At 53.2% G+C, this 57,671-nt stretch carries 44 protein-coding genes; 30 read left to right on the forward strand and 14 right to left on the reverse strand.

Annotation, left to right across the window (positions count from 1 at the left end; genetic code table 11):
* The first annotated feature begins 173 nt into the window (after positions 1–173).
* Positions 174–1,241: an AI-2E family transporter gene (locus LOS79_RS00005; protein ID WP_315415367.1), complete on the forward strand. Its 1,068-nt coding sequence runs from the start codon at positions 174–176 to the stop codon at positions 1,239–1,241.
* 690 nt (positions 1,242–1,931) lie between these two features.
* Positions 1,932–4,364: a leucine--tRNA ligase gene (leuS, locus tag LOS79_RS00010; RefSeq protein ID WP_315415369.1), complete on the forward strand. Its 2,433-nt coding sequence runs from the start codon at positions 1,932–1,934 to the stop codon at positions 4,362–4,364.
* A gap of 128 nt (positions 4,365–4,492) precedes the next feature.
* Here the strand turns inward: leuS and comER are convergent, their stop codons facing one another.
* Complete coding sequence (comER, locus tag LOS79_RS00015) at positions 4,493–5,344, reverse strand: late competence protein ComER (RefSeq protein ID WP_315415370.1); 852 nt, start codon at positions 5,342–5,344, stop codon at positions 4,493–4,495.
* A gap of 141 nt (positions 5,345–5,485) precedes the next feature.
* On the opposite strand from comER, the gene LOS79_RS00020 reads away from it, so the two are divergent.
* The 4 genes from LOS79_RS00020 (at position 5,486) to LOS79_RS00035 (ending at position 10,335) form a co-directional block, all read left to right on the forward strand.
* Positions 5,486–6,256, forward strand: a complete 771-nt coding sequence (locus tag LOS79_RS00020; RefSeq protein ID WP_315415372.1) for a ComEA family DNA-binding protein — start codon at positions 5,486–5,488, stop codon at positions 6,254–6,256.
* 495 nt (positions 6,257–6,751) lie between these two features.
* Positions 6,752–7,270 carry a deoxycytidylate deaminase gene (locus tag LOS79_RS00025; RefSeq protein ID WP_315415373.1) on the forward strand — a complete coding sequence of 173 codons (519 nt, stop codon included), beginning with the start codon at positions 6,752–6,754 and terminating at the stop codon, positions 7,268–7,270.
* Positions 7,271–7,441: 171 nt separating this feature from the next.
* Positions 7,442–10,210 (forward strand): ComEC/Rec2 family competence protein, encoded by a 2,769-nt coding sequence (locus LOS79_RS00030; protein ID WP_315415375.1) that lies wholly within the window; start codon positions 7,442–7,444, stop codon positions 10,208–10,210.
* Complete coding sequence (locus LOS79_RS00035; RefSeq protein WP_315415377.1) at positions 10,210–10,335, forward strand: hypothetical protein; 126 nt, start codon at positions 10,210–10,212, stop codon at positions 10,333–10,335. Before LOS79_RS00030 ends, LOS79_RS00035 begins: the two co-directional genes overlap by 1 nt.
* 98 nt (positions 10,336–10,433) lie before the next feature.
* Here the strand turns inward: LOS79_RS00035 and LOS79_RS00040 are convergent, their stop codons facing one another.
* The 3 genes from LOS79_RS00040 to LOS79_RS00050 form a co-directional block, all read right to left on the reverse strand.
* Complete coding sequence (locus tag LOS79_RS00040; RefSeq protein WP_315415378.1) at positions 10,434–11,063, reverse strand: TetR/AcrR family transcriptional regulator; 630 nt, start codon at positions 11,061–11,063, stop codon at positions 10,434–10,436.
* Entirely contained in the window at positions 11,056–12,258 is a 1,203-nt protein-coding gene (locus LOS79_RS00045; RefSeq protein WP_397386717.1) for an MFS transporter, read from the reverse strand. The genes LOS79_RS00040 and LOS79_RS00045 overlap by 8 nt, the downstream gene beginning before the upstream one ends.
* 185 nt (positions 12,259–12,443) lie before the next feature.
* Positions 12,444–13,115 (reverse strand): O-methyltransferase, encoded by a 672-nt coding sequence (locus LOS79_RS00050; protein ID WP_315415382.1) that lies wholly within the window; start codon positions 13,113–13,115, stop codon positions 12,444–12,446.
* Between the two features lie 124 nt (positions 13,116–13,239).
* Here LOS79_RS00050 and LOS79_RS00055 point away from each other — a divergent pair, with 124 nt between their 5' ends.
* From LOS79_RS00055 to LOS79_RS00085, 7 genes are all read left to right on the forward strand, one after another.
* Entirely contained in the window at positions 13,240–14,136 is an 897-nt protein-coding gene (locus tag LOS79_RS00055; protein WP_315415384.1) for a LysR family transcriptional regulator, read from the forward strand.
* 167 nt (positions 14,137–14,303) lie between these two features.
* On the forward strand, positions 14,304–16,394 hold the full coding sequence (locus LOS79_RS00060) for a hypothetical protein (protein ID WP_315415385.1): 2,091 nt from the start codon (positions 14,304–14,306) through the stop codon (positions 16,392–16,394).
* A gap of 19 nt (positions 16,395–16,413) precedes the next feature.
* Positions 16,414–16,746, forward strand: coding sequence for a hypothetical protein (locus LOS79_RS00065; RefSeq protein ID WP_315415387.1), 333 nt, complete (start codon positions 16,414–16,416; stop codon positions 16,744–16,746).
* Between the two features lie 227 nt (positions 16,747–16,973).
* Positions 16,974–17,840 (forward strand): sensor histidine kinase, encoded by an 867-nt coding sequence (locus LOS79_RS00070; protein WP_315415389.1) that lies wholly within the window; start codon positions 16,974–16,976, stop codon positions 17,838–17,840.
* On the forward strand, positions 17,830–18,525 hold the full coding sequence (locus LOS79_RS00075) for a response regulator transcription factor (protein WP_315415390.1): 696 nt from the start codon (positions 17,830–17,832) through the stop codon (positions 18,523–18,525). Before LOS79_RS00070 ends, LOS79_RS00075 begins: the two co-directional genes overlap by 11 nt.
* 81 nt (positions 18,526–18,606) lie before the next feature.
* Positions 18,607–19,533 (forward strand): ABC transporter ATP-binding protein, encoded by a 927-nt coding sequence (locus LOS79_RS00080; protein WP_315415391.1) that lies wholly within the window; start codon positions 18,607–18,609, stop codon positions 19,531–19,533.
* Positions 19,526–20,290: an ABC transporter permease gene (locus LOS79_RS00085; RefSeq protein ID WP_315415393.1), complete on the forward strand. Its 765-nt coding sequence runs from the start codon at positions 19,526–19,528 to the stop codon at positions 20,288–20,290. Before LOS79_RS00080 ends, LOS79_RS00085 begins: the two co-directional genes overlap by 8 nt.
* A gap of 286 nt (positions 20,291–20,576) precedes the next feature.
* Here the strand turns inward: LOS79_RS00085 and nrdF are convergent, their stop codons facing one another.
* The 3 genes from nrdF to nrdI are packed head-to-tail and all read right to left on the reverse strand — an operon-like array spanning position 20,577 to position 24,003.
* Positions 20,577–21,536, reverse strand: coding sequence for a class 1b ribonucleoside-diphosphate reductase subunit beta (nrdF, locus tag LOS79_RS00090; RefSeq protein ID WP_315415394.1), 960 nt, complete (start codon positions 21,534–21,536; stop codon positions 20,577–20,579).
* 36 nt (positions 21,537–21,572) lie between these two features.
* The gene (nrdE, locus tag LOS79_RS00095; RefSeq protein ID WP_315415395.1) at positions 21,573–23,657 is read right to left on the reverse strand and encodes a class 1b ribonucleoside-diphosphate reductase subunit alpha; all 2,085 of its coding nucleotides are present in this window, start codon (positions 23,655–23,657) and stop codon (positions 21,573–21,575) included.
* A complete protein-coding gene (nrdI, locus tag LOS79_RS00100; protein ID WP_315422579.1) occupies positions 23,644–24,003 on the reverse strand; it encodes a class Ib ribonucleoside-diphosphate reductase assembly flavoprotein NrdI in 360 nt (119 codons plus the stop codon). Before nrdI ends, nrdE begins: the two co-directional genes overlap by 14 nt.
* 404 nt (positions 24,004–24,407) lie before the next feature.
* On the opposite strand from nrdI, the gene LOS79_RS00105 reads away from it, so the two are divergent.
* The 6 genes from LOS79_RS00105 (at position 24,408) to LOS79_RS00130 (ending at position 36,840) form a co-directional block, all read left to right on the forward strand.
* The gene (locus LOS79_RS00105) at positions 24,408–25,367 is read left to right on the forward strand and encodes a carbohydrate ABC transporter permease (protein WP_315415396.1); all 960 of its coding nucleotides are present in this window, start codon (positions 24,408–24,410) and stop codon (positions 25,365–25,367) included.
* Positions 25,367–26,215 carry a carbohydrate ABC transporter permease gene (locus LOS79_RS00110; RefSeq protein ID WP_315415397.1) on the forward strand — a complete coding sequence of 283 codons (849 nt, stop codon included), beginning with the start codon at positions 25,367–25,369 and terminating at the stop codon, positions 26,213–26,215. Before LOS79_RS00105 ends, LOS79_RS00110 begins: the two co-directional genes overlap by 1 nt.
* Before the next feature lie 124 nt (positions 26,216–26,339).
* Positions 26,340–28,097, forward strand: coding sequence for a sensor histidine kinase (locus LOS79_RS00115; RefSeq protein WP_315415398.1), 1,758 nt, complete (start codon positions 26,340–26,342; stop codon positions 28,095–28,097).
* Positions 28,075–29,682 carry a response regulator transcription factor gene (locus LOS79_RS00120; RefSeq protein ID WP_315415400.1) on the forward strand — a complete coding sequence of 536 codons (1,608 nt, stop codon included), beginning with the start codon at positions 28,075–28,077 and terminating at the stop codon, positions 29,680–29,682. The genes LOS79_RS00115 and LOS79_RS00120 overlap by 23 nt, the downstream gene beginning before the upstream one ends.
* A gap of 114 nt (positions 29,683–29,796) precedes the next feature.
* Complete coding sequence (locus LOS79_RS00125; RefSeq protein ID WP_315415401.1) at positions 29,797–31,137, forward strand: ABC transporter substrate-binding protein; 1,341 nt, start codon at positions 29,797–29,799, stop codon at positions 31,135–31,137.
* A 507-nt stretch (positions 31,138–31,644) separates the two neighbouring features.
* Positions 31,645–36,840 (forward strand): S-layer homology domain-containing protein, encoded by a 5,196-nt coding sequence (locus tag LOS79_RS00130; RefSeq protein ID WP_315415403.1) that lies wholly within the window; start codon positions 31,645–31,647, stop codon positions 36,838–36,840.
* A gap of 801 nt (positions 36,841–37,641) precedes the next feature.
* Here LOS79_RS00130 and fliD read toward each other — a convergent pair.
* The 4 genes from fliD to LOS79_RS00150 all read right to left on the reverse strand — a co-directional run bounded on the left by fliD (position 37,642) and on the right by LOS79_RS00150 (position 42,831).
* Complete coding sequence (gene fliD / locus LOS79_RS00135) at positions 37,642–38,154, reverse strand: flagellar filament capping protein FliD (protein ID WP_315415404.1); 513 nt, start codon at positions 38,152–38,154, stop codon at positions 37,642–37,644.
* 137 nt (positions 38,155–38,291) lie between these two features.
* Complete coding sequence (locus tag LOS79_RS00140) at positions 38,292–40,097, reverse strand: ABC transporter ATP-binding protein (RefSeq protein WP_315415405.1); 1,806 nt, start codon at positions 40,095–40,097, stop codon at positions 38,292–38,294.
* Positions 40,039–41,790 carry an ABC transporter ATP-binding protein gene (locus tag LOS79_RS00145; protein ID WP_315415406.1) on the reverse strand — a complete coding sequence of 584 codons (1,752 nt, stop codon included), beginning with the start codon at positions 41,788–41,790 and terminating at the stop codon, positions 40,039–40,041. The genes LOS79_RS00140 and LOS79_RS00145 overlap by 59 nt, the downstream gene beginning before the upstream one ends.
* Positions 41,791–41,841: 51 nt before the next feature.
* Complete coding sequence (locus tag LOS79_RS00150; RefSeq protein WP_315415407.1) at positions 41,842–42,831, reverse strand: LacI family DNA-binding transcriptional regulator; 990 nt, start codon at positions 42,829–42,831, stop codon at positions 41,842–41,844.
* 248 nt (positions 42,832–43,079) lie between these two features.
* On the opposite strand from LOS79_RS00150, the gene LOS79_RS00155 reads away from it, so the two are divergent.
* Together LOS79_RS00155 and LOS79_RS00160 are read left to right on the forward strand one after the other, a co-directional pair.
* A complete protein-coding gene (locus tag LOS79_RS00155; protein WP_315415409.1) occupies positions 43,080–43,619 on the forward strand; it encodes an RNA polymerase sigma factor in 540 nt (179 codons plus the stop codon).
* Positions 43,616–44,770 (forward strand): hypothetical protein, encoded by a 1,155-nt coding sequence (locus tag LOS79_RS00160; RefSeq protein ID WP_315415411.1) that lies wholly within the window; start codon positions 43,616–43,618, stop codon positions 44,768–44,770. The genes LOS79_RS00155 and LOS79_RS00160 overlap by 4 nt, the downstream gene beginning before the upstream one ends.
* 88 nt (positions 44,771–44,858) lie before the next feature.
* Here LOS79_RS00160 and yidC read toward each other — a convergent pair whose 3' ends face one another.
* On the reverse strand, positions 44,859–45,839 hold the full coding sequence (gene yidC, locus LOS79_RS00165; protein WP_315415412.1) for a membrane protein insertase YidC: 981 nt from the start codon (positions 45,837–45,839) through the stop codon (positions 44,859–44,861).
* Between the two features lie 336 nt (positions 45,840–46,175).
* Here yidC and LOS79_RS00170 point away from each other — a divergent pair, with 336 nt between their 5' ends.
* A complete protein-coding gene (locus LOS79_RS00170; RefSeq protein WP_315415413.1) occupies positions 46,176–47,201 on the forward strand; it encodes a LacI family DNA-binding transcriptional regulator in 1,026 nt (341 codons plus the stop codon).
* 404 nt (positions 47,202–47,605) lie between these two features.
* Here the strand turns inward: LOS79_RS00170 and LOS79_RS00175 are convergent, their stop codons facing one another.
* A complete protein-coding gene (locus LOS79_RS00175) occupies positions 47,606–48,559 on the reverse strand; it encodes a sugar kinase (protein WP_315415414.1) in 954 nt (317 codons plus the stop codon).
* A gap of 342 nt (positions 48,560–48,901) precedes the next feature.
* On the opposite strand from LOS79_RS00175, the gene LOS79_RS00180 reads away from it, so the two are divergent.
* From LOS79_RS00180 to holA, 5 genes are all read left to right on the forward strand, one after another.
* Positions 48,902–49,543, forward strand: coding sequence for a bifunctional 2-keto-4-hydroxyglutarate aldolase/2-keto-3-deoxy-6-phosphogluconate aldolase (locus LOS79_RS00180; protein WP_315415415.1), 642 nt, complete (start codon positions 48,902–48,904; stop codon positions 49,541–49,543).
* Positions 49,544–50,207: 664 nt separating this feature from the next.
* Positions 50,208–50,468: a hypothetical protein gene (locus LOS79_RS00185; RefSeq protein WP_315415417.1), complete on the forward strand. Its 261-nt coding sequence runs from the start codon at positions 50,208–50,210 to the stop codon at positions 50,466–50,468.
* Between the two features lie 260 nt (positions 50,469–50,728).
* Positions 50,729–51,280 carry an RNA polymerase sigma factor gene (locus LOS79_RS00190; RefSeq protein ID WP_315415418.1) on the forward strand — a complete coding sequence of 184 codons (552 nt, stop codon included), beginning with the start codon at positions 50,729–50,731 and terminating at the stop codon, positions 51,278–51,280.
* Positions 51,277–52,488, forward strand: coding sequence for an anti-sigma factor family protein (locus tag LOS79_RS00195; protein WP_315415419.1), 1,212 nt, complete (start codon positions 51,277–51,279; stop codon positions 52,486–52,488). The genes LOS79_RS00190 and LOS79_RS00195 overlap by 4 nt, the downstream gene beginning before the upstream one ends.
* Positions 52,489–52,815: 327 nt before the next feature.
* Positions 52,816–53,835: a DNA polymerase III subunit delta gene (gene holA, locus LOS79_RS00200; RefSeq protein ID WP_315415420.1), complete on the forward strand. Its 1,020-nt coding sequence runs from the start codon at positions 52,816–52,818 to the stop codon at positions 53,833–53,835.
* Positions 53,836–53,998: 163 nt separating this feature from the next.
* On the opposite strand, the gene rpsT is transcribed toward holA, so the two are convergent.
* The gene (gene rpsT, locus LOS79_RS00205) at positions 53,999–54,271 is read right to left on the reverse strand and encodes a 30S ribosomal protein S20 (RefSeq protein ID WP_315415421.1); all 273 of its coding nucleotides are present in this window, start codon (positions 54,269–54,271) and stop codon (positions 53,999–54,001) included.
* A gap of 180 nt (positions 54,272–54,451) precedes the next feature.
* Here rpsT and gpr point away from each other — a divergent pair, with 180 nt between their 5' ends.
* From gpr to LOS79_RS00220, 3 genes are all read left to right on the forward strand, one after another.
* The gene (gene gpr, locus LOS79_RS00210; RefSeq protein WP_315415422.1) at positions 54,452–55,462 is read left to right on the forward strand and encodes a GPR endopeptidase; all 1,011 of its coding nucleotides are present in this window, start codon (positions 54,452–54,454) and stop codon (positions 55,460–55,462) included.
* Positions 55,463–55,697: 235 nt separating this feature from the next.
* Positions 55,698–57,038 carry a stage II sporulation protein P gene (locus LOS79_RS00215; RefSeq protein ID WP_315415424.1) on the forward strand — a complete coding sequence of 447 codons (1,341 nt, stop codon included), beginning with the start codon at positions 55,698–55,700 and terminating at the stop codon, positions 57,036–57,038.
* 21 nt (positions 57,039–57,059) lie between these two features.
* The gene (locus tag LOS79_RS00220) at positions 57,060–57,578 is read left to right on the forward strand and encodes a hypothetical protein (protein ID WP_315415425.1); all 519 of its coding nucleotides are present in this window, start codon (positions 57,060–57,062) and stop codon (positions 57,576–57,578) included.
* Positions 57,579–57,671 lie beyond the last annotated feature (93 nt).

The raw sequence follows: 57,671 nt of genomic DNA on the forward strand, positions 1-57,671 counted from the left end.
GAATAGCGTCAATTTCCTTTCAGCGGCTGCTTGGCTGAGGGTTATTGGCGCTTTTTGTATTTTGGGGTTATTTTGTGCATGCTTCTCCGTTCGCGGTTATTTTGCGGCAGGCATACATATACTTACTTAGTACTGAAGCCAGTCCAGAATGACCGCAAGGAGTGTGTACTCTAATGGAGCAATGGTCGCAAAGTAAATGGTTCCGCTGGATGATCGGCGTACTGCTCTCCCTGATCATTCTGTATTTCGTCTGGCTGCTCCGCCCGATGCTGCAAGGGATATTCCTGTTTCTAAAAGCGATCCTTGCCCCGTTCCTGGCGGCGATGATCATCTCATATGTGCTGAATCCGGTCGTAAGCCTGCTGTCCCGGAGAAAAATGCCGCGCAGTGTGGCCGTCCTGCTGATCTATGCGGTGTTCCTGACCTCCCTCGCGGTGATCCTCATTAACCTGATTCCGATGTTCATTGAGCAGCTGGAGGAGCTGAACGAGCATCTGCCGGAGATGACCCTGCATGCCCAGGGGCTGATGCGCGGGATGAATTCCCGGCTGATTCCGCCCGGTGTGGAGCTGGGGATGAATAACTGGTTCTATCAGCTGGAGAACCGCCTGGCCGAAGGCATCTCCCACTTCCTGGACAATATCGCCTCGACCATCGGTGTCCTGTTCAATGCGTTCATTGTGCCGTTCCTGGTGTTCTACATCCTGAAGGACTTCGATGTGTTCGAGCGGACGGTGGTTTCCTGCCTGCCCCGGTCCCGCCGCAAGTCGATTGTCACCCTGCTGAAGGATATCGATGAGGCGCTGGGCAACTACATCCGCGGACAATTTCTGGTCTGCATCATCATCGGGGTACTGGCCTATATCGGTTACATTATTATTGGTATGCCTTATGCGCTGCTGTTCGCCTGTGTTGTGGCGGTTTTTAATATTGTTCCTTATATGGGGCCTTTTCTGGGAGCTGCCCCAGCCGTTGTAATGGCCTCGACCCTCTCGTGGCGGCTCGTCCTGCTGGTGGCTGTGGTGAATACGCTGTGCCAGATGCTGGAGAGCAACGTCATTTCGCCGCAGGTGGTCGGACGGAAGCTGCATCTTCATCCGCTGCTGATTATCTTCGCCCTGCTGGTCGGCGGGGAGATTGCCGGCATGATCGGACTGATTCTTGCCGTGCCGTTCTTTGCCGCGGGCAAGGTAGTCATTCAGCATATCATTGCGTATTACATCCGCAGGCGGCCGGCCTAAAGGGCAGGTATATTGTTAAATCATTGACGGTACATGTATCTTTTGGTTATAATGTGGTGAATATTACGAGTAACAGGCAGTACACATAGCAGTGCGATGAAGAGGAGTATTAATTCGTGAGACCGTTATTGCAGAGAGCCGGCACCTCAGGTGCGAGCCGGTTAACGGGCCGCAGTGAACTCACCTCCGAGTAACGGCGCAAGCCGCAGGGTCCTTAAGCTTCACAGCCGGGGTCCGCGTGTCAAAGGCCGTCGATTCACCCCCGCTAAAGGGTGTCAAAGTGAGTGCCGGACAAAGTATGTCCGCCGCTAACTAGGGTGGTACCACGGGAATTCAAACCTCTCGTCCCTAGCGATTATACGCTAGGGATGGGAGGTTTTTTTGCGGTTCGCTGTCCTCCCGGCCCGGCGAATCATGGGGGACGCTTGGACTTTGCTGTTCCGCCAGGAGAACAGATGGGGTTAACAAAAGTTACAGAGAAACGGAACGGAGAGAAATTTTGGAGCTGTAGAAACGAAGTGTTCGCCTTTATTCTCGGATTTCTACCGCTAGCGGCGGTTCAAATCAAGAAATCGGAGAATAACAGCGATCGGAAGCCCAAAACTTTTTTGGAGTGAAGCTAATCTCGTAACTCTTTTTTTAAACAAATAGTACGACCTAAGACAGCAACACTCCAAGGAGGAGCAGAAGATGAGCGACATTAAAATTGGCTACAACGCCCAATCCATCGAGCCCAAGTGGCAGAAATTCTGGGATGAGAACAAGACCTTCAAGACTAGTGAGGAAGCAGGCAAGCCGAAGTTCTACGCTCTGGATATGTTCCCGTATCCTTCCGGCGCAGGACTGCATGTAGGGCACCCTGAGGGCTATACCGCCACAGATATCGTCTCCCGCTTCAAACGGATGCGCGGCTACAACGTGCTGCACCCGATGGGCTGGGATGCATTCGGACTTCCGGCAGAGCAGTATGCGATGGATACCGGTCAGCATCCGCGCGATATTACGTTTAAGAACATTGACAATTTCCGCCGCCAGATCAAGTCGCTGGGCTTCTCCTACGACTGGGACCGCGAGATCAGCACAACCGATCCGGGTTACTACAAATGGACACAGTGGATCTTCATCCAGCTGTATAACCGGGGCCTGGCTTATGTGGCCGAAGTGTCCGTGAACTGGTGTGAAGCGCTGGGAACGGTTCTGGCGAATGAAGAGGTTATTGACGGCAAAAGCGAGCGCGGCGGCCACCCCGTGGTGCGCAGACCGATGCGCCAGTGGATTCTGAAAATTACCGAATATGCTGACCGTCTGCTCGAGGATCTGGATGAGCTGGACTGGGAAGAGAGCATCAAGGATATGCAGCGCAACTGGATCGGCAAATCGACAGGCGCTGAGGTGACTTTTGCCATTGAAGGGCATGAGGCTGCACTTGAAGTGTTCACTACCCGTCCGGACACCTTGTTCGGAGCAAGCTATTGCGTATTGGCCCCGGAACATAAGCTGGTGGATGTCATTACGACAGAGGACCAGAAAGCAGCCGTTGCCGACTACCGCGACAAAGCATCCCGCAAGAGTGACCTGGAACGTACGGATCTGGCCAAGGAGAAGAGCGGTGTGTTCACCGGCGCTTATGCCGTCAATCCGGTAAACGGTGCACAGGTGCCGATCTGGATTGCCGATTACGTGCTGGCTGGCTACGGTACCGGAGCCATTATGGCCGTTCCGGGCCATGACAGCCGTGACTGGGAATTCGCCAAGCAGTTCGGCCTGAACATTGTAGAAGTTGTGCAGGGCGGCAACATTGAAGAGGAAGCCTATGCCGGCGACGGACCGCATGTGAATTCCGGATTCCTCGACGGCCTGTCTAATGCTGAAGCAATCGCGAAGATGACCGCCTGGCTGGAAGAGAAGGGCAGCGGCAAAGGCAAAGTAACCTACCGCCTGCGCGACTGGCTGTTCAGCCGCCAGCGTTACTGGGGTGAGCCGATTCCGATTCTGCATCTGGAAGACGGCACGATGAAGACAGTTCCTGTAGACCAGCTGCCGCTGGTACTGCCGGATGTGGATGCCATCAAGCCTTCCGGTACCGGTGAATCCCCGCTGGCGAATGTGACCGAGTGGGTGGAAACGGTGGATCCGGAGACCGGCATGAAAGCCCGCCGCGAGACGAATACCATGCCGCAATGGGCCGGCAGCTGCTGGTACTACCTGCGTTATATCGATCCGCACAATGATCAGGAGCTGTGTTCACCTGCGAAGCAGAAGGAATGGCTGCCGGTTGACCTGTACATCGGCGGTGCAGAGCATGCGGTGCTTCACCTGCTGTATGCCCGCTTCTGGCACAAGGTGCTGTACGATATCGGCGTAGTCGATACGAAGGAGCCGTTCCACAAGCTGGTGAACCAGGGGATGATCCTGGGGAACAACAATGAGAAGATGAGTAAATCGCGCGGCAATGTCATCAACCCCGATGAGATCGTAGAAGCTTACGGTGCAGACACACTGCGTGTGTATGAAATGTTCATGGGGCCGCTGGAAGCCACTAAGCCTTGGAATGAAAAAGGCGTGGAAGGCATCCACCGCTTCCTCTCCCGTGTATGGCGCCTGTTCGTGAACGAGGACGGCAGCCTGAGCGCGAAGATTACGGCGGGTGGCGGCAGTGATGAATTCAAACGTACCTGGCACAAGACGCTGAAGAAGGTAACCGAGGACTTCGAATCTTTGCGCTTCAACACAGCGATCAGCCAGCTGATGATCTTCATCAACGATGCTTACAAGCAGGAGAGCCTGTCCAAGGAAGCGGCAGAGCAGTTCGTGCAGATGCTGTCGCCGCTGGCACCGCATATTGCCGAAGAGCTGTGGCAGCTGCTGGGACACGAAGGAAGCATCAGCTACGTCGCCTGGCCGGCATATGATGAAGCCTGGACGGTGGACGCAGAGGTTGAAATCGTCGTGCAGGTTAACGGTAAAATCGTGCAGCGCGCCCTGATTCCGCTTGCAATGGGCCAGCAGGAGATGCAGGACCATGCACTGGCGCTGCCTAATGTGCAGGCTGCTACCCAAGGCAAAACCGTACGTAAAATTATTGCCGTACCCGGCAAGCTGGTAAATATCGTAGTGGGTTAAGCGAAGAACGCAATTCTGCCCGCAGCAACGGAGGTTTCCGTGCTGCGGGCTTTATTGGTTTCGGCAGGGGGCAGGAAGCGGTCAGCCGTGCCTGCGGCATCCGGGAGTGCCGGGCGGGGGAGTCCATTCTAGCGGTCAAGCGGACTCTGGGCAATGCCGCTGTGATGGCCGAACAGCTCGTCGAGCTTCTCCACATCCTCGTCATATTTGCCGTGAGTGGTTGTGATCAGGCGTTCGAAGACGCCTTCCAGACTGCTGCGCAGATGATTCAGTGCTTCTGCTGTAATGCCTCCGCGGACAGCCACCCGCTCCTGCAGCTCCTGCGGGGTAAACGACCCTTCTGTCAGCAGCTTGCCTGTACCGAGCAGCATTTCACCGGCCAGACGGCTGATCAAAGCCTCGTCGATACCTGTCGATTCTACCGCCGCTTCAATCCACCGCTCCAAAAAATAGCTGAGGAATGCCGGGCCGCAGCTGGAGAAATCTGAAGCAATCCGGGTATGGCTCTCCGGGATTTCCTCCGGGACGCCTATGAAAGACAAGAGCTGCAGCAGCAGCAGCCTGTCTTTGTTATGAAGCCTGCTGCCGAATATGCAAAGTGAAGTCCCGCTATTGACGCAGTGGGTGATGCTGGGAATGACCTTGGCAATTTTAGACGGCAAAGCGGATTCCAGATGGTAGAGCTGGACCGGGCTTGTAATAGATACGACGATCTGATCGCTGCGCAGATAGGTTGCGATTTCGTCGGTCAGTTGTTTGAACTGCAGCGGCTTCACACAGATAAATAAAATATCACTTTTGGCCGCAGTCTCCCCGTTACTGCAAATGGAGATGCCCGGATGGCGCTTCTGGAGCTGCAGCAGCCGGTCCTGACTGCGGTTTGCAGCCAGCACTTCGCCCGGTGCAAGCGCCCCTGAAGAGAGAAAGGCATCGATGAGCAGACCGCCCATGCTGCCTGTTCCAATAAATCCAACCTTCATCCTGTGGTTACCTCCTTTCTGATGCTGCTTGTGCTTACAGGAATACTCTTCGTTAAATGTATGCAGTACAGCCTTGGACAAATGACAGGTTTTGCAGGTGTTTATGAATAAAATTCCAATTTAATGGAGGAGGACAAATGGATGAGCAAAAGAGTGATCGGCAGCGTCATTGCTGCTGCCCTGCTCGGCGGAGGGCTGGTCTGGGCTGCAGATCATAGAGCGGCGGACGGTATCGCCGGCTGGGAGACGCTGAATGTTAGTATGGCGCAGGCGCTTGGAGCGGCGGAGGATGGGAAGGTAATAGCTGCAGCAGCGGGTGGAGCGGCCGGGGCGGGAAACGGCGGAGGAAGCGGTGAGGTGAGCGGGAACGGCGGAGGGAACGGGACTGCGGGCGGAGCGGCGGGAGGTGGGAGTGGCAATAGCGGAGTGCCAGCAGGAACTGGTGCAGTAGGTGCTGCTGGCGGGGGGATGGCGGGAGCAGGGAATGGTGCAGCAGAAGCGGTGAAGAGTGCTGGAGATTCTGCCGTTAGCGCAGGTGCGGTTGGAGCGGAGAACGGCGGAACGGCAGCAGGGACAACTGCTGGAGATTCTAACGCAAGCGGGGGGACAGCGGGAGTAGTGGAGGGCGGCGGGGCAGCTGCAGCTGACGGCGGCGGAATAACAGGAAATACAGGAAACGGGCCGGCTGCTAATAGTGCTGCACAGCCCGTAGCTGCTGACGGCAGGATCAATGTAAATCTGGCCGATGCCAGAGTTCTGATGGATTTGCCGGGCATCGGGGAGAAGAAGGCACAGGCTATTATCGACTACCGCAGCAGCAAAGGAGCGTTCCGCAGCTTAAGCGACCTGGGCAAGGTGAAGGGAATCGGGCCGAAGCTGCTGGAGCAGCTGAAGCCGCTGGTGGGATTTTGAACCCGGCATCCCGCAGAGCATCAGCACCGGCATCCGTAAAGGCACCGGCATCCGTAAGGGCACAGGCACCGGCAAAGGCACCGGTAAAAACCTAAATTACTTTGCTGGTCTTTTCGGTTAACCGGTAATTTTTGGCCAGTTGGTAATTGAACGGGAAAGTACCACTTTTCATGGATGCCGGAATTTTGCGAAGAAGCTGCTACAGACGGAAACAGTTGGATTTTTTACACTTAATTTCTGTGTTCATCCTTAAATTTCTGAAATAGATGGATTTTTGTCACTTAATAATGTCCATATGCCATTGGAGATCCAAGTTCATAAGAATTAAGTGTTGTTTATCCAACTATTTCAGGATACCGGGGGATTTCTGCTGAATTAGTTGGAGTTGTTCCATCTAATGCCTCTGGCTGCGCAATTGCGGGCATTGTCCTAGTGAATCACCCGGCTACTATGTTACAATAATGAACAACTATTTAGAGAAAGTGGAGATTGCTGATGACTGTGGCTTACCGCAAGGACTGGGATACCTATTTCATGGATATCGCCTGTATGGTCTCCACCCGTTCGCGCTGTCCCCGCCGCCATGTCGGTGCGGTGCTGGTACAGGGCAAGAAGCTGCTGGGTACCGCCTATAACGGTGCGCCGATGGGGGTTCCGGATTGCTCGGAGGCAGGCTGCATGCTTTCTGAACAATTTGAGCGGGAGATCATTGATGGAGTAGAGACTATGGTGAAGAAGCAGCGCTGCATCCGGACGATTCATGCCGAGCAGAACCTGCTGCTGTTCACAGACCGGAGCGACCGCGAAGGCAGTACCGTTTATGTTACGGACGAGCCTTGCTGGACCTGCGCCAATATGCTGGCTAACAGCGGAATTGTAGAGATTGTGTATTTGCGGCCTTACCGCAAGGATATGAAGAAGGTGGAAGCGATGATGGCTTCCAAGGGTATCGTGTTCCGCCAGCTCGGGAAATACGAGCCGCCGAAGGAAACGATGATCTCAATATCTGAATAGCCGGCGGTAACGGTGCTGCCGGTAATCAAGCAGAATGGAATAAGCAATAATCCCGGAGGAAGAACCTCTGCACACGCTGGATTGGCGTAGGCAGAGGTTCTTTGCCGTTTCACGCCGGGGGGCGGGAATGGTGAGGGAGTGTCAAGGAAATGTATGGAGGGAGAGATGCACATGAACAGGAGGCCGCTCTTAGGCTTCACCGTCTGCTGGATTGCCGGAAGTGCGGCAGGCTGCTTGTTCTCCGGGCGCAGCTTGCTGCTCTATCTTGCAGGCTGTCTGCTGCTGCCTGCAATCTGGGCCGCCAGCGGCAGTATACGCTGGAGGGCGGCAGCTGTGTTCGGGCTGGCGCTGGCGGCGGCGGCTGTATATTGGGAATGGAACGAAGCGGGCAATGTGAGCCGGCTCCCGGAGCTGCTGGGGCAGCCGGCAAGCGAACTGAACGAGGCGTATGTGACAGCCGCAGGCGTTATTGTGTCCCCGGTAGAGCGGGACGGGGACCGGGTGGATTTTACCGTGAAGCTGTCACGGGCGGACCTGCACCGGCAAGGGGAAGAAGAGGGACAAGAGGCAGCATCCGCAGCAGCGGCAGTGACAGGAGCCGGGACCACAGCGGGAGCACAGGCAGGAGCAGAAACACATGCACAAGCGGCAGCTGAACTGGTTGCTGTACAGATTAAGCTCCAGGAGGAGAATGAAATCCTCGCCGCTGCGGAGTGGCAGCGCGGAGACCGGGTTGTGATCGAAGGGGAGCTGGAGCAGCCGCAGGGAGCGCGGAATTTCGGCAGCTTCGATTACCGGGCTTACCTGCTGACGCAGCAGATCCACTGGCTGCTGAAGGGCAGCGGAGCGGCCAGTGTTAAGGCCGAACCGCCGGCAGCCTTGCAGCCAGCGGTTATCCTGCGCTGGAACGACCGGGCCCGCGCAGTGCTCGGGGCAGAGATGGACCGGCTGTTCCGGGAGCCGCATGCCGGATATATGAAGGGTCTCGTGATCGGCATCCAGGAGCTCGATCCGGAGACCTTCAGGCAGTTCTCGCAGCTTGGCCTGACCCATATCCTGGCGATATCAGGGATGCATGTCGCCGTGTATGTCGGCGTAATTCTGTTCCTGCTGCGCCGCTGCCGGGTTACCAGAGAAACGGCATTAACTATAACTCTGCTGCTGGTACCGGTCTATGTGCTGCTCTCCGGTGCCGGACCGTCTGTCGTACGCGCCGGATTGATGAGCATGATTGCCCTGCTGGCGGCAAGGCTCAGGCTGCTGAAGGACGGCATGAATATTTTGGCTGCAGCCGCGCTCTTCATGCTGGTCTGGAACCCGTATCTGCTGCTCAGTGTCAGCTTTCAGCTGTCGTTTCTGGTTACAGCCGGACTTATGGTGTATACGCCGCTCGCTGCGCCGCTGTTCAAGCGCCTGCCCGGCTGGCTGGGCAGCACATTCTCGGTAACTCTTATCGCGCAGCTGGTGTCTTTTCCGCTGACAATTTATTATTTTAATCAATTCTCGCTGCTGTCGTTTGCGGCTAATCTGCTGCTGGTTCCCTTCATTACATTCCTGGTGCTGCCGCTGGGTACGCTGGCGCTGCTGCTTGGTCGCTTCTGGGCTGCCGGGGCGAAAGTGACCGTTCAGCTTGCCGAGCTGCTGAACAACGCCACATTTGCTGCGGTGAAGTGGGTGAACGGCTATAGCGGGGGCGTGACCATCTGGGCCGCGCCGTCCCTGCTTTGGATCTGTCTCTACTATGGCCTGCTCTATGGTCTGTTGCTTGCACTACAGCGGAGGGCGGAAGAGGAGCTTGCCCCCCGGTATATGGAGGATGAGACCCGGCCGCTGCTTGAGCTGGAACAACCCGGCAATGACCGCCGCAAGACCGGCATTCCGGCCGGTCTTGGCAGCCTCGTCCATTCCGCCAGCAGCCCGGCCATCCCTGCAGTGGTCAAGCGCAGCGGGGCACCGCTGGCCTACATGGCATTTCCCGGGCGGGGCGCTAACCGCTGGAGCAACCGTGCAGCCCTGTTATGCTTAGCCGGTATAGCCTTTCTGCTGTACAACGGCTATAACGCAGAAGACCTGAAGGGGGCTGGCGTAATCAGCTACCTGGATATCGGCCAGGGCGACAGCATCCTGATTACAACACCTGCGGGAGCGCATCTACTCGTTGACGGCGGCGGGACATTGAGCTTCGGCAATAAGGAAGAGTGGCGCATCCGCCGCAGCCCTTATGAGGTCGGGGCCAAGACGCTGCTGCCGCTGCTGAAGCGGCGGGGTATTCACCGGCTGGATGCGGTAATCCTCACGCATGGTGACCAGGATCATGCCGGAGGCTTGCAGGCCGTGCTGGAAGGCATGCCGGTATCCGCACTGCTCTTCAACGGCACGCTTGCAGATTCGGAGCCGTACGCTAAGCTGATGCAGACGGCGCTTGCCGCAGGCATCCGGCTGTATCCGGTGCAGCAGGGCATGGTGCTGGCACCGGATAAGGCCACACGGCTGCACTTCCTCTGGCCGGAGCAGGCGGCAGACGGGCAAGCCCTCCCGGCTGAGGTGGAGGATCAGAACCACCAGTCCGTAGTCTTCCGGCTGGAGATGAACAGCCGGAATTTCCTGTTCACCGGTGACATGGATATAGCGGCGGAGGAAGCCATCATGGACTCTGCACACCGGTCCGGAATCCGGGCGGGCCAGCCGATTGACGTCCTGAAGGCTGCGCACCATGGCAGCAAGACCGCTACCGGCGCAGATTGGCTCTCCTTCTGGCATCCCGCCGCAGCTGTAATCTCCGCCGGTGTAAATAACCTCTACGGCCATCCGCACGGTGATGTGCTGGAACGCCTGAAAGACAGCGGTACTGTGGTCTACCGGACTGACGGGCAAGGGGAGATTCAACTGAAGGTGCGTGAGGACGGAATCACTGTGCGGTATAAGCTCGGCACAGAATAATGGAGCAGATGCTGAATAACTTCCCGGATCTGACCGAGGATTTCTTCAAGCAGGGGTACGAATGGGTGGATCATTATAAGGTGAACCGGCTGCAAGGTGCTGAGAACGCTCGTATCGGTTTGTGAAACGTATGGCTCCTGTAATGGCGTCACCAGAATATGCTCAGCGAAGTTGGCTTAAGTGAGAAAGAGTGAAGGGGAAAGACCAATCAATAAGGGAACTTTTAGCGGACGTTGCCGGAATTGCTTAAATACTGGATCAGCATGTCTACAAACCGCGTGGGCATGGAGCCCCACTCCTCAATGGGGAAGAGGCTTAATTTCTGCAGCAGGCCGATCATAGAGCTGTATATGAATTGGGCCGTCTCTACAGCCTCAATATCAGGCCGGATGGAGCCATCTAATTTGCCGGCTTCCAGAATCTGAATAAGAAACAGCTGCTCCTTCTTCGTATTGATGAAATTAGTATACCGCTGCTTAAGCAGCTGGTTGGATTCATAAGTGTAATGCAAATCAAACAGTACGGTGAACTTGAGATGACCGGGATGCAACCTCGCATAATCAATCCAGGCTTCCGTTAATATCATGAGCTTCTCCCTGCCGCTTTGCGGGCCGGCCGTCTGGCTTTCGAGGAAGTCAGTCATTGTCTCCAGCAGCTCCATCTGCACTTCACAGATAAGTTCGTCGATAGAATGGAAATGCTTGTAGAAAGTGACCCGGCTGACCCCGGCGGCCTCGCACAGGTCCTTAATGTTGACACTCAGGAAGTTCTGGTTCATGAACAGCTCTTTACCGGCTGTGATCAGCTCTTCCCGGTTCTTGTTCTTCAGGTTCTGGTGCCAGTTCTCAATCATGGGCAGCGGTCCTTTCGTTACCGGCAGTTGTACGGTTATTCAGCGTAATGGATACGGTAGCCAGCAGGATAACAGCCCCTAAAATGTAAGGCAAATCAATATGTTTGTCAAACAGGCTGCCGGCGAGCACCGGTCCAAGAATCGTTCCTGCGCTTGAATAGGTGTTGGCCAGGCCGGAAGCATAACCCTGCCGCTCTCCGGCTGCATCGGAGATTAAGGTATTAACGGTTGGCCGCAGGAACGAGGTAAATGTGAAGAATAGAACCGATACGGCCAGCAGATAGGCAAAATTGAATTTGAACAGCATCAGCAGCAGCATAATCCCCGCCATAATTAACGACCAGCGGATCAGCGTGATCTCCCCGAGTAATTTAACGATTTTATCGAGCAGCCAGACCTGCACTATAATTCCGACAATAGCCCCTGCCGTAATGATAATGGAGATGACCCCCGCATTGAAGCCGTATTTCTGCTGGACGAACAGGGCATAGACGGTCTCGTAATTAATCAGCCCAAAGGTCATGACGAGGATGAGCAGCAGATAGCGGAAATAGGAAGTGCGGAAGGAGGAGATAATTCGGTTCATGACCGGCTCACTCTTCTCCTGTTTGCGGGAAAGTTGCCTCTGCGAAGCGGGCAGCGATTCCGGCATGAAGATGGTCAGAAGCGTAGCCAGCAGCCCCAGGCCTGAAGCGAAAAAATAAGGGGCGCGGACACCAAACTGGGCAATAATTCCGCCTAGTCCCGGTCCCAGTACCATCCCCAGGTTCATAGCTGCGCTGAGATAGCCCATCCCTTTGGCCCGTGCCGCAGGAGTGGTGGTGTCGGCTACGTAAGCCATAACCGAAGGGACCATCAGCCCCAGACCCATGCCGCCGATAAAGCGGGCGATATAGAGCAGGGTGAGGGTATGGGAGAGGGCAAACAGCAGGTCGGAAATTACGGTTAACGCGAGTCCGGCCATGATCAGCCTCTTGCGGCCAAGCCGGTCGGAGAGCTGTCCGCCGATGGGCGAGAACAGAAACTGCGCTACACCGAAGGCGGCCACCAGGTAACCGGCTGCCGTACCTGCCGCGTTAAATTGCTTGAGATAGTCCGGCAGGATAGGGATGACCATCCCCTGGCCAAGCAGGGCAATGAACAAATTTAACATTAAGATGTAGAGCGGAAACTTAATAGAATCGGATGATTTCATATGTGTGCTATAGCCCCCAGAATACTTTTAATATTAGTTACATCGTGTAAAGGATTACATCGTGTAAACAATAATATCAAAAAAAATCACGAAAAGTAAAGGGGGGGTTCTGAGATATTTTTTTCACACGCAATGATAACCCGCAAGTCAGCGACACCACCACATGTCCTGCTTGCGGGCTATCATTAAGCTGTTACAATGCCAAGCATGAAGCCGTCATACCCCTTGCTGCCCACCGTCTGGATTGCCGTTGCCTCAATCCGCGGCTCTGCCGCCAGCAGCTCCATGAATTGCCGGATACCCTGCACACGGGCGTCTTGGCTGCCTGCCTCAATCACTTCGCCGCCGCGCACCACATTATCGGCGACAATTACGGTTCCCGGTCTGGCCAGCTTCAGCGCCCATTCCAGGTATTGCGGATTGTTCGGCTTATCGGCGTCAATGAAGATGAAGTCAAAGGCCTCGCGGCCCTGCGAGGCAAGTGACGCCAGCGATTCCAGTGCCGGGCCTTCCAGGACTACGACTTTATCGGCCAAGCCTGCCATTCTCAGATTATCTTCAGCTACGACCGCATAATCATGCTCCAGCTCAAGAGAAACCAGTTTGCCTGTTTCCGGCAGTGCCCTGGCCAGCCAGATGGTGCTGTAGCCACCCAGTGTCCCTATCTCCAGAATGTTCGCAGCTCCGTTCATCTTAGCAAGCAGATAAATCAGCTTCCCCTGATTCGGGGCGACATCAATCTGCGGCAGCCCGGCACCCGAGTTGGCATCCAGGACAGCATCCAGCACCGGATCGTCCGCCAGCAGCTTACCGTTGATGTACAGGTCTACCTTACTCCATGTGGTTGTTTGTTCCATGAGTGTTCCCTCCATTAATTTAAATTTGTATTGGTTCTGCCTCTAATATAGGATAAAATAAATCATAATTCTAATATATGTTTTTGTTGCTTATATACATTTTAATTATGAAAAGAGGCAGACAATGAATATACATGCGTTAAGGTTATTCTATTATGTGGCAGAGACCGGAAGCGTCACGAAGGCAGCGGTCCGCTTGAACATCAGCCAGCCGGCGGTTACGAGCCAGATCAAGAAGTTCGAGAAGGAGCTGGGAATGCCCCTGTTCAATCCTCAAGGACGAGGCATCTCGCTGACTTCCTTTGGAGCCGAGCTGGCGAAGCAGGCCGGAAATTTCTTCACCTACGAGGAGCAGATCGAAGCCTTCGTAGAGGATTACCGCGCAGGCAGGAAGGGGAAGCTGCGGATTGCCGCTACCTATCTTCCGGCGAATTTCCTGGTTCCCGGCTGGGCAGCCAGATTCAAAGCAGGGCATCCGGAGATTGAGATGGTAATCACAACGACCAATTCCCAGTTGGCGTTCGAACAGTTAAAGCGGCATGAAGCTGATGTTGCCTTCTATGGCGGAGGAGCTGAGGAGAAGCCGGATGACATTGACTGGCTGGAGCTGTTCGAAGATGAGTTATGGTTCGTGGTTGCCCCTTCCCATCCCTATGCGAACTGTACTGTTACACTGCCGGAAATGATGCTGGAGCCGTTCATTATGCGTGAGGAAGGCAGCTCGACGAGAGCGCGGCTGGTCTCATTATGCACGGCCTATGGCTTGAAGCCGCCGCAGGTGACGCTGCAGTTCAGCGGCTTGGGTGAAGTCATACGCTCGGTGATGTCCGGGTATGGGGCAAACTTCATTTCCTCCCTGGCAGTGCGGGAATTCGTGGAGCGGAAGCAGCTCGCCCGTGTGCGGGTAGAGGGTATCCGGCTCAAGAACAATATTGCCATCTGTACACGCAGAAATGAATCGCTGACAGCAGCATTGCAACAGTTTATTGAAATTTGCCGCACCCCAGCGCCTGAGATGTAGCAGTTAATCTGTTTCTTACAAATGCGGCATATCCGCAGGCTATGATTTCTACTGGATATTACTAAATATATTGGAAAATAAAACCGATAAACCAACTATAACTACATAGGGAATGAAACTGGCCATGAAGGATGCTGAAAAGGGGGATGGGGTTGTCTTCCGCAAAAATGATCTTTAGTGCAGAGGAAGCAGGACGTCTGCGGACGAAGATCGGACAGGTGAGCCAGGACACCAACCGGCTGTATCTGCAATTCAGAGGTCAAGCCGGCAGCTGGAGCGGGCTCCCGCTGGGCTCCTATCTGCTGCAGGCCCAGGTGCTCATTAATGAGCTGACCACGGAAGCGGAAAAGCTGGAGGACCTGATACGCATTGCAGTTCAAGGAGTCCAGAAGGTACAGGAGGAGAACAAGCGGCAGGCGGATCAGCTGACGCAGCAGTTCACTGCACTTGGCGGGCTGCTTAGCCGGCTGGGCGGAAGCCCAATAACCGGAAGAGCGGCTTTTCCGGCCTCTGCCCTGACCGCAGTTATGAAGCTGATTACCAGCGTAGCAACGATATCAGGCAAGGATGAGCTTAGCCGCGATCCGGCAATGCAGAAGCTGGAGGTGACTTTGAAGGCGTCGACGTTTGGCAGCATAGACTGGTTTACCGCACAATTGAAACTGACTGGGATCTGCGAAGCTCGGAATCAGATTGCCAAAGCGCAGACGGCTTACTCGGTCTACCAGGCGTTCGGCAACAAGGCGCAGATGGCGGCTGTACATCAATCGGCGGAAGAGGCCCGCAAGAAGCTGATCTCCCTTGGTGTGAACAAGCTGCTGGCGGAGCCGGGAAAAGATTGGAGCAGCTGCTTCAGGCAACCGGCGGTGAAAGCTTGTGAATATGATCCGTCGGTCACAGCCGCCAGCATTCCCTTGCTGCAGGATGAATCGTATTTGCTGCTGCTGCGGATGGCGATGGAGCCGGGCATTCAAGGCCAGTGGGCGAAGAGTCAGCTGCCGGCCAAAAGGCTGGAGGTTCAGCTGGCAGAGGCTGCGAAAATTGCGGAGGCACAGGCCGCAGCCGAGCAGCAGCTGGCAGGTCCGCCGGTGAAGCTGCCGGATGGAACGGTCATCACGGCAAAAAACAAAGAGAATGAGACAACCTTGGCCTATTTCATGGACAAGATATATGACCCGGATGCCCAGCTCACCCCGATGTATACCATGTACCTCGGATGGCTGGAAGACACGTATGGGATGACAGCATGGCGGAAGAAAGTTGTACAGGCAGATGCGGTCGCGGTAGCCTTTACCGAGTCGCTGCTTAAAGAGACGGTTATGGGCGCTGTAGACACGGCGAAGTTCGCCTTTCGTCTGGTCGTAGACCCTGAGCAAACCACGCAGGAAGTGCTGGACCAGGCGAATTACCTGATCAGCCATCCGGAGGTACTGGTGGAAGCGGCGAAGACGGTGTACCATAACTTTGAGGAAGGGACACCGGAGGAACGGGCAGCGATGCTGGGAGCAACGGCTTCTGTCCTGCTGCCGGGAGTCTCGGTAACGAAGAGCGGCAAGTTAGGACAGGTCATGGATGGTGTGCAGGGGCTGGCGTATAAAGCGCTGGCCGGAGTCAAGGACCTGGGTAAGGTTCTGCAGAACAGCGAGAAATTCCCGGGCTTGAATCCATTCTTAACGACACCGGAAGGGTTCACCTTCAGCGCTGGGAAGCACATCCCGGATACGGATCCGCTGCTCAAGAATCCGGTGCAGGAGCATCGTCTGAGTGAGATGGACGGGCTGGGGGACGGGAAGGCCGGGAAGATTGAGGGTGCGGGAGAAGTTGGCAAGTATGATACAAAGATTAAATGGGGGATAAATGATATTAATGCACGACCATATGGGAAGGGATTCTTTGGAGAAAGAATACCCCAAAGTAATCCAAGAGTAGATGGCTACGAATTGAAGATAAATCCTAATAACGAAAGTTACTATCTTCCCCATCCTAATGGAGGTTACGTTCAGTTTGAAAATCTTGTAGTTGATGTGCTTCAAGATGGAAAGCTTATCATGAAGCCAAAATCATTCTATCATGTAGATGACTTGCCGGAATTCGCAAAGGCAAAGGTATTGCAGGAGGCATTAAGACAACAAGTTTCAGCACTGGCGGCAGGTTATAAGGTTGAATGGCTTGTCTCTGATGCTGAAGCTGTGGAACAATTGACAAATTTATTTGGATCAAAGAATATCGATATAGTTGTTAGATATTTTCCTGAGTAAAGGTGGCCAGGTGTAGCAGATGAAAATTTTAAAAGAAAACGAAATGAAGCAATTAATTTCTGATGAGAAGCTGAGTGAGTTTTACAATGAAAATATTGATGATAACAGGTTAAATGAATTGTTCTCACGGTATTCCTTTTTGAAAACAAATGTAAACTTAATTCCTCTGGATAAACAAAGTATTTACTATAGTATTTATTTTTGGTTCGTACAGTTTAAAAAACAATATTTTACCTTAATAGGACAGGACGAAGGGATGGAACAGGAAGGTTTCAAATTATTAGAAGAAATAGATGCTAATCTGAAAGAAGGAATTGATTGGGCTATAATAAAGGAACTGGAAGATTTTTAGAGAAACTATACGATGAGACGGAAAAATGTTAAATATAACAGGTCAATTATGGTCAGATACTGCCATGATTGACCTGTTTTTTGTTCAAAGATATGATCTACTAGAAGCTATCGCCTAAACTGAGAATCCTTATTCGTATATAATAAGATCATAAGAGAGGAAGTGATCGTATCCTTGTTATTCTGACAGGACTTCTATTGCTGCTGCTGACAGTGCAAACTGTCTACTTGCTCAACTACAAAAGCCAGATTCACCAGATTGGCAATCAGCTGTCTTTTATTATGGAGCATCAATCGCTTAAGTTCATTGCTACGCAGTTAAAGCCCAGGGAAATCAATCATCTCGTTAGTGAGTGTAATACCCTCCTGAATCGGCAGAGAGCGCTTGACGAGCAGTTCACCCGGAAGAACCAGGAGATGAACTCCACCATTATCAGCCTGTCTCATGATATCAGGACACCGCTCACTTCCCTGGATGGTTATCTGCAATTAGCACTGCGGGCGGCGGCCCACCAGGACATGAACCAGTATGTAACGCTTGCCCAGTCGAGGATAAAACAGATCATCAAGCTGGTGGATGAGCTGTTCTTATATACGAAGCTGCAGAATCCGGAATATATCTTTGAACTGCAGCCTGTTGACGTTATGGATGTGCTGAAGCAGAGCCTGTTCACCTTTATTGAGGATTTCACGCGTTGCGGGTATGAGCCTGAACTTCAGCTGCCGGAAAAGCCTGTTATGGTGAGCGGGGATATGAATGCTGTAGAGCGGGTATTTGCCAATATCATCAGCAACTATTTCATTCATGGGGACGGCCCATTATCCGTTGCGTATGAAGACAGGCAAGATAATCTTTGTATACGCTTCACTAACCGGCTTAAGGCAGGCAGCAGAGTGGATATTGACAAGGTCTTTACCCGTTTCTATAAAGAAGATCCATCGCGTACAATGCATTCTTCCGGGCTGGGACTCTCCATTGTGAAGGCGCTGGCCGCAAAAATGAACGGATATACAAAGGCTGAATGTATAGAGGATACTTTTAGCCTCACCACGGCATTCGGGAAAACGGCAAAGGAGCATGTCCATGGGCGTTAACGGGAACAACCGGAGAATTCTGATTATCGAGGATGACCCGCATATTAACGGGATCATTCATGATGGACTTGCAGCTGCAGGATTTCTGTGTACCCGGGCATATTCAGGCAGTGAGGGAATGCTGAATCTGGCTGAGCAGGAGTACCACCTCATTGTACTCGATCTGATGCTGCCCGGATTGTCGGGGGAGGCGTTCATGCACAGCTTGCGCAAGGAGCTGAAGTCAGGAGTTCCGGTGATCATCCTTTCGGCCAAGGACCAGCTGGATCATAAGCTGAACCTGTTCACGCTGGGCGCTGACGATTATGTGACCAAGCCCTTTGAGCTGGAAGAACTGGCCGCTCGGATCCATGTCCATATCCAGCGGACGGCTGCCGACGAGCCGGTGAATGAATTCAGACATAAGAAGCTGGTGCTGGACACCGCTGCCTACAGTGTTAAAATTCATGGATCAGCGCTTAATCTGACCCGGCAGGAGTACAGAATTGTTGAACTGCTGGTCAGGAATCCTACCCGGGTGTTCACGAAGCAGGATCTCTATGAGCTGGCCTGGGAGGAAATGTACCTTGGCGAGGACAAAACGATAACGGTGCATATCAGCAATATCCGCAATAAAATCAAACGCTATGACAGCGATTCATACATCGACACGATCTGGGGCATCGGCTTCAGGCTGAGCAAGTGAGCGGCTTTGAACTTTCTTAACCTTTTGTTGGCGATATCTTAGTCTTCATCCTATTAACTTAAGGATAAGGAGGTGGCGGCCATGACAGATTGCATTATTGAACTGTGCGGGCTTACCAAGCGCTACAAATCAAAAGCTGCGGTACGGAATGCCGATCTCAAGATATACAGAGGTGAAATTGTCGGAATTATCGGTAAAAATGGAGCGGGAAAATCAACGCTGCTCAAGATGATCGGCGGACTGATTTATCCGACCTCGGGGGAGCTGCATTTCTTTAACCGTGCTGCGGCCGGGGACCAGTCTTTTTTCGAGCGGATGGGTGTGCTGATTGAGGATGCCGGGCTGTACCCCAATGTTTCAGCCTATGAGAATCTGAATCTGCTGGCTATTGCTTATGGCCTCAGGGACAAGGATAGAGAGATAGAGAGGCTGCTGCAGCTGGTGGGGCTGGACAGTAAGAGTACGGCTAAGGTTAAAGGCTATTCCATGGGCATGAAGCAGCGGCTGGGTATAGCAGTTGCCTTGCTTGGGAGTCCGGATGTACTGATTCTGGATGAGCCGATTAACGGACTTGATCCACAGGGGATTGTAGAGATCAGACAGCTGATCCTGGAGCTGAACCAGACCGGCTTAACGATCCTCATCTCCAGCCATATTCTTGAGGAGCTATCCAAAATCGCAACCAGGTATGTCATCATCCATCAGGGAGAATTTGTCCAGGTAATCACCAAAGATGAGTTGCAGCAGAGCTGCGAGGAACGGATTGAAATCATATTAGAGGAAGCCAGCATGGCACTGCCGGTGCTGGAGCGGGAACTGGAAATCAGGAACTTTAAGGTGATCGGCAACGGGGCGGTGTATGTATACGACGGGCATGTTCAAATCCGGCAGATCGTAAAGGTGCTGGCAGAACACGGAGTAATGGTAGATTCGATAACCAAGCAGAAGCAGAGCCTGGAGCAATATTTTCTGGAAATAACCGGAAGTGCAGGTGGCCGCCATGATTAATCTCCTCAAGATGGACTGGCACCGCTTCAGGCGTAATAAAATTATGTATCTGCTGCTGCTAATTTTCTGCGCGTTCCAAATTTTCGGTATTTATATGATGCAGCAATATGCGCAGCCGCCGGAAGAGGGGGGGATCCAGATCGGCAGCTTAAATGAGAGTGACTTCATCCAATATACGATCTCACAGCCGCCCTCATGGATGCTGATCTACATTGCGGTGTTCACGGTCTATTTTTATATGAGCGAGTGGAACTCCGGCTTCTATAAGAACTATATCTCTATGAGAAAAGCAAGAATCTATTCTGTATTATCAAAAATAGTGATCCTCGGTGTTTTTGTATCTATGATGTTCCTTACATTGCTGATTGCGGATTGGATTGGCAGAAGGCTGTTTTTAGGGAATACGGATATGGGTGACTTTGCGTATCTCCTGAAGCTGCTCAGCAGCCAATTTTTGCTGCACTGGGCATTTTCGCTGCTTATCCTCTGTATTGCCATGATCGCTAAGAATCTGCTGGTCAGCCTGACAGCCGGATTCATACTGGCCCTGAATGTTATAGGCATGCTGCTGGCTGCGCTCGAATCCCAGATCGGCGGCGTTCAGCTGACCAAATATCTGCTCATTAGCACGATCGTCCGGGTTAAGGATTTCAATAGTGCAGCGGACACTCTGCATACGGCCGGCGTCGCAGTTACGTTTATTCTATTGTGCGGTCTCCTTGCCGTCCGTTATAAAATAAAGGAGGATCTGAATTAATATCCCGCAAGGATAATGTCGCAAAAAGCCCCCGGCAGCTTGTCCAAGCTGCCGGGGGCTTTTCTACCTAAACCCCTATAAGATAAATAAAAGATAATAACCAAAAGCTAGAAGGATCGGAGGGGAAATTTGGAACTGTAGGAGCGATAGCGTCCGCCTTTGTATACGGATTTCTACCGCAAACAGCGGTTATAATCAGGAAATCTGTATACAACAGCGGCCGGAAGTCCAAATGTTCACCGCAGTGACGAGCAGGCTTTACGTTAGTTCTTTAATTCAGCTTATCTCAAAAATTAAAATCCTCATCCCGCAAAGGCTCAACATTCATCGCACGCACATAGCCGTTGCCCTTCTTGGAGAAGAAATCATGCTGCTTGGTGTGGGTGCTGATTCCGTTCTGGACGATCGGATTGATCTCTTCCTCAGCGAACAGCGGGTCAAGACCCAGATTCATCATCGCCTTGTTGGCGTTGTAGCGCAGGAAGGTCTTCACTTCCTCCACAAGGCCGATCTGAGCGTAAATTTGCTCAGTGTACTGCTCCTCGTTGGCATGCAGCAGGCGCAGCAGGCCAACCAGAGTCTGGTACACATCGCGCTGGTCATCCTCGGACAGCTCCTCGAAGATCTCCTGGGCGAGTACGCCGACGTAGACGCCGTGGATGCTCTCATCGCGCAGGATCAGGTCGATGATCTCGCCGCTGCAGGTCATTTTGCCCTGGCCGGCCAGATAGAGCGGGTAGAAGAAGCCGCTGTAGAACAAGTAGCTCTCCAGCAGTACGGATGCGGCCATGGCGAGATAGAGATCTTTTGGCGACTCAATCTTCTTGTAGTATTCCGAGATCGTCTCTGCCTTGAACTGCAGGAACGTATTATCCTCCACCCAGCGGAAGATGCTGTCGATCTCCTCGGTAGAAGCCAGAGTGGTGAAAATACTGCTGTAGGACTTCGCATGGATCTGCTCCATCATCCCCATGAAGCCGAGGACCGCCTTGCGCTGCAAGCCGTCCACATGCTCCATAATCTGCGGCATGCCGACGCCGCCCTGAATCGTATCAAGCAGGGTCAGTCCGCCCAGCACCTTCATATAAGAGTCCTTCTCCACTTCGCTCAGTGTGAGCCAGGACATTTTGTCATCGGATAATGGAATTTCGTCATCGGTCCAGAACTGCATAATATTCTGATTCCAGAACATCAGCGAGAAATCGTCGTCGGGACGGTTCCAGTTCACGGCTTTAATTGCGCTCATAATTAGTTATTCTCCCTTTCTGTGCCTGTGCTGTTCTTAGATCGAGCAGGCCAGGCATTCCTCGACAGACAGTTTGTTGGTCCGGGTGTAATACAGGGATTTCAGCCCTTTATGCGCCGCATACAGGTAAGAGCGGGCCAGCTCACGGGTCGTTACATCACTGTTCACATGCAGGACGGTAGAGATACCCTGGTCGATATGGGGCTGAATTTCCGCAATCAGGTCAATCACCTTGAACTGGTCCATCTGGTACGCGGATTTATAATAGAACACATTGTCCGGACGCAAATAAGGCATCGGATAGTATGTGGTCGAGTTCGCATAGGTACGGGTCTCGATCTGCTCCACAATCGGCATTACACTGGACGTGGCATTCTGGATATAGGAGATGCTCGCGGTTGGTGCAATCGCCAGACGGTAAGCATGGTACAGTCCGTTCTTCATCACGTTATCACGCAGCTGCTTCCAGTCTTCCTGGGTTGGAATTGCGATGCCCTGGAACAGCTCCTGCGCTTTCGCCGTAACCGGAGTGTAATCCGTTGTAATATAACGCTCGAAGTACTCGCCGCTCGCATAATCGGATTCAGCAAATCCGTAGAACGTTTCACCCGTTTCCGCAGCAATCTCCATACTCTTCTCAATCGAGTGGAAGTTCATCGTCATGAAGAAGGTGCGGGCGAAGTCGCGGGCCTGCTCACTTTCATAAGCGATCTTGTTCTTGGCGAAGTAGCCGTGCAGGTTCATTACGCCAAGGCCGACCGAGTGCATCTCTTTATTCGCTTTGGCTACACCGGGAGCGTTCGAGACGGTAGTCATATCGCTGACTGCGGTCAGGGCGAGCATGCCTTCATGAACGGATTCGCGGATTTTGCCGTGCTCCATGACGTTCACGATGTTGAGGGAAGCCAGGTTGCAGCTGATATCGCGGCGGATGACATCCTGCTCTCCGTAGTTGTTGATCTCCGAAGTCTCCTGCAGCTGGAAAATCTCGGTGCACAGGTTCGACATCTTGACCTGGCCGACATTCTTCAGGGCGTGGGCGCTATTTGCATTGCTCTTGTTCATAATATAAGGATAGCCCGATTCAAGCTGGATCATGGCGATTTTGGTCAGCATGTCGCGTGCGCTCATGGCGATTTTCTTTTTTACGCGCGGATCGGCGAGCAGGGTATCATACATTTCATCCAGATCCATATCATCAAGATGTGTGCCGTACGCCTGATACACGGTATAAGGAGCGAACACATGCAGCGGCTGATTATCCTGTGCCAGCTTGTAGAAGCGGTTCGGCACGATCAGGCCGATAGACAACGTCTTCAGGCGTGTTCTTTCGTCGGCGTTGATCTTCTTGCTGTCCAGGAACTCCAGTACATCCCAGCCGAAGATGTTATAGTAAGCGGCTCCAGAGCCTTTGCGCTGGCCCATCTGGTCGGCATAGGAGAAGCCGTCTTCCATCAGCTTCAGGACAGGCATAATGCCCTTGGCTGCATCTTCAACACCCTTGATCGTCTCGCCGCGCGAGCGCAGCTTGGACAGATTGACGGCAACGCCGCCGCCGATCTTGGACAGCTGCATGCAGGTGTTCAGCACGTAGTTAATCGAGTTGAGCGAGTCATCCATCTCCAGCAGGAAGCAGGAGACCATTTCGCCGCGGCGGCTTTTGCCGGCATTGAGGAAGGTCGGCGTAGCCGGCTGCAGGCGCTGCTCCATCATCGAGCGGGCTAACGTACGGGCAGTCTCCACATTGCCGCGTCCCAGATGCAGGGCCACGACCGCTACACGGTCCGGATAGTGCTCGAGGTATTGCTTACGGTCATTGGTTTTGACGGCATAGTCTGTATAGAACTTGGAAGCCGCCATATAGGAAGGGAACCGGAAATTATATTCGTGGGCAATCCGGTAGACATCCTCCATCTCAGCCGCGCTGTAACGGTCGTACAGGTCCTCGTAGTAATCATTTGCGATCATATAATCAACCTTGGCTTTCGTATCCGTGAAGGTCAGGCTGCGCCGCCCTACCTCTGCCATGAACTCGGCTACCGCCTCCTGGTCCTTATCAAGCTGGAAAAAGCCGCTCTCGTCTCTCTTCATTAACATGTTGTTCAGTTCAATATGCCGCAACCCGGCTCACCTCCTGTTTAATTCTTTCCACATCACCGAATGTCCCCGACAGCTCGAACTTGCCGACTACCGGTACGTTGTAACGCTCTGCAATCAAATCTGCGCTGTGCGCGTACAGCTCTCCCCAGTTCTTGTTGCCGCTCGCGGCAATGCCTTTAAGCCGGGAATGGTTCTTCTCTAAGAATGAAGAGACTTTCGCTGGAATCTGGCCGAATCCGGTGGTATATGTAACAAGCACGTAAGGCTCGTCAATCGTCATATGCTCTTCAATCTGCACGGCCGGCAGCTTCAGCTTATTGATGAACCGCCGGACATTGCCGGTCTTGGAGTCGTAAGCAATCAACATCATTCCTAACCTCCTATAACAGATAGCGCGTTTCACTTGACAAATGAGAACGGGCCTTTTTACTGGATTTATTGGCTTTTCTATTATATACACTATATTTAGATGCGTTTAATCATTTTACTACCATATATTGAAAAGTCAATAGGTTTACGGACCCTTGCGGCCGCCGGAAATGGCGCCAAAACAGGCTGAAATCAAGCCCCGCCTGGCTTCTAATCTCTCAGAATTAATTAGTATTTTTTTTAAGTATTTTTGCAGCCGGTCTGCGTAACCGCTATCCTGTCTTTGCCCGCAATTGATGAATAGTGAAAGAAAAGCATTCATTACTCTCCTTCAAGCCTTGAACAGGCCAACCTATAATGAAAGAAACGTTCCGATACAGAAGGAAGATAGGAGTAAAGTTCATGAACAATGCTGCTGTAAAGCAAGCCCCTGCGGGTTCTTTGAAACCGGTTCCGTCCGGCAAAAAGCGGATCAAACGCTGGGAATCACCACTCGCCGGGTATCTGTTTCTCTCGCCGTGGCTGATAGGGTTCTTCCTCTTGACCCTGGGGCCGATGGTGATGTCGATGTATTACTCGTTCACCGATTACTCGCTGCTGGAAGCGCCGAAATGGGTCGGGCTGGCCAATTACACGCGGATTTTCACCCAGGATGATGTATTTCCGTCTTCACTCAAGATTACGATTACCTTCGTGCTGCTGACCGTGCCGCTGCGCCTGATGTTTGCCCTGGCGATTGCCATGCTGCTGAACCGGAAGATCAGGGGAATCAGCTTTTACCGGACGATGGTCTATTTCCCGTCACTGATCGGCACAAGCATCGCGGTATCCATTCTCTGGAAAAATATTTTCAGCCGCAACGGCTTCATCAATGACTTCCTCTCGCTGTTCGGCATTAAAGGGCCGGCCTGGATTGCTGATCCGAAGTATGCGCTGGGTACGCTGATTCTGCTGATGGTGTGGCAGTTCGGCTCGTCGATGATCATTTTCCTGGCCGGACTTAAGCAAATCCCGGGTGATCTGTATGAAGCTTCATCCGTAGACGGGGCAAGCAAATTCCGCCAGTTCATCTCGATCACACTGCCGATGCTCTCGCCGATCATTATGTTCAATGCCATTCAGACGATGATCAATACGTTCCAGATGTTTACCCAGGCCTTTGTCATCACAAACGGCGGTCCGGTGAAATCCACATTTGTCTATGTAATGTACCTGTATGAGGAAGCCTTTACCAAGTTCCATATGGGCTATGCCTCGGCGCTGGCCTGGGTGCTGCTGGTGCTGATCGGCCTGTTCACCGCAGTGCTGTTCGGAACTTCGAAATATTGGGTGTTCTATGAATCGCAAGGAGGCAAGAAATAATGGAAGCCACCAGTTCTAGCAAACGTATCGTTACGCATCTCTCGCTTCTGGTTGTCAGTCTGATTATGATGTACCCGATCTTCTGGTGGCTGGGCGCCTCGCTGAAGACGAATGCGGAGATGAGCTCTGCGAATCTGTTTCCCAAAGTCCCCCACTGGGCCAACTTCTCCGAGGGCTGGGTCTCGGTGCCGAACTTTACGTTTGCCCATTTCTATCTCAATACGTTCGAGCTGGTGCTCGGCGTGCTGTTCACAAGTGTAATCTCGTGCAGTCTGGTTGCCTTTGCCTTCTCCCGGCTGGACTTCCCGCTGCGCAATTTCTGGTTCGCCATCATGCTCGTGACCCTGATGCTGCCGACACAGGTAACGATTGTCCCGCAATACGTGATGTTCAGCGGCTGGGGCTGGATCAACACCTATCTGCCGTTCTACATTCCCCATCTGTTCGCAGGCGGGATCGGCGGCCCGTTCTTCATCTATCTGCTCGTCCAGTTTATGCGCTCCGTCCCGAAAGAGCTCGACGAGGCGGCCAAAATCGACGGCTGCTCCTGGTTCAGCATTTACTGGAGAATTATGATACCGCTCGTAAAGCCTGCTCTGGTTACCGTTGCGATCTATGCCTTCCTGTGGAACTGGGATGATTTCTTCGGGCAGATGCTTTATATTAATACTGTTGAAAAATATACAATCAACCTCGCGCTTAAGCTGTTCATAGATTCGCAGGGTTCAGTGCCGTGGGGCCAGATGCTGGCGATGTCGCTGCTGTCCATTACTCCGTCCGTGCTGATCTTCTTCCTCGCCCAGAAGCATTTTGTGGAGGGGATGTCTGCGGGGGCGCTGAAAGGCTAGCCGGCGGCCTCTGCCGGATTGTAAATAATTATAGGCAACAATTTAAAGCTGCGATGACTCGCGGCTTTCTTTTGCGATTACTCGCCGTTTTCTCTACAGATCAGAAATTCAGGAGGTTTTCCGCATGAGGGTCAACCCCTTCAAAACGCTGCGTATCGATGTTGTGTTCTTTTTCGGCTTCGCGCTGATTGTGGCGGCTCTGGTCAGCGTGACTGTTTTTTTCAGTTATGTAAGCGGGTCCAGGGAAATTGCCGACAATACCTCCTATTACCAACAGAAGCTGCTCATTGAGCTGCACAAGAAGCTGAACACCAATCTCGCAGATATTGAACAAAGCTCCAACACCGCTGCGCAGAACCTGAGTGATGCATATGAGAAAATGCTGGACGGCACGCAGTATGACAAGGTGCGGGGACAGGCAGGCATCCGCTCCCAGCTTAACAATTATGTCTACGGCATGCCGATTCTGCAGTCGATTCATGTCTATTCCGATATGAAGCCTGCTTACAGCGTGCAGGACTATGTCCAGTTTCTGCCGCTGGCCCAAATGGAGCAGGAGGACTGGTATGAGGATCTCCGGAGCTCCGACTACAGCTGGCTGAGAGAGCGGACCATCAAGACCAACAGCGGGGACACCTCGGTCATCAGCTTCGCCCGCAGGGTCTATAACCGCTTCAACCGCTCGGTTGCGGTGATGATCTTTAATGTGCGTGTGCCGGTGTTCCAGTCGCTGATTGCTACGGAGGACAACCGCTCTAATCTGGCACTGCTGGATGCCACGGGCAAGCTGATTACAGCGACCGGTGATCCGGCCTTCTTCCTGGATAATGAGGCACAAATAGAGCGGCATCTGGAATCGCAGACGAATGGCGCCAAGCGGACCGGCGATGAATTTCTGGTCTGGTCCTCCTCGCTGGATTCGCAGTGGTCGCTGGTGGAGATCACCTCCTGGAGCCAGATTACTGCGGGCAGCCTGAAGCAGACCCAGATCATTCTGGCTCTTGGAATCGCTACCATCGTGCTGATTCTGCTGCTGGCTGTGTTCCTGTCACGCCAGTTCGTCAAGCCGATCGGGCTGCTGCTGAAGGCGATGAGCAATTTCTCCCTGAGCAAGCGCACGCCGCTGCCGGAGGATTACAAGAATGAATTCGGCCGTTTATTCCAGGGCTACGAGAAGCTGACTTACCGGATCGAGGAGCTGTATGAGAGCCTGGAGGAGCAGCATGAGCGGCAGCGGGCCGCCGAGATCAAAGCGCTGCAGATGATGATTAATCCCCATTTCCTCTACAATTCGCTGGATCAGGTCAACTGGATGGCGATTGAGGCCTCGCAGCCGCAGATCAGCAGCATGCTGGCGCATCTGGGGCAGTTCTTCCGGCTGGCCCTCTCGAACAGCGACAGCCTCGTGCCGCTGTCAGAGGAGCTGGCCCATATTGAGAGCTATCTGCAGTTCCAGAAGATCCGCTGGGAGGAGGGCCTCGACTACCGCCTGCGGATAGAAGAGGAGTGCAGGAATCTGTTTGTCCCCAAAATCATTCTGCAGCCGTTCGTCGAGAATGCCTTCATTCACGGCTTCCACGGCAAGCGGCAAGCTTCATTGTCTATTGCAGCCAGCGTACAGGCGGAGGGGCAGCTGCTGCAGATTACCGTGACTGATAACGGGCGCCAGCTGCAGGAGAACTGGCAGGAGAAGCGCAGCGCCAAGGGCGGATATGGTCTGCGGAATGTCCGCGAACGGATTACTGCGCTGTTTGGGGAGGCTTACGGCTTCACCCTGGGCAACTCCCCGCAAGGCGGCACACAGGCCGTTATTCTTCTGCCGCTAGTCTATACACCATCGCTGAAAGGGGGAGCTGAAGATGTGGAAAGTAGTGATCATTGATGATGATTTCCAGGTCGTCCGGGGCCTGCGCAAGGTGATTCCCTGGGCGGAGCTGGATGCCGAATTCGCCGGTGAAGCTATCGACGGCGAGGCAGGGCTGAAGCTGATCGCCGAAGTTAATCCGGATATAGTGCTGACAGATATTTATATGCCCGTAATGAACGGGATTCAGATGATTGAACAGCTGAAGGCGGGCGGATTCGCCGGACGGTTTGTCATCTTGAGCGGCTACAATGATTTCGAATATGCCCGGACGGCGCTGCGCCTCGGGGTAGATGATTATTTGACCAAGCCTGTGACGGTGGAGCAGATCCGCAGCGTCCTGTCGGAAACGATTGAGAAGCTGGAGGAAACCTATCTGCAGCGCCTGGAGCTTGGAAGCGCGCCGTCCCCGGAGCGCCGCGAAGCATTATGTCTCGAAGAATGGCTGGCAGGCGAGCTGAACGGCTGGGGCCAGAGCTCCGCAGTATCAGTGCCGCCCGAGCTGCTGCGGGAACGGAAGTTCACGGTGCTGATTATGGAGGTGCTGTGGACTGAACGCATCCGCAGCATCTCACTGGCGGACTGGAGCCTGTTCAAATTTGCCGTATCCAACATCGCCAGTGAGGTGTTCAGCCGGGAGTGGCCGGAATTCTGCTTCGTCTGGCTGTTCGGCAATCATGCGGCCCTGCTGCTGCCTTCTCCGGTGCACCAGGCTGAGGCGGAGATTGTCCAGGCGGCCGGACGGCTCGGGGAGCTGATGGTCGGCAGCATGAAGACCTATCTCGGGCTTGAGGTCCGCTTCGGAACCGGAGAGGTGAAATCCGGCTGGAGCGGCATTAAGGCTTCCGGTGAAGAGGCCATGCAGCGGATGTTCGCCAAGCAGCCGCAGCAGGGGCCGTCCGGTGACGGGGATACCGCCGGGGAGGCCTCAGGCAGCGGGCCAGCTGAGCGTGCCGGCGAAATGCCGCTCTTGACCGATTATTATCAGAGCATGACCAAAGCGCTGCGGGAGGACCGCGATGATGAGGTCATGCAGCTGATTAGGCTGTATCTGCAGCATAGGCAGCCGGCCCAGCCTGATCCGGTATCCTTCCGGATGCTGGCAGCCGAGGTATGGACGATGCTGCATAATATTATGCTGATGGCCGGGCTTCCGGGCCGGAGCGACGAGGAAGGGCTGGCCCTGCGCGAGCTGAGTGAGCTGACAGAGCTGCCGAAGATTGAAGACTGGCTGGAAACGCAGATCCGCAGCCTGCGCAGGGCGCAAGCACCGGCGATTCAGGAGAAGCACCGCAAGGCCGTACAATTCATGACCGAATATATCCATAAGCATTACGCTGAAGATATTACTCTGGAGGTTCTGGCCTCGCAGCTGTATATTTCCAAGAACTATTTAAACCAGCTGTTCAAAAAAGTGACCGGCGAGACCTTCACCAACTATGTGATCCGGGTGCGGATTGAGAAGGCCAAAGCACTGCTGCTGGAGGGCAACCACCTGATCTATGAGGTGTCGGAAATGGTCGGTTACCAGAATGTTCCTTATTTCAGCACCCTGTTCAAGAAGTATTGCGGGGTCAGTCCCAGCGAGCTGATCAAACGCTAGTTTGAAGTGGATATTGAAAGATTTGTGTTCATTACTCTTCTATACGCTAATTGGCCCCGATGATAATATCGACCTATAAATGTTGGCTAAGCTGACAGAAGGGGGAAAAAGGAAATGCAGAAGAAGGTTAAGAAGAGTTTTCTTGCAATCGCTTTAATGACAATGGTTGCCGCTACAGCAGCCTGCGGGAACAACAGCAGCAATACTACAGAGGGGGGCAGCGCACCTGCGGCAACAACAGCCCCGGCAGCTTCGGCTGCAGGCGGAGACACCGGCCAGCCGGTTACACTCACCGTAACCTGGTGGGGCTCACAGGCGAGACATGATGCTACATTAAAGGCGCTTGACCAATATAAGGTGCTGAACAGCAATGTTACATTCCAGACACAGTTCTCCGGCTGGGACGGCTATTTCGACAAGCTGGCAGTGCAATATTCAGCCAAAAGCGCGCCGGACATCATCCAGATGGATGCGGCTTATTTGAATGACTACGCGGCCAGAGGGCTGCTGGCGGATCTCAAGGATGTCAATACGGATAATATCGAGGGAGCTACCACAGACGGCGGTAAAGTAAACGGAGTACAGTACGCCATGCCGCTGGGGGTTGCCGCACTTGGAATGGTCTATGACAAGACTGTGGTCGAGAAGCTGGGCCTGGAAGCGCCGGACTTCGGCTGGACCTGGGATGATTATTATGCATTCGGTGAAGCGGCGAAAGCGAAGCTCGGCGAGGATAAATATGTGTTCGCTGACCAGAGCGCCGATCTCGTAGACTATACTGCCTATCAATACAGCATGGGCAAAGGTTATATCTTCGATGCCGACGGCAACCTCAGCATTGATAAGGATACATGGATCGGCTTCATGACCAAGATGAATGAGCTCCGCGACAAAGGCATTCTCACTCCGGCGGATATCACTACGACCGATAAAGAGCTTGACCCGCAGCTGGACAGCGTCATTAACGGCAATGCTGTGGTGCGCCATCTGTTCTCTAACCAGGTAGGCTCGATTGAAGCACTGAAGCCCGGTGCCTTCGGTTACGCCTCCATGCCATACGGTACCGAAGCAGGCGGCTGGCTGAAGCCGGGAATGTTCTGGAGTGTCAATGCCCAGTCGGCCAACCAGGCTGAGGCGGTCAAGTTCGTGGACTGGTTCGTAAACAACGAGGAAGCCGGCAAGACACTGGGCCTGACCCGCGGTACACCGGTTAACTCCAAGGTAATAGAAGCACTTACGCCTACCTTCAGTGATGCCGACAAAACTTCGCTTGATTTCCTGAACAAAGTCACGCCGGATGCACAGCAGTTCATCAATGACCCGCAGGGCTGGGGGAACTTCAAGAACGACTATAAGACGATTGTCGAGAAGCTGCAGTTCAAGCAATCCACTCCGGACAAAGCTTACGAAGAGCTGCTGAAGCTCGCCGAGCAATACGCAGCAGAAACTAAATAATGGGGAAACGAGACCAGTCGCCCGGGCGGCTGGTTTTTTAATGCATACCTGATTTCCCCGGTCAAAAGCTGAATGTATGTATGCGGAAGCGCGGATACTTTTCCGGTGAAATAACGGCGCTGATGTCCGCAAGAACCGGAACTCTGGCGCTTTTCGACAGCTTAAGGTCGCTCCTGTCCGTTACGCTAAGCGATTAACCTGAACAATGTTGTGCCAGCTCTCTTGACAGGGGCCAGGTCTTTACGGGGAGAAGCGAGTAACGGTTAAGTTCGCCTCGGGGCGGGTTTGTTCTGAATCGGGTTCACGCAGATTATTTTATCTTGCAAAAAATGACAAAAACCAAAGGGAAGCGCCGGATTCACCGCAATTTGTGTTCTAAAGTGAAAGATTCTAATTCTTTTCTCTCTCATGGAGCTGCAGAAGGATCCTATATAATTGGCGAAGTATTGATGATAACGCTTTCTTGGGAAGGCGCGAATATTAGTAACAGGGAGGTTAGTTAAAGTTATGAGAGCAATCAGGTATGGTAAAAGCAAAGCATGGCTGTCCATGCTGATCATCACGGCAATGCTGTGCGGGCTATTTCCGGGCGCAGGCCCGGCAGAGGCAAGCCCGGCTTCAGGCACTGTCTATTACGTAGACAGCACAGCCGGCAGCGACAGCAATCCGGGCACGTCGGATAGCAGCCCGTGGAGGACGCTTAATAAAGTGAATGCCATAGTTTTTCAGCCGGGAGACCGGATTCTGCTGAAGTCAGGCAGTGAATGGAACGGCCAGACACTGGCGCCGAAAGGCTCGGGCAGTGACGGAAAGCCGATTATTATTGACCGCTACGGCAGCGGGGCTAAGCCGAAGATTAAGGCAAACGGGCAATATGCCGATGCGGTTACACTCCGTAATCAGCAGTACTGGGAGATCCGTAATCTGGATGTGTCCAATACCGCACCGGTAACGGGCAGCTTTGCCCAGTCACTTGGCGATTTCCGCGGGATTCATGTCACAGGCGCTGATGCCGGCAGGCTGGAATACTTCCGGATCAGCGGTGTAGATGTGCATGATGTATCAGGAGAGATTGCCTGGATCAGCGGTACGGTACCGGCTGTACCGGACCCGGGGATCCGCTTCAAGACCGGCTGGGACGGCTCAAAGAAAACCGGAGGTATCGTCTTTGATACTACGGTGGCTGATCCGCAGCATCCGCTGCAGGCGACAGTGTTCAATGATGTGATTATTGAGAATTCTACGGTCAAAAACACATCGTTTGGGGGCATCATCTTCAAGCAGTATGCGGGTGACGGCGGCGGGGACAGCAGCGGTATTGTAAGCACCGGCTGGGGAACGCGCGACAGCGAGACTGATCCCAAGTTCACCCCGCATACGAACATCATTATCCGCGGGAACTATATTACGCAGAAGGATACAGCCTTCGGCTGCAACGCGATGTACCTGACCGGGGTGAGAGGTGCGGTCGTTGAGGATAACGTGGTAGAAGGGGCCGGCACCTCGGGAATAGAGACCTATTATGCGGATGACATAACGATCCAGTATAACGAGGTATTCAAGACCTCCCAGAAGGCGGGCGGAGCCGATTCCAACGGGATTGACCCTGATAAGGGCACTACCAAAATGCTGATTCAATACAACTACGTGCACGACAACGGGGACGGCATCCTGATCTGCCAGTTCAGCTTCGGGGATACCATCATCCGCTACAATGTGCTGGAGAGTAATACAAGGTACCCGATTTACCTCCATTCGGACAAAAAGGCAGTAGCCGAAATATACAACAATACGATCTACAATGACACCAGCGGGTATATGATCTACGGCTACGGCACCTCGCTGAATGCCACCTACAACATCCGCAACAATATTCTGTATACAGCACGGGCGGTTCAGGAACTGACGGTAAGCCCGACAATTACCTACGACAACAACAGTTATTATTCTACAACGGGTACACTTACGCCTCCGGCCGGTGATCTCCATGCCTTGACCAGCAATCCGCTGCTAAGTGATCCGGGCAAGGGAGTATCCGGTTCGGAAGCGGCAGGCCCCGCCTTAAGCGGGCTTGGAAGCGTATACCAGCTTAAGCCGGAATCAGTGCTGATCAACCGCGGAGTGAATATTCTGGAGGGTGCGGCCTCCGGCCTGAAGGATTTCGCCGGCCAGCCGCTCTATAACGGCAACGCGGATCTTGGAGCATTCGAGTATTATGATGCCTCAATGGATACGGCGACTGTGGCGGGCCGCGTAACGAATAGTGCAGGCAAAGGCATGAGCGGAGTCGCGCTCAGTGATCTGTCCGGCAGCGGACTGCACAGTGTAACAGACAGCTCCGGTTATTATGTAATCAAGGATGCCGCTGCCGGCAGCAGCATGAATCTTAAGGCGGTGAAGACCGGCTATTCGGACAGTGAAACCGGCAGCTTCACGGTAACGGCAGGTAATGTAATTACCCGTGATCTCAGGCTGACTTCCAATGCGGCAACAGGTGCGGTCACAGGGAAGGTGCTGGACGGAAGGCTGGCTGCGGCGGCGGGAGTGACAGTGACGCTCATGTATGACGGAATCCCGGTACAGAGCGCTGAGAGTGATTTTGACGGCCTGTACAGCTTCCCGGCGGTGGAGGTAGGGGAGAATTATACCGTCTCTGCGGCAAAAGAGGGCTACAGAACAGCAGCGGCATCCGCCATTCAGGTGGAGCCGGCGCTCACTACAGCTGTAACTGATCTGTACGTGGTCAGTAAGCAGGCGGAGCTGCTGAGTGCTTCCGGCTTCAATGACCTGGTTACAGATGCCAAGCCGGGTGAGCCCTGGACGGTAACTACTAACGGGGGCAATGTCGGGGCAGCAGAATTGCCGAGTGCCGCCGATAAAAGCATTAAGCTTACCCGCAGCAGCAACAGCGGCAACACCTCCATGTCACAGTCCTTTGCCGCCGGCAGCCTCAAGGGTGTGGTTACGCTGACGGCAGATGTCATGAAGCTCGATAATGCGGGCAGCACCAACTGGATCAGTGTTCCTTATATTTACAGCAGTGCCGGAACAGCGGGCACGAACGTTGGGGTGTCCCTGGCTTTCTCCAAAGGTCAGATTGTTGCGTATAAGGGCGGAACCTCAACCAACCTGATGCCTTATGAACCGGGGAGATGGTATAGTCTGCGGCTGGTGATGAACACCGGGTCCAGCCGGTTCGATCTTTATGTCGACGATGTGCAGGTGGCAGAACAGGCTGCCTTCCGCAATAAAATTCCCGATATCGGCCGGATCGACTATTATGCCAACAGTTCCAATTACGGCACAGCCTATATCGATAATGTACAGCTCTATCAAGGTATTCCTTATGAGCGCAACGATGCCGCAATTACCGGTGTCACGGCGGATCTTGGCCCGCTGCTGAAGCAGGGAGAGGACTACAGCCTGGAGGTTCCTTATTTCATGGACGCTGTGCAGCTGACTGTAGCAGCGGACAGTCCGAATATCTCTTCGCTGACGGTTAACGGCCTGCCGGCTGTAAGCGGAGTGCCTGCGGACAAGATTATACTGGAGGAAGGGATCAATACCATTCCGGTAGCGGTTACCGCCGAAGATGGCGTGACGCAGCAGACCGTAAATGTGACGATTCACCGGACACCTGCCGCTCTTGACTCTACATTGCGGGATCTGCAGATTAAAGGAAGTAAGGGTGAGGCTTTGCCGGTCTCGCCGGCATTTGCTTATGATCAAGACAGCTATGCTGTTACAGTGCCGGCCAGTGTCTACGGGCTGAAGGTGCTGCCGTTTGCCGGAGCACCCGGTACGGAGATCCGTGTGAACGGGATAGTAGTGGAAAGCGGCGCCACTTCGGGCGAAATTCTGCTCAAGGAGAGCAGCAGTGAAATTGCCGTGACCACGGCTTCAGCAGACGGCACAGACTACAGAACTTATCTCATCACGGTGAACTGGGAAGGAACCTACATTCCTGTTGAGCCTGAGCCTGGAATTAAGGATGCTGCAGTGAGTCCGCTGAGCGCGGTCTTCGATAAGAATCCGGCTAAGCGCGAAGCAGTTGAGATCGGAGTTGAGCGGAACGGCAACACGCTCTTAGCCATCCGTAACGGCGAGGCGGCGCTGAGTGAGGCGGATTACAGTGTCACCGGCAGTGTGTACAGTATTGAGCCTTCTTACCTGATGCAACAGGCGCTGGGTAAGCTGACACTGGTATTTGATTTCAATCAGGGCAAGGATGCGCCCGTAGATATCCAGATTGTTGATACGGCGGAACCGGGAACAGACCCGGGGACGAATCCAGGGACAGATCCGGGGACGAATCCAGGAACAGACCCGGGGACGAATCCGGGAACAGACCCGGGGACTGACCCTGGGACGAACCCGGGGACCGATCCGGGAGCAAATCCGGGGAACGATCCGGTACCGGGTGCAGCAGCGGCAGTTACCGGCAGCAGCGTTGCTGTGCAGCCGGCGGTGACGGTCAGCGGCGGGAAGCTGACGGCGAATTCGCAGTCCCCTGCAGGAGCAGTAACGGCTAAGGTGACAGTAACTCAGGAAGCGCTGAAGCAGGCGCTTACCCTTGCAGCAGCGGAAGGCGATAACGGGAAGCGAGTAACGCTCACCGTTAACCCGGCTGAAGGTGCTGAAGCTTATGAAGTTTCCTTGCCTGCTGCGGCTCTGGGCGCTGCGGCGCAGGGGCAGACGCTGGAGATTCAAACGGCATTCGCTACAGTGGTTCTTCCAGCCGGCATGCTGGATGCTGGGCAGGCGGTGCAGGGAGACACGGTAATATTGAAGATTTCAACAGCAGACATAGCTGCGCAATCTGCCGGGATTACTAAGGCAAACGGCGGAAGACCAGCAGTGGACCTCTCCCTCAGCAGCGGTGGTAAGGAGCTAAGCTGGCAGAATAGCTCTGCGCAGGTTGAGGTCAGTATTCCTTATAAGCTGACTGCGACAGAACTGCTAAATGCTGAATTCCTGGCTGTATGGCATATTGATGGGCAGGGGACAAGCCATCCGGTTACAGGAGGCCGCTATAGTCCCGACACCGCAGCAGTAACCTTTAAGGTACGCCACTTCAGCAGTTATGCGGTTGTCCTTAACCGCAAGTCCTTTGCAGATTTGGGGGCAGCACACTGGGCAAGCCGGCCTGTAGAGGTACTGGCGGCCAAGGGCATCCTGAACGGCGTCTCTGATAGAGCCTTTGCTCCGGGCGCAGCCGTCAGCAGAGCGGATTATGCCCTTATGCTGCTGCGTGCCTTCGGGCTGGAGAGCAGCGGGGCAACCGTATCCGCACCCGGATTCTCAGATGTGCTGCCAGGCAGCTACTACTATGAAGGAGTGATTGCCGCTCAGGCTCTGGGCATTGTCAGCGGCAACACCGATGGAAGCTTTACTCCGGGTGCACCGGTGACGAGACAGGAAATGATCGTCATGACGGACCGGGCGCTTGCGCTTGCAGGAGCCGGTTCATCGTCAGCCGCAGGCAGCGGCACAGCGTTGACGTCTGCCGCCGGTGCAGCCTCGGGAGTAACTGCAGCAGACATCCGCGATCTGGGCGATGTGGCCGGGTATGCGGCAGAGGCAGTCAACCGGATGCTGGCAGCCGGATGGGTTCAGGGTATCGGCAGAATGATACATCCCGCCGATACAGCCAGCCGCGCAGAAGCGGCAGTACTGCTGTACAATATTTACAGCGGGCAGTAAGAGCGACCATGAAGAATCCCCCAAGCGGCTTAGCGCTTGGGGGATTTTGCTTGCTTAGGTACTGTAGATAAATAAAAATGCAGGCAAATCCGTTGAGGCGGATCAAGACACAGGGAACCGCATCGGCTAGGCTCTGTCTCCAACAGCATCAGGAAATAATTGGATTTTGTCCACTTATTCATGAATGAAAAAGTCTTTCTCAAACAATAGTTGGAAAAACAGCACTTAATATAAGACTTATTAGCCAAAGTAGAAGAAATGCCCGAAATTAAATGACGTTTATCCATCTAATTCCCGCATACGTACCGAAACAGCTAAATTAAGATACATTTTTCCAACTGCTATTTCAGAGTAGGCGGTATGTCCGCCATTTCGGGATAACTACTAGTTACTATAAGAAACTTAATCAGGAGACGGGAGTGAGGTCCAAGCAAACATTGGCAAGCGGCTGCTCATATTGCCCTTTAGGCGGAAATTGTGTGTGAACGTCCCCCGGATGAGGAGAAGTGGAGTTCTGGTGAGGCAAAAGTCTGCTTCTATTGCACATTGTACATTAGATGAACCTTTAAGCGGTCCCTAAATGGGATCTACTGCATTTTGTACAATTAAATTCATTGAAACCAGTGTTTATTGGCAGAAAGCCGAAAATCAATTGCACAAAATGCAGCAGAATGAGATTTAGCCCGGGATACTGCCAATTCTATTGCAGAAAATGCAATCAGCTGAAGCTCACCGTATCATCAATAGAGCGAGATTAAAAGGCACCCGGTTAGGTGCCCTTTATGTATTATGTTACCTTAATCAGTAACGGGTATTGATGAGTAAGCCCGGCGTGCCAGAGGTGGAACTAAATAGAGACGTTCCAGAACCTGAGTTATATAGACCACGAAGCAGTTGAAGCTTATTCATGCTCTTGCTTAGCATCGCACTAGCCGGCAAATCATCGATGCGGCCCGTTTCCTTTTTAATTGTCTGAACCGTACTCGTCAGCGCCTTAGTCGTCTGATCAAAGCGTTCATTTAAGTTACGCCCCAGTTTCGCTTGGTCGAGATGGAGTTGACCATTCGCACCTTTCTGAATCCCAAGTTGTTCAAGCTGCTGGGCATTGAGCGAATTTGTGATACGTTTCATAATTGCTGAGTTCATATAACTAGATGAATTCTTCGCCTGAGCCGCCATCGCGTTATAACTATTCACTACCGCATTAACCTGCTTAACAACATCAGCAGAATCGGTAGGAGAATCTTTCTTAAGGAGGTTGCTAGCCGTCGCATTTACCGTCTGTGCGGATGTCATAAAATCTGCAATGTTCACTGCTGCCTCATACAACTGTGCAGAAAAGTAATCGTCATATGCGCTTTGCAACGTAGACCCTGACGATTGGCTAGAAGCGGATCGTGTAGTTGAACTTGTTTGGAACAGAGATGCTTAAGCAGAACAATGTACTTCAATCACGGAGTGTTCACCAGATGGCTCCGGCTCTCCTGAAGCAGCTCAGCGTAATATCCGCCTTGCTCCAGCAACTCAAGCGGATGACCGGCTTCGGCAATCCGGCCATCCTTCATTGCGATGATCAGGTCTGCTCCGGCAATCGTCGACAGGCGGTGGGCGATGATAAGCGTCGTTCTGTCGCTGGCTATATTGTCTATCGCCTTCTGGATCAGCTTTTCTGTGTGGGTGTCGATGTTAGCTGTGGCTTCATCCAGCACGAAGATGGCCGGATCATGGGCGATGGCCCGGGCGAAGGAGAGCAGCTGGCGCTGGCCGGCGGACAGCGTGCCGCCGCGTTCGGTAACCGGCTGCTGCACGCCGCCCGGGGAACTCAGCACGAACTCATCAGCACAGGAGGCCTGCAGCGCTTCAAGCACATACTCCTCCGCGATGTCGTCGCCAAGCGTAATATTGTCGCGGATGGTGCCGGAGAACAGGAAGACATCCTGCAGCACAACGGAAATATTCCGCCGCAGATCATCCAGACGGATGTCGTTCACATTGACACCGTCGATGAGAATTTCGCCTTTCTGGACACGGTAGAAGCCGTTGATCAGGCTAATTATGGTCGTCTTGCCTGCGCCGGTCTCCCCGATGAAGGCGGCGGTCTGTCCTTTGTCAATGACGAAGCTGACATCTCTTAGGACCCAGTCGTCACCGGTATACGAGAACCACACATGACGGAACTCAATCGTACCGTGCAGACGGTCCATCTCAAGGCCGCTCTCCGGCTGCTCCAGACGGTCCTCCTCACGGATCAGATCATAGATACGCTCTGTGGATACGAGTGCGGACTGAATTGAGGTGTACTTATCCGCCAGATCGGAGATCGGAGCGAAGAACTGCTTGATATAGGTGGTAAACGCGAACAGCACACCGATCTGCAGGGTGCCGCCGGAAATCCGGCTGATGCTGAACCAGACCAGCAGCGCTACGGCCAGGCTCTGAAACATATCCGAAGCTGGCTTCATGATACTGTTGAGCCGGACCTGAATCAGGGTTGTTCTGAAATATTCCCCGTTCAGCCGGAGGAATTGCTCTTCTTTTTCCCGCTCGGCACGGAAGCTTTGGATAATCCGCATCCCGGAGAGGCTCTCGGCGATGAAGCCGTTGATCTGTCCGATATAATGCTTCATATGGAAGAAGTTCTTTTTGATTTTATTCTTAATGAAGAGAACCATGAAGGCCATCAGCGGAATGACGGTAAAAGAGACCAGTGTGAGGGAGGGGCTGAGCAGCAGCATCGCGTAGATAATGCCGAGCAGCAGCAGCACATCCTTGATCAGCGAGATGACCACATCCGTATACAGCTCGCTGATTTCGGCTGTGTCGTTGGTAGCCCGTGTGATAAGCCGCCCGGAGGAGGTCCGGTCCAGATAGGGCAGGGGCAGCCGTTCAATAATGGAGAATACACGGACCCGCAGCTCATGGATCAGGCTCTGGCCGGCTTGGCCGACAATCAGCGCCTGCAGGTAGGAGAAGATCCCGCCGGCAGCCGCTACGGCAACATACAGCAGAGCCAGGCCGCCAATAGAATTGAAGCCTTTCTCAGCAGCGCCTCCGATCAGAAAATGGTCAATGACCCGCTGCAGAATCAGCGGCTGGATCAGGAGCGCCGCATTGACAATTACAACGCACAGACAGGCCAGCAGCAGCTGAAACTTATACGGTGCGGATAACCTCAGCAGCAGCTTTACTGCACCGGGTTCAGATTTCGCTTGAGCTGCCAGCGTGTCTTTCTTCAAGCTGTTCGGTATAGATGCCATAATACATCCCTCCTTTCGCGAGCAGCTCCGCATGGGTTCCCCGTTCGGCAATCTGCCCTTTATCCAGCACGACGATCTCATCGGCTTCCATAATCCCGGATACACGGTGCGAGATCAGGATGTTGCTCTTGCCCTTGCGGGTCTCCCGCAGGCTGTTCAGAATCTGGCCTTCCGTTACGGCATCGACCGCAGACAGCGCGTCGTCCAGGATCAGAACCGCCGGCTTACGGATCAGCGCCCGCGCAATTGCGAGCCGCTGCTTCTGCCCGCCGGACAAGTTCACGCCGCGTTCGCCAAGCTGGGTATCATATCCGTCAGGGAGCTCTTCGATGCTGCCCGCGATCTGGCTCAGCGCTGCGGCGTTCTGTACTTCAGAGTCGGTGTAGCCGTCTTTGAACAAGACGATATTGTCCCTCACGGAAGCGGCGAAGACGAAGGACTCCTGCGGCACCATGCCAAGTCCTTCCCGCAGAGCCTCCAGCGTATAACCGTTAATGTCCCGGCCGTCCAGCTTAATCTTCCCCGGGTCCGCGTTGAAGAAGCGGAAGAGCAGGGAGGCCAGGGTGCTTTTACCGGAGCCGGTACGGCCGATAATTCCCAGCGTATGCCCTTTGGGCAGTACAAGCGAGATGTCCTTAAGCGCCGGAACGGCGGAGCCTTCATAATGGAAAGTCAGCGCCCGCAGCTCAAGCCCGCCCTCCGGCACAGTCCGTACAGCCTGCGGCAGATCGGCAATCTCCGGCTGCACCTTCAGAATGTCATTCAGCCTCCCGAGTGAAGCTATCCCCCGCTGAAAGATCGTTACGATCCGGCCAATCGACACAATCGGACTGACAATCAGGCTGAGATATCCGTTAAAAGCGACAAAGTCCCCAATGCTGATCTCCCCGCGCAGCACCATCGCGCTCCCGAAGGTCAGATTGAGCACAAAACAAATGGCAAAGCCGAACTCAATCATCGCGGGCAGCAGAGCGGAAACCTTGATCAGATCGAGGTTCGCCTGCTTCATCCCCTGGCTGAGCCCGCTGAATTTCTCCATTTCGGAGCGCTCCTGCACATAGGCCTTAATTACACGGATACCGGAGATGTTCTCCTGGACCTTGCCTGAGACGGCGCCGAATTGCTCCTGGACGATTCTGAACCGGGTCTGGACCCTGCGGCCGCTCAGCAGCATCAGCACAATAATGAAGGGGAGCGGAGATAGCGTAATCAGGGTCAGACTGGCGCTGACGGAAGCAAACATGAAGTAGACCGAGGAGAGGCAGACAACAATTCCGTTAAAAGACATCGCGGTAGCCGGACCGAAGGTCATGCGCACTGCTGAAATGTCATTGATGGCGTAGGCGATCAGATCACCGGTATTCCGGCTGCTGAAGAATCCGGGCGAGAGCTTCAGGAAATGCCGGTACAATTCTTCACGGATATAACATTCCAGGTTGCGGCCGTTCGCGATAATAATATTTCTCCACAAGAAGGTGCATAGGAAGACAGCAGCGGCAATCAGTACCATCCAGAGCACCCGGGTCAGCACCACGCCTGGATCGAAGCCGTGCTCCTTCATAAGATCGACGCTACTGCCGAGCACCTTGGGAAATAGAGTCTGAATGAAGGAGGCGGCGAACATGAAGGCGAAGCCTATGGTATAGCTGAGCTTGCGGGACTGGAAGAAACGCAGTAAGACAGAAGAATTCATTAAATTCCCACCTTTACATACCCTTGTTAAAAAGACTGAGCAGGCTCAAATTCACAGCTCCCGGACGGAATCCCGTTCTACCAGGGTGCTGAGAATGGCTATATTCTCGGCAGGCTTCCCCGGCTCGGCCATCCGTTTGAGCAGAGTGGCAACGACAGTGCGGCAGGAATAGTCGATATTGAGGTCCATCGTGGTCAGTGCAGGCAAGGAAAAGGCCGAGACCTCGGTATTGCCGCTGCTGAGAACCGACACATCGCCAGGTACCTTGATTCCCTGCTCCTGAAGTATACGAAGCAGTTCAACTGCAGTGAAATCATGATCGCAGATAAAAGCGCTGGGCAGCCTTCCCTCCGCCTGGAGTGCGGACAGCTTCGCAGGCAGCTCTCCGCCCCGGCTGAGGAAAAGCTCATCGTCTACAGGCACCCCGTAATCCTCCAGGGCGGAGGTGATGCCGGTTTTCTTTTCTTTATTACGGTAGGCACTGGGGTCAGACAAGAAGGCGATCCGGCGGTGCCCGCGGTCGAGCAGATATTTGCACTGCTTGTAGCCGGCATTAAGGAAGCTGAACCACACGCTGTCGTAGTCATAAGCCGGTGAGTAGCCGGTATAGAAAATTAAATTAGGAATCTGCTGATGGATGAACGCAGCATACTCCAGATTAAAGCGGCCGATTAGAATAACGCCGTCGAACTTGAAGCCGCGGCTCAGCCGGTAAGGCAGGATCAGCTTGTTCTGATTCTCCTTATCCACAAATTCGATGCTGTAATCTGATTCAGCCTTCTGCAGAGCAAGCTCGATGCCTTGTACCATAAAGCTGAAATTGCTGTTATCATGCGAATAGGGCTTCTGGTGCAGCACCAAAATTCGGGCAGGCGTATGCTTCTTGGGCTTGATATAGCCCATTTCCGCCGCTTTTTTCACAACTGCTTCCTTCAGCTCGCTGCTGATTCCAGGCTGGTTGCCCAGTGCCCGGCTGATGGATACCGGTGAGAGGCCCATGGCTTCGGCAATATGTGTGATTGTCACTTTTTTAGTCTTCAATAAGATTCCCCCGCTTTATTGTGCTGCCACAGCAGCCAGCTGCCGCATTGTTATTATAATGATCCTTTAAACGGGAATCTACGATAGAAAACGAAAAAAATAGCGTAAAAAATAATTTTTAATAACGTAAAATTGCAGATAATTATATGCAGTTTGATAAAAAAATATATTTTGGCCGTCAAATGTGATTTTATCGGGAACCGTTTCGTTGCTGAAGAGTCTTATTGGGCGAGAGGGGAGAGGGAAGCATGCAGAGTAGAGATTTACCCTATAGCGTGACTATCGCTCCGTCCATGACCCTGCGGGAAATGATGGAGGCTTACGGCAGCGATGTATGGAATTATGCGTTTTTTTTGACCCGCAGCCGGGAGCAGGCGAATGATATCAGCCAGGAGGTATTCCTTAAGGCATATAAGAATGCCGCCAGATACCGGGGCCAAGCTACACTGAAAACCTGGCTGCTGACCATCACGCGCAATACTGCGTTCAGCTGGAGGCGGAACAGCTTCTGGCGCAGATTCGTTCCGCTTGGCGACCGGCAGGAGCCCGCGGGATCAGCCTTATCTGCGGAAAAGGAGGCCATCGGCAACCAGTACGCAAACCGGATCTGGGAGCTCATCATGGAGCTGCCGGATAAATACAGGGAGGTGCTGGTGCTGGATATCCAGCAGGATCTGTCGGTAGCAGAAATGTCTGCACTGCTCGGCATCGCCCAGGGGACAGTCAAATCCCGGCTGGGCCGGGCCAGGGATAAGATAAGAACGGCGATAAAGGAGGAAGAGCTGTGAAGAGAGAGTATGAACAAGAAAAGCTGCACAGGATGAGCGGAACGCAGGACTGGTATGACAAGGCAGGACGGAATCCGCTGGCTGAGCCCGGGTTCACCCCGCAGCTGATGGCCCGGATTGAACAGGCTGCCGAAGGCCGTTCTTCTGGAAAAAGCGGACAACGCCAGCGGGTCGGACGTACCCTGGGCCTCGGAGGACTTGCAGTGATGCTGCTGTTCGGAGCGCTTATCTGGCCGTTCGGGGAATGGAGTAATGGTGATTCGGCCGGGCTGCTGGCAGCACTGTTCCATCCGTCAGGGGCGGCAGCAGTTCAGCCTTCAGCGTCTACATCAGCGTTGCCTTCAGCTGCTTCTTCCGCATCGCTGAAATCCTACAATCCGCCGCCTGGCGCTGCAGAGTTTGAGTTAGGCGGGATCAAGTATTACATGCCCCTGCCAGTGAACCGCGACAAGACACGGGCGCTTGCCGTTGAAACCAATGCCGGAATTGTCTGGTCGCCTCCTCCTCCGATGGTGGACTATCTCAAACCCGGATATACACATAATACAGAGCCTTATATTTTATATCTGTCGCCCAAAGGCCAGCCCGAGTTATCTGAGTCAACAGCTAAGCGGCTCTATGCCTTTCCGCTCTATGCAGGCGGTTCGCAGACTTATTATCAGCTATCTGCAATCTATGCCGGCGGCGATTATGTAATTATGAGCAGCAATACGTTTACCTTGGGTAAGCAAAAGAACAGAACAATAGAGAAGTTATCTATTGTGGACGTAAAAGCGGTTGCGGCCGGAGAGACGGCTGTCCCGCGTGAACTGTACGATTTTGGCAGCCAAAGCTATGACCTGTCTGTGTACAGATCCTACATTGCCTTCGATCAAGTGAATGAAGATATGCTGCTTGTCTACTACACTAAGAATGGTAATAACAGTTACGATGCCCATGGCATACTATACGATCTTACCGCTGGCGGCATACAGAACGTGAACAGCAAGATCGGTATTAACGTTCAGGGCCGGCAGCAGACAGCCACTTATGAGGTGAGCGGTAAGAGGCATGAAGCGGACGTAGCTTTGCTGCTCGGCGAGCAATGGTATTTTGACTGGGTGTATGAAGAATACGGACAAAAAATTGACGCCACTACCTTTAACAAATGAGTTTTTATAGCTTGAACTATGCTCGCTGTTAACCAGTGCCAGCATACAAACAGAGCATCTGAGGAAGCGCCTCAGATGCTCTGTTTATTTATTCTTTTGGTGGCTTGGTGTACATTCTGTTGAGTATGATGGTTTGCACGATAATGAATATTCCGCCAACCGCCCAATACAAGGGTAACGCAGCGGGCATCCCGAAAGAAAATACACCCATCATAACCGGTGACAACAAGCCGATGAAAGCCATTTGGCTATTCGGATTGGGCTGAGGCTGCGCTGAAGCGGATTGCGACACACGGAACTGAATGTAATACACCGCAGCGGCAATCAGCGGCAAAATGATATCCGGCTTCCCCAGGCTGAACCACAGAAAGTCATGCGCCGCAATTTCGGGGGTACGGCGAATGGCGTAATAAAATGCGAGGGTGACCGGCCACTGGATCAGCATCGGCAAACATCCCATATTTAAGGGATTAAACTGATGCTTCTGGTAGAGCTCCATCATCTCCGCCTGCTGTTGTTTCTTTGCCTCCGCAGTGTTATCGTCCTTATACTTCTCCTTAAGTGCAGTTAACTCCGGCTGGAGGACGGCCATCTTGTCTTTCATGTCCATCTGTTTCTTGGTCTGATTCATCATAAGCGGCATGATGGCAAGCCTGATGATGAAAGTCATCAGCACAATCGATAATCCGTAGTTTCCGTGAAAAACATCCGCGAAGAATTTGATCAGAAGCGAAAAGGGATAAATAAAATAATGGTTGAATATCCCGGATGAACCGGACTCAATCGGGTTTAACGGGGATGCTGACGAGCACCCGCTGAGCACAATGGCCGGAATTACTCCAAGCAATATGATAAAAACAAGCCTGGCCCATTTTGGAAGCATTAAATTCTTTTTCATCGTTGTCCTCCCTACTTGAATGTATAGATTATCAATGTGGGGAAGGACTATGGTCTTCATCATCAGGGGCTTCTCTCCGCCTGACGGTACGTACGATCCACCGCTGTATGCTGCTCGGCTGCGAGAGCCGGACAGCCACAAACCAGGTTGAACCGGCTGCAGCAATTTCATGACCCCAGTGCATCTTTTGTAAAGAAATATAGGTGAAAGGAAGTACTACTAAGGAAGAGATAAGAGCGAGCGAGAATGCCAGTTGAACCAAGTCATAAAAATGCTCCAGTCCAGTTCACCTCCGTAAGAGCCGTATTGGGAAAATTTGAATACTGGTTATACGCTGGAAGAAGTGTGTGGTTTCACTAAACTGCACATTGGACAATCCCTATAGATAATTTACTAAAAGAAAGCTATACTTTTGATAATATTAGTCCGTATAAAGCCTTCCAAAGTTTATCAATGCGGGATTGTATAATGAGGATAGGTGCTATACAGGAGAGTGGAGCGGGGTAAATGAAGAAGCTGACCATTGAAGATGTGGCCCGGAAGGCTGGCGTATCGAAGAGCACGGTTTCGCAATTCTTGAATAAAAGGTTCAAGTATATGAGTGAGACGACCAGAAACCGGATTGCTGAGGTAATCGAGGAGCTGAACTACCAGCCGAACGGGCTGGCGCGCAGCCTCAAGCAGAACCGTACGCATATGGTGGGTATCATTGTAGCCAACATTGATTACTCATTATCGATCCAGTGTATCCGGGCGATTGAGAATGAGCTGCAGCGCCACGGGATACAGGTCATTATCTGCAATTCCGATGAGAATGCGGAGAAAGAGAATACTTATGTGGAGACGCTGGTGGCCCGGCAGGTGGACGGGCTGATTATTTTCCCGGCCGGCGGTCAGGCGGCGCCTTACACCAAGCTGATAGATGCTGAATATCCGCTCGTTTTCATGGACCGGCTGGTAGAGGGCATCTCGACCCAGAGCTTCCTGCTGGATAATGAGATGGCGGTAAAGACAGCGATCAAGGAGCTGACCCGGCAGGGCCATGAAGCGATTGCATTCCTCTCGCTGCCGCTTGGCCTTCACGCGATAACTCCGCGCAAGGAAAGAATGAGCGGCTACAAAAAAGCGATGGAGGAAGCGGGCCTGCCGCTGCAGGATGCTTATATGCGGAGTGTGCCGCGTGAAGAAATCTCCGCTGCGCTGGATGAGCTGCTGCGGCTGCCTGAGCCGCCGACGGCGCTGCTGGCCGCGAATGATCTCGTGCTGGGTGAGATTCTGAAGTATGCGAACCGCCAGGCTGTGGCCATTCCCGGCCAGCTGTCCGTCATCGGGATCGATGATGCTGAATTCGCCCGGATTTATAATCCGGATATTACGACAATCCGCCAGCCGGCTTATGAGATGGGCATGCAGGCTGCGAAGATTATGCTTAATCTGATTAATGACCAGGATGGCTCCATGCCGATTACCTACAGATTCCCGCCTTCGCTGCAGCAGGGGCAATCTGTTCAGCCGCCGGCCCTGAAGCAATAAACCGGTTTATTGTACTTGCTGTCACCAAGGAGCAACCGCTAAGCTGTATGGCTTTTGTGAGCCTCCTGATTTTTTGGAGTAAAGCATGCATACGGACTCAGATGACGCTATTTTACGAAAAGACTCACATATGAGCTTGTTGCGGACTCACCGGCCGTTATATTGTCGCTTGGAGCTCTAAAAGTAGCAAAACTAGCAGGTTAAGCGCATCTGAGCCGCAAGGGCTGTGAATTGACGGAAATCGCTCGAACAACGGCCTTCCAGTCCGCAGAGGTGATTCTTTGACAGGGTAGCCTCCAATAACGCCGCTCTAACAAGTAAAGGGATTCCCAAAGCCAGTTATGGCAGTTGGGAATCCCCTTTTGTTGCTGCTGTAAACATTCAGGCAGCCTTAAGCCGCATTCCTACATCCCGCCGTTCATGAAATTCTCCAGTAGGCCGCGGGTCGGCAGTCCGTCCATATCCCCGGGTGACATTACCGCGAGCGCACCGATCGCATTGCCGCGTTTCACAGCGTCTGCGATACTCAGCTTCTCCAGCATGGCACTGATTACGCCTACAGCGAAGCCGTCTCCGGCGCCAACCGTATCGATAACCTGCTCCACTTTGAAGCCGTTCACATAACCTTCTTCGCCAGCGGCGGTTTTGTAATAAGCACCTTCAGGACCCAGCTTGATGACAACGAGCGAGACCCCGCGCTCCAGGTAGAAGCCGGCAATCTCCTCCGGAGTCTCAAGTCCGGTCAGGATTTTCCCTTCCCCATGTCCGGGCAGGAACCAGTCGCAGCGGGTGGCCAGATCATTGATCGTCTTCACCATGGTTTCGGTATCCGGCCAGAGGGTCGGGCGCAGATTGGGATCGAGGGAGACGGTTTTGCCGCGCTGCTTCATAAACTCCATGGCATGCAGCGAGAACTCATGGCAGGAAGCCGAGAGTGCGGAAGAGATGCTGGTTACATGCAGGTGCCCGGCTGAAGCGAAATAGTCTTCATTGAAATCAGCCAGACTCAGCTTGGAGGCGGCGGAATTTTTACGGAAATATTCTACTTTGGGATCTCCGTCCAGCACTTTGGATTTGATCAGCATACCGGTCGCGAATTCCTTGGTTTTGGTAATACTGGCTGTATCGATATTTTCCTTATTCAGTGCACCGATGATGAACTGTCCGAAGTTGTCTTCGCCAAGCTTGGTTACATAACCGGTGGCGTGCTCCAGACGTGACAATCCGGTTGCTACATTGCTCTCCGCACCTGCAAGTGCTTTCGAGAACGAGGTCACTTCATGCAACGGGCCGACTTCATTGGCATAGAACATGGCCATAGGCTCCCCGAAGGTGACTGCATCCAGCTGTTTACTCATGAATAATTCCTCCTAAAAGTTTGTGGGCGTGCTTCCATGTAAGTTGAAATTATCACATAAAACGGTTTTGTACAATATCGCTTTGCCTTTCCGATTATATTTTCTATAAGTGATATCACTCAATAAATCAAAGAATCCTTGATAAATAAGGTTTTTTTGCGATATGTCAAGAAAACAGGCTCGTTCACATAAATATATATTGACTGGCAGCACTAAAGTTATTACTATTTTCTTAGAAGATAGCTGCCTGTCGTTAGTAAAATAGATAAATTAGTTTATCTAAATAAATATTCTTAATTAAATATGTATCCAATTTAAATGTAAACAGAGAGGAAGTTTGCAATGAAGAAGATTAAGGTTTTGCAGAATATCACATCTGTTGGTGTAGTGGCTGTTATCCGTGCCGATAATGCAGATGATGCCTACAAAATGTCGGCGGCCTGTATCGAAGGCGGACTGAATAACATTGAAGTAACATTTACCACTCCGGATGCCGATGTGGCGATCAAGCGCCTTGTTGCTGATTTTGGAAACCAGGCGGTGATTGGTGCCGGTACAGTCCTTGATCCGCTCACAGCAAGAATTGCCATTCTAGCCGGATCGGAATTTGTGGTGAGCCCGTCTTTTGAAGAAGAGACTGCCAAAATGTGTAACCTATATGGTATTCCGTATATGCCGGGCTGCATGACGCTGAATGAGATGAAGGAAGCGCTGAAGCTGGGCGTGGATGTACTGAAGCTGTTCCCGGGCAGCGCGTTCGGACCCGATTATGTAAAGGCTGTGAAAGGCCCGATGCCGCATGTGAATATTATGCCTACCGGCGGTGTGGATCTGAACAACATGGAGAAATGGATTAATAACGGCTGTATCGCTGTAGGAATCGGGGGCAACCTGACCGCTCCGGCGAAGGAAGGACGCTACGACCAGATCACTGAGCTGGCTGCGCAGTATGTGGCGAAGTATAAAGAGATTAAAGGCCTGTAAATTAAGAAGAAAGTAAGCAGGGGAAGCGGCTCTGTCCGTTGAACTGAAATCACCTATGAGAAATGTCTTGCTGGTATCCGGCAGGGCATTTTTGTATATTAAGCGGGGGAATGGATCTCTGGACCTCTGTCAAGAAAGTAGACAGTCACGCGCCGGATTTCAAGTACATAGTGTAGCGTTACGGACATGAGAGGCGTTAAGCTGTGGAAAAGCGGCTGAATGCTGGCCATACGGACACCAGCGCCGTTACTTCGCCAGAAAAGTGGAGATATCACAAGAAAAGTGACGAATAAGGTCTGTGGTGTCCGCAAACCCGCCAAATGGAACGAAAACGGGCTGATAAGGTCTGTGGTGTCCGATAAGTGATGCCGATTGACAGAAATTCCTTCATTAAATGATTAGCGGTCTCCAGTATGTGAATTCAGGGCTGGTAAATTCCACTGCAGCTTATGTGAGGATTGTTAGCCGTCAGCGGCTTGCCGGACTGATGCAGGTTCATTCCCGGTCGCCCTTTCTTCAATATAATCATGGATTATTATCTATAGATTGCAGTTTCCTGGATGTGCAAATGATGGAATTGCGGCTGATCAGGCAATACTTTCAATTAAGAAGCAGGTGCCTTAAGGCCTGCCCAAATTGAGGAGTTTTCCTGAAAGGTGATGCCATGTCCGGCGACGACATCCGCAGTAAGCTGCACCCGACATTAATTGAAGAAGAAGCTGATTATGTGGAGATTCTATCCGCAGTTCGCGGCTGCAGAGTGACGGCGGGAGCGGTCTACAAGCTGCACCGGAATTACAATCATCCGCAACTTTTTGAGCAGGGCGAAGTATATGTGCTTGATGATGATTCCAGAGAGAATTATGCGGTCCTGATGCTGTGCGCGACGAGGCTCTACAGGCTGAAGGAGCAATTCTATTCGTAGCACGGCTGCAGCGCGGGCAGTCTGATTTCATGTCATTTTTGTAACAAACTTCTATAAAAGAGTATTTGAAGATTAGTCGCTTCCCTTGTATGCTTAGTAAGGATTATGGACCTGTCTGCGGCAGCCGCAGAATCCGGGAGTATGATCCTGAATTATGGCATAATTAGCCATGTCTGCTATTCTAAAAATATTGATTACAGGCTTGCAACAAATCCGCAGTCTTGCGCGTCAGTAAGATTGCATAGAGAGGGGGAACCTTCGTGGTGGAGCAGGGACTCATCAGAGCCGCTCAAGCGGGCGATCGCGACGCTCTAATCACCCTATTGCGAGAAATTGAAGGACATGTGTATAAGACAGCCTTCTACATTCTGCATAATGAACAGGATGCTCTGGATGCCTCCCAGGAAGCATTGATCCGGGTGTACACCAAGATCGGCTCCTATGAGGAGAAGGCTCAGTTCAAAACATGGGTTCAGCGTATTGTAACGAACATATGTATAGACAAATTCCGGAGAACGAAGCCGACGGTGTCTATCGATGAGCATGAAATGGTGTTCCAGGATAACAAGCATAATGTCGAGCGTGAAGTGATGTCCGGGTATTTGGCAGAGGATATACGCGAGGCGATAGATCAGCTTCCGGAGCATCACCGGACGGTTATTGTGCTCCGTTACTTACAGGATTTTTCTTACAACGAGATTGCAGACAGTCTGGATTTGCCTCTGAACACGGTGAAATCTTACCTGTTCCGGGCACGGCAGCAGCTGCAGAATAGACTTCAGGAGTATCAGAAAGGTGGTGTGTCAGGATGAAATGCGCGGAGGTGATGGAATGGATGCACCGCTATATAGATCATGATCTCAGTCAGGATGAATCGCTTGAAATGTTCCGTCATATTGATAATTGTCCTTCCTGCGCGGAAGTCTTTGACCGGCTGACGATGCTCTCCCGGCAACTGGAGGAGCTGCCGGATGTGAAGCCCCCCTTCAGTCTGGTCGACTCAATCCTGCCGCAGCTTGAGGAGCTGGACCGCGGCGGCCGGGAAGAGCCTGTTGCAGCGGTAGCTGAAGAATCAAAGGTTATCCCGTTTGCACGCAAAAATACCCACGGCAAGAAGCCGAAGGGGTCTTCATTAGCAACACGGACAGGCATCGGCGCAGCGGCGGCAGCGGTGATCCTGCTGTTCGCCATATTCAAAATGCCTGGCACTATGCCTGCGGCTGATATGGGTCAGGCGCTGACTTCATCGGCAAATGAAGCCAGCAGCAGAATGATGAATGAGTCTGCGGATACTGCTGCCCCGGCAGCAGCGGGCCAGAACAGCGGCGAGGCAGGCAGTCCTGAAGTGTTCTTCACGGAGCAGACCCCGGCTGCTGCAGATACGGCGCCTGCAGAATTGAACAATACTGTGCCTGCTGACGGAGAGTCTGCCGGAAATTCGGCTCCCGAAGATCCCGGTCCGGTGATGGGCAAGCAATCTCCGGCAGCGGATGCTGTCCCGGGCAAGCGTAATGTGACGTCACCGCCGCCGGCGGCCGCTGGTGGCGGCAATAACAATAGCGCTGCTGACAGCCCGGCGGACAGCCAGATCTTCAGTGCTAAGATAGAGGAAGGAACTGCGGCGGACACGGCGCTTCCTGAAGAAGGGGCTGTAGAGCCGGGGGCGATGGGCCTGCTGCCCGCCCTGACAGCTTCCCAGCCTTCCTGGCCATCCCCTGACGGGCGTTATGCCGCAGAGCTGGCCGGCCAGCAGCTGGTAATATACAGCAGCGATCCGGCGGGCAGCGGGGAGCAGGAGCGTACCGCAGTGACGTCGCTCCCGCTCGAAGGAACCTTTGTCTCCGGGGAATGGTCGGCGGACGGCAGCGGGTTCACCTATGTGACACAGCTGCAGGATGGCACACAGGTGTCGAAGGTATACGCGGCTCCGGCAGTAACTGCTTCCCCGGCCCCTTCGGCTTCAGCGGTGCCGGAGTCCAGCGCGGGCAGTACGCCTGATGCGGCGGCGGCCCCCAAATAACTCCTTGTACCCCCGGGCCTAAGAATCATTCTTAAGTTCAGCAGAGATAACTGGAACTTTTTGTTCAGCTGCGGAATATGCTAGGGTAGAGGACAGGAATTACAGGTTTTGCGAGAACCATCGGTATGACCGCCGGATGGAAAGTTTCTAGAGCTTCTCCTTCCGTCGTTTATATAGATGCGCCGCTGAAACGGAGCAACATTGGCCCTGGCTGCCAAGGTTGCTCCGTTTTTGCATTTTGGATACCTATGTTTGCGGGCATTTTTTTGTTAAAATGTATGAACGTATGTGCAGTACGCAATTAAGCAATGAAAAGGAAGTGGCGGGATGGATGCCAAAACGGCGGCCAAAGACATCAAACAAGGGAAGATTTCACCGCTGTATGTCCTGTATGGCAGTGAGAAGTTCCGGATGAATGAATTCACGGCCATGCTGGAGGATCACCTGATAGCCAAAGAGGATCGTGATTTCGCGGTCATCCCCTTCGATCTGTCCGAAACACCGGTGCAGGCCGTGGTTGAAGAAGCGGAGACGGTTCCGTTTATGGTGGAGCGCAAGCTGCTGCTGGTCCGGGATGCGGCCCTGTTCACGGCGGGCAAGGAGAGTAACAAGATCGAACACCGGGTAGAGCTGCTGAGCGATTATATGCAGCATCCTGCCGAGTTCAGCGTAATTGTATTTATGGTGAACAACGACAAGCTGGATGAACGCAAAAAAATCGTCAAGGCGGCCAAAGCCTATGGGACCGTACTGGCCTTTAATCCGCTGGGCGCGGAAGAATTGCTCCGCTGGGTAGAGAAGGGCTTCCGTGACCGCGGCTGCAGCGCCGCGCCGGGAACGGCTGAGGTGCTGATCGCAAATGCCGGAACCGGACTGCAGGGCCTGTCAGCAGAGATGGACAAGCTGTGCCTATTCGCCGGGAGCGGCGGCAGGGTGGATGCAGCGGCTGTCGAGAGCCTGGTCCACCGCGGCACGGAGCAGAATGTGTTCACGCTGGTGGAGGATATTGCCAATCTCCGCCTCGATAAAGCGCTGAATACATTGTACGAACTGCTTAAGCAGCGCGAAGAGCCAATCAAGATTGCTGCGCTGATTGCCCGGCAGTTCAGAATCATCCTGCAGGTGAAGGATTTATCCGGGCTGAGCTATTCGCAGGGCCAGATTGCCTCCCAGCTGGGACTGCATCCTTATGCAGTCAAGCTTGCGGGGGAGCAGGCCCATAAATTCGGCAGCCAGCGGCTGAGGCAGATTCTCAGCATTCTGGCAGATCTGGACTATCAAATGAAGACAGGGGCAATTGATAAGGTGCTGGGGCTTGAGCTGTTTATGCTGCGGCTTGGGGCATAATAATCCGAAGGATATAATCTGAGAGGCAGAATCAAGAGCCTGTCCGCTTACGCAGTTTTGCAGCGGGCAGGCTCTTGCGCTATTCAAGTACACAAAAAAACCCAACCGTATGTAGCATAGCGGTCAGGTTCTTCAAGTGCTCGTTATGATTGTAGCTCTTGGCTTAGGCTTGAGCCTTCAGAGCGTTCAATTTCTTAGCCAAGCGGGATTTTTTGCGGGCAGCCGCATTTTTATGAACCAGGCCTTTAGTTACAGCCTTGTCCAGCTTCTTGGAAGCAGCTTGGAAAGCAGCTTGAGCAGTTTCAACTTCCGTTCCTGTCAGTGCTACATCAGCAGTTTTCACAGCTGTACGAAGCGCGGACTTCTGGGAAGCGTTCAGTGCACGGCGTTTCTCGATCGTCTTGACGCGTTTAACCGCGGATTTGATATTTGGCATTGCATTCACCTCCTGAAAGACATTCGAAATCATCAAATGATTCACAACTTAAAATAGTTTAGCATGAAGGATAGCAAAAAGCAACACTAAAAGCTTTCAAAACAGCATGCCCGGATTTGTATAAACGGCGGCTTTCTCTCGCACACTATCGGCATTATGCAAAAGGAGGCTGATCTAATAATGGAACTGGATCTTCAGCTGTATTCGGTACGTACGGACTTGGCGGTAGAAGCGAAGGAAATGGCGGAGGGACGCACTAAGGCACCGATTCCCGGGGTAAAGGAAGAGGTAGAAGAGGCGGACGGAATCAAAGTAACCCGGCTTGCTGTAGCTGACAATGCCGGTTCCCAGGCCATCGGACGGGCTATCGGCAATTATGTGACTCTGGAGGTACCGGCGCTGCGGGGAGGGGATACGGGGCTGCAGCAGAAGGTATCCGTCGTGCTAGCCCGTGAATTCGAGCAGTTCCTGGACCGAATCGGCATTAACCGGAATTCATCCGTGCTGATTGTGGGACTAGGCAACTGGAATGTAACGCCGGATTCGCTCGGACCGCTGGTTGTGGAGAATGCCCTGATTACCCGGCAGTTCTATGAGCTGGTTCCTGATCAGGTCTCCCCCGGCTACCGGAATGTCAGTGCGATTGCCCCGGGTGTGCTTGGTCTGACCGGGATTGAATCCAGTGAGGTTGTGCAGGGGATTGTGGACCGTACGAAGCCGGATCTCATTATAGCCATTGATGCGCTGGCCTCCCGCTCCCTCGAAAGAATCAATACAACGATTCAGATTGCCGACATCGGTATCCATCCCGGCTCAGGCATCGGCAACAAGCGCCGCGGACTGACCAAGGAAGTGCTCGGCGTTCCCTGCATTGCAATTGGGGTGCCTACCGTCTGCTATGCCTCAACGATTGTCAACAATGTGCTGGAGATGATGAGGAATCATTTCGGGCAGATGGAAGGCGGCGGTGCCCATACCAAAGAGATCATGGGGCTGCTTGACGATATCTCGGAGCAGGAGCGGCTGGCGCTGGTCAAGGAAGTGCTTGAACCGCTCGGGCACGATCTGATCGTTACCCCGAAGGAAATTGATGAATTTATTGAAGAGATCGCCAACATTGTCGCCAGCGGGCTCAATGCTGCACTGCATGAAGCGGTTGATCCGGGCAATGTCGGAGCGTATACACACTGATCCGGATGTGTCTGGAACAGAATTGAATTGTAAATGACAAGTAAACCGGCCCGCGCAGTCTGCCCTAACGGCGGCTCTGTCTGCGGGTCTTTTGGTTATGCCTGCCCCCTCTCTCTGAATCTCTCTTCTCTTTGTGCCAGCCTCTTCTCTCATTCTGTAGTTCTAGCATTGCCCATCTGCTCATAGATTTGAAGTATGAGAGATTACAGAGGGCTTAGAGGAGGACTTAACAATCATGAATAGTAAATGGTTTCAGCTGTGGAATATCGGGCGGCTGCGGGGAAAGCTGCTGGATATTCTGTCGCTGGGAAGAACGATGCTGCTGCTGGCCGGAGGTTCACTTGTCTTGTTCATGCTGCTTGGAGCCGGCGGATTGGCCGGACAGAAGCTGAACCCTTCACCCATTCCCTCAATGAAAGGCCTGGCTGCTTCCCTGTCCAGCGGATTTTTTATGGAGCTGCTGGGGATGGAGGTGCCGCATTTGCCCCAGGGCAAGGAGACTTCCGCATTCTCCGGTGAAAAGGTAACCTCCTTCGTATTCCGGCTGCTTACCAGTGTTGATCCGGGCGACCCGAAGAGTCTGGTCTCGCGCGAGATGCCCGGCCTGGCCGCAGATGAAGCCTTCCTGCTGCGTGAAGGCTCGGGCGGCACAGCCGGTGCACCTGCCGACTATCATCCCGGTGTGAATGAAACGGCTGAGGCAGATGCGGCAGCTGATCCCGGACCGGAGCATGGCGGAGAAGGGACGGCGGAAGGTGCAGATGATCCTGGTACCGGAGGGGAGAACGGTCCTGCGGGCGGGACTGATACCGTGCAGCCGGAGGCTACACCTGCCCCGGACCCGGCCGCAACAGAGGATAACGGAGATGATACCGGCAGCGGACCGGAGAGCAGCACTGCAGACACTTCAATTAAACGGATTCTAATCTACCATTCCCATCCCCGTGAAGCCTATAACCCGCTGCTGAGCGCCCAGAGCGATAACCCGAGCTCGGCGGTTCCTTCCAAAAATGTAATGCTGGTAGGCTCATATATTACGAAGCGGCTGGAGGCGCGCGGAATCGGGGCGGTACATGCCCAGGAGGATTTCGCAACCGAGGTGGCGGATTATAACTGGAATTTCTCGTATAAATATTCCCGCATTATGGTTAAGGCGGCGATGGCGGCCAATCAGGAGATGACGGAGCTGATCGATATCCACCGTGATTCGCAGCGGCACGGCAAAACAACCGCCGAAATTAACGGACAAAATTATGCCCAGGTGTACTTCATCCTCGGTCATGCCAATAAAAACTGGAAGCAGAACGAAGCCTTCGCGAACCAGATTCATCAGCTGCTTGAGAAAAAATATCCGGGAGTCTCCCGCGGAATATGGGGGAAATCCTCCGGAAATGGGAATAATGGCGAGTATAACCAGTCCCTTTCACCGAACAGCGTATTAATTGAGGTAGGCGGAATCGACAATACAGCGGAAGAGCTGAAGCGGACGGCGGATATACTGGCAGATGCCATTGCAGAGGTGTACTGGAATAATCATGATGCGGAGCAAGCGGCAGCGCCTGAGACAGTTAATTAACCTGGAAAAGGAGCGGGGAGCATGACACGGTTCGGTAAAAAGCTGATCATGGTCGGAATCTGGGCGGGAGTGGGCATATTAGTAGGGATGCAGTTCGGCGGCGGCGGATCGGGGACCTCTGCTGTGCTGCCCGGCTGGAACGGGATTGCCGTGAATACGGCAAATTCCGCAGGAGGAGGGCAGCTGCAGACCGGGCAGACCGGCGGCACAGCAGGAGCCGCGTCATTGCCGTCTGCCGGCACCGTCCAGGGCGGGCAGACGTATGTCTATGTGCCGGTGGCCGTAGACCCGGCCACCGGTGCCTACAAGCTGCTGCCGGTCCAGCAGCCCGCGGCAGATGCGTCTGCCGGCGGGAGCGGGACTCTCCGGCAGCAGGAGGTTCAGGACTACGCTGCGCTGAGTCCTGAACAGATTCTCATCCCGGACGAGCAGAAGCCTACCGTGGATGTGCTTGCGGATAAGACTGCAGGCCTGCTGCAGCAGGCCTCGCAGAAGAGTATCCGCTGGGTAGTCTCGCTGTTCGATTCCTCCGGGGAATAACAGCGTGCCCAATTGCACTTGAGTGGTTCAGGAAGTTGGAGCAGCGGCTGCCGCCGGGTGAATGCGGCGGCTGTTTCTGCTGTAAGAGAATGT

This window comes from Paenibacillus sp. MMS20-IR301, assembly GCF_032302195.1.
Classification (GTDB): domain Bacteria; phylum Bacillota; class Bacilli; order Paenibacillales; family Paenibacillaceae; genus Paenibacillus_AQ.

What these genes read in the sequence shown, in the direction of transcription:
- LOS79_RS00105 (WP_315415396.1), top strand. Translation starts at nt 24,408, where the DNA reads ATGAACAATGCTGCTGTAAAGCAAGCCCCTGCGGGTTCTTTGAAACCG.
- LOS79_RS00080 (WP_315415391.1), top strand. Translation starts at nt 18,607, where the DNA reads ATGACAGATTGCATTATTGAACTGTGCGGGCTTACCAAGCGCTACAAA.
- LOS79_RS00065 (WP_315415387.1), top strand. Translation starts at nt 16,414, where the DNA reads ATGAAAATTTTAAAAGAAAACGAAATGAAGCAATTAATTTCTGATGAG.
- LOS79_RS00110 (WP_315415397.1), top strand. Translation starts at nt 25,367, where the DNA reads ATGGAAGCCACCAGTTCTAGCAAACGTATCGTTACGCATCTCTCGCTT.
- LOS79_RS00175 (WP_315415414.1), bottom strand. Translation starts at nt 48,559, where the DNA reads ATGAGTAAACAGCTGGATGCAGTCACCTTCGGGGAGCCTATGGCCATG.
- holA (WP_315415420.1), top strand. Translation starts at nt 52,816, where the DNA reads ATGGATGCCAAAACGGCGGCCAAAGACATCAAACAAGGGAAGATTTCA.
- leuS (WP_315415369.1), top strand. Translation starts at nt 1,932, where the DNA reads ATGAGCGACATTAAAATTGGCTACAACGCCCAATCCATCGAGCCCAAG.
- LOS79_RS00170 (WP_315415413.1), top strand. Translation starts at nt 46,176, where the DNA reads ATGAAGAAGCTGACCATTGAAGATGTGGCCCGGAAGGCTGGCGTATCG.
- comER (WP_315415370.1), bottom strand. Translation starts at nt 5,344, where the DNA reads ATGAAGGTTGGATTTATTGGAACAGGCAGCATGGGCGGTCTGCTCATC.
- LOS79_RS00120 (WP_315415400.1), top strand. Translation starts at nt 28,075, where the DNA reads ATGTGGAAAGTAGTGATCATTGATGATGATTTCCAGGTCGTCCGGGGC.
- rpsT (WP_315415421.1), bottom strand. Translation starts at nt 54,271, where the DNA reads ATGCCAAATATCAAATCCGCGGTTAAACGCGTCAAGACGATCGAGAAA.
- nrdF (WP_315415394.1), bottom strand. Translation starts at nt 21,536, where the DNA reads ATGAGCGCAATTAAAGCCGTGAACTGGAACCGTCCCGACGACGATTTC.
- LOS79_RS00180 (WP_315415415.1), top strand. Translation starts at nt 48,902, where the DNA reads ATGAAGAAGATTAAGGTTTTGCAGAATATCACATCTGTTGGTGTAGTG.
- LOS79_RS00030 (WP_315415375.1), top strand. Translation starts at nt 7,442, where the DNA reads ATGAACAGGAGGCCGCTCTTAGGCTTCACCGTCTGCTGGATTGCCGGA.
- LOS79_RS00025 (WP_315415373.1), top strand. Translation starts at nt 6,752, where the DNA reads ATGACTGTGGCTTACCGCAAGGACTGGGATACCTATTTCATGGATATC.
- LOS79_RS00195 (WP_315415419.1), top strand. Translation starts at nt 51,277, where the DNA reads ATGAAATGCGCGGAGGTGATGGAATGGATGCACCGCTATATAGATCAT.
- LOS79_RS00220 (WP_315415425.1), top strand. Translation starts at nt 57,060, where the DNA reads ATGACACGGTTCGGTAAAAAGCTGATCATGGTCGGAATCTGGGCGGGA.
- gpr (WP_315415422.1), top strand. Translation starts at nt 54,452, where the DNA reads ATGGAACTGGATCTTCAGCTGTATTCGGTACGTACGGACTTGGCGGTA.
- LOS79_RS00050 (WP_315415382.1), bottom strand. Translation starts at nt 13,115, where the DNA reads ATGGAACAAACAACCACATGGAGTAAGGTAGACCTGTACATCAACGGT.
- LOS79_RS00085 (WP_315415393.1), top strand. Translation starts at nt 19,526, where the DNA reads ATGATTAATCTCCTCAAGATGGACTGGCACCGCTTCAGGCGTAATAAA.
- LOS79_RS00045 (WP_397386717.1), bottom strand. Translation starts at nt 12,258, where the DNA reads ATGAAATCATCCGATTCTATTAAGTTTCCGCTCTACATCTTAATGTTA.
- LOS79_RS00075 (WP_315415390.1), top strand. Translation starts at nt 17,830, where the DNA reads ATGGGCGTTAACGGGAACAACCGGAGAATTCTGATTATCGAGGATGAC.
- LOS79_RS00145 (WP_315415406.1), bottom strand. Translation starts at nt 41,790, where the DNA reads ATGAATTCTTCTGTCTTACTGCGTTTCTTCCAGTCCCGCAAGCTCAGC.
- LOS79_RS00130 (WP_315415403.1), top strand. Translation starts at nt 31,645, where the DNA reads ATGAGAGCAATCAGGTATGGTAAAAGCAAAGCATGGCTGTCCATGCTG.
- LOS79_RS00125 (WP_315415401.1), top strand. Translation starts at nt 29,797, where the DNA reads ATGCAGAAGAAGGTTAAGAAGAGTTTTCTTGCAATCGCTTTAATGACA.
- LOS79_RS00005 (WP_315415367.1), top strand. Translation starts at nt 174, where the DNA reads ATGGAGCAATGGTCGCAAAGTAAATGGTTCCGCTGGATGATCGGCGTA.
- nrdI (WP_315422579.1), bottom strand. Translation starts at nt 24,003, where the DNA reads ATGTTGATTGCTTACGACTCCAAGACCGGCAATGTCCGGCGGTTCATC.
- LOS79_RS00215 (WP_315415424.1), top strand. Translation starts at nt 55,698, where the DNA reads ATGAATAGTAAATGGTTTCAGCTGTGGAATATCGGGCGGCTGCGGGGA.
- LOS79_RS00060 (WP_315415385.1), top strand. Translation starts at nt 14,304, where the DNA reads ATGATCTTTAGTGCAGAGGAAGCAGGACGTCTGCGGACGAAGATCGGA.
- LOS79_RS00185 (WP_315415417.1), top strand. Translation starts at nt 50,208, where the DNA reads ATGTCCGGCGACGACATCCGCAGTAAGCTGCACCCGACATTAATTGAA.
- LOS79_RS00035 (WP_315415377.1), top strand. Translation starts at nt 10,210, where the DNA reads ATGGAGCAGATGCTGAATAACTTCCCGGATCTGACCGAGGATTTCTTC.
- LOS79_RS00140 (WP_315415405.1), bottom strand. Translation starts at nt 40,097, where the DNA reads ATGGCATCTATACCGAACAGCTTGAAGAAAGACACGCTGGCAGCTCAA.
- LOS79_RS00055 (WP_315415384.1), top strand. Translation starts at nt 13,240, where the DNA reads ATGAATATACATGCGTTAAGGTTATTCTATTATGTGGCAGAGACCGGA.
- yidC (WP_315415412.1), bottom strand. Translation starts at nt 45,839, where the DNA reads ATGAAATTGCTGCAGCCGGTTCAACCTGGTTTGTGGCTGTCCGGCTCT.
- LOS79_RS00020 (WP_315415372.1), top strand. Translation starts at nt 5,486, where the DNA reads ATGAGCAAAAGAGTGATCGGCAGCGTCATTGCTGCTGCCCTGCTCGGC.
- LOS79_RS00040 (WP_315415378.1), bottom strand. Translation starts at nt 11,063, where the DNA reads ATGATTGAGAACTGGCACCAGAACCTGAAGAACAAGAACCGGGAAGAG.
- LOS79_RS00115 (WP_315415398.1), top strand. Translation starts at nt 26,340, where the DNA reads ATGAGGGTCAACCCCTTCAAAACGCTGCGTATCGATGTTGTGTTCTTT.
- LOS79_RS00155 (WP_315415409.1), top strand. Translation starts at nt 43,080, where the DNA reads ATGCAGAGTAGAGATTTACCCTATAGCGTGACTATCGCTCCGTCCATG.